We start from the raw sequence: 55,418 nt of genomic DNA, 5'->3' as shown, positions 1-55,418 counted from the left end.
CGAGAAACCGGGGTGCAAGACCTGTCGACGTTCGCCATCGGCTTTGAAGATGCCGGCGGCGAACGCGGGAATGAGTTCCAGTACTCAGACCTGATCGCCCAGCGCTACGGCACCCGCCATCACCAACTGCGCATCGACGAACACCAGATCATCGAGCAACTGCCCGCGGCCTTTCGCGCCATGAGCGAGCCAATGGTCAGCCACGACTGCATCGCCTTCTACCTGCTGTCCCGGGAGGTGGCCAAGCACTGCAAGGTGGTGCAGAGCGGCCAGGGCGCGGATGAACTGTTCGCCGGTTATCACTGGTACCCGCAGGTCGACGGTGCCCGCGATCCGTACGCCGCCTACCGCGAGGCTTTTTTCGACCGCAACTACGCCGACTACGCCGCCACCGTGCAACCGCAATGGCTGATCGACCATGACGCTGCCGGCGACTTCGTGCGCGAGCATTTCGCCCAGCCGGGCGCCGCCGCGCCTGTGGATAAAGCGCTGCGCCTGGACAGTACGGTGATGCTGGTCGACGACCCCGTCAAACGTGTGGATAACATGACCATGGCCTGGGGACTGGAGGCGCGCACGCCCTTTCTCGACTTTCGGCTGGTGGAGTTGTCGGCGCGGGTGCCGGGGCAATTCAAACTGCCGGCCGGTGGCAAGCATGTACTCAAGGAAGCCGCGCGCCGGGTGATCCCCAGCGAGGTGATCGACCGCAAAAAAGGTTACTTCCCCGTGCCGGGTCTCAAACATCTGCAGGGCGCCACCCTGGATTGGGTGCGCGACTTGTTGCTGGACCCCAGCCAGGATCGCGGCCTGTTCAACCCCGCCATGCTTGACCGCCTGCTGAGCGACCCACAGGGCCAGTTGACCCCGTTACGCGGCTCCAAGCTGTGGCAACTGGCGGCGCTGAACCTATGGCTCAGCGAGCAAGGAATCTGACCGATGAAACCTCACCAGAACCAACGCTTGCTGCGGGGTCAGGCGCCGTCCTACGAACGCCTGCAGGCACGCTTTGCCGAAGACGGCAGCCACGGCGGCGAACCGATTGCCGTGCACTGCGGCTGGGGCCGGCTGCTGATCGGCCACACCTTCCCCGACCCCGCGTCCCTGGCCCGGGAACTGCTCCACGAACAGCCGGGAGAGCGGGACATCGCCCTGTATGTCGCCGCCCCCCAGCAAGTGCTGGGGCTTGCGCCGACGCAGTTGTTCCTCGACCCCTCCGACACCCTGCGCCTGTGGTTCAGCGACTACCGCCAAGCGACCCGGGTGTTTCGTGGCTTTGGCATACGCCGCGCGCAAAGCGAAGCAGACTGGCAGGCGATCAACCAGCTGTACCTGAGCCGCTCGATGCTACCTATCGACCCGCAGCGCCTGACACCCCGCGATCTCGGCGGCCCGGTCTACTGGCTGGCCGAAGACGAGGACAGCGGCGCGTTGATCGGCAGTGTCATGGGGCTCAATCATCACCGCGCCTTCCACGACCCGGAAAACGGCAGCAGCCTCTGGTGCCTGGCGGTTGATCCGCAGTGCTCGCGGCCCGGTGTGGGGGAGGTGCTGGTACGGCATTTGATCGAGCACTTCATGAGCCGCGGCCAGAGCTACCTCGACCTCTCGGTGCTGCACGACAATCGCCAGGCGAAACAGCTCTACGCCAAGCTGGGATTTCGTACGCTGTCGACCTTCGCCATCAAACGCAAGAACGGCATCAACCAGCCCCTGTTCCTCGGCCCGGGCCCTGAAACCGGATTCAATCCCTACGCACGGATCATCGTCGAAGAAGCGCACCGGCGCGGTATCGACGTACAAGTCGACGATGCCGCAGCCGGGATGTTCACCCTCAGCCATGGCGGGCGACGGGTACGTTGCCGGGAATCGTTGAGCGACCTGACCAGCGCCATCAGCATGAGCCTGTGCCAGGACAAAAGCCTGACCCATGCGGTACTCAAGGGCGCAGGCCTGCATCTACCGGCCCAACAGTTGGCGGGCAGTGTCGATGACAACCTGGCGTTCCTCGACGAACACCTGCGGGTGGTGGTCAAGCCCCGCGATGGCGAACAGGGTCAAGGCGTTGCAGTGGATTTGCGGACTATCGAGGCTGTGCAACAGGCCATCGACGAGGCACTGCGGTTCGACAGCCGGGTGTTGCTGGAGAGCTTCCACGAAGGCTTGGACTTGCGGGTCCTGGTGATCGGCTTTGAGGTGGTGGCCGCGGCGATTCGTCGGCCCGCCGAGATTGTCGGTGACGGCTTGCACACGGTGAGTGCACTGATCGAGGCCCAGAGCCGACGCCGACAAGCGGCGACTGGCGGCGAGAGCAAGATCCCCCTGGACCAGGAAACCCAGCGCACGCTGCACGAGGCCGGTTACGACGGGGCCAGTATCCTACCGGCCGGCGAACACCTGTGCGTGCGGCGCACGGCCAACCTGCACACCGGCGGCACGCTGGAGGACGTCACGGCGCAGCTACACCCCACGTTGCTGGACGCGGCAATACGCGCGGCGCGGGCCCTGGACATTCCCATGGTCGGCCTGGACCTGATGGTGACCGCCGCCGATCAGCCGGACTACGTGTTCATCGAAGCCAACGAACGCGCCGGGCTGGCCAATCATGAGCCGCAGCCGGTGGCCGAGCGTTTTGTCGACTTGTTGTTTCCCCATAGCCAGGGGGTGGCCTGACACATCCCCGTTGCCGGTCCAGGTCACCTTCGCGAGCCGGCTCGCGAAGGTGACCTGACCAACAACCCCCCTCTTGCCCTCATCAGGAGTTTCCATGACCCGTACCCTCCCTGAACCGGACCTGGCCTACCTGCAGAAAGTCCTGCTGGAAATGCTCGCCATCCCCAGCCCCACCGGCTTTACCGACACCATCGTGCGCTACGTCGCTGAACGCTTGGAGGAGCTGGGCATCCCCTTCGAACTGACCCGGCGCGGCACCATTCGCGCCACCCTCAAGGGCCAGAAAAACAGCCCGGACCGCGCCGTTTGTGCACACCTGGACACCATTGGCGCCAGCGTCCGTGCGGTCAAGGACAACGGCCGCCTGAGCCTGGCTGCCGTAGGGTGCTGGTCGAGCCGCTTTGCCGAAGGCAGTCGGGTCAGCGTGTTTACCGACAACGGCGTGATCCGCGGCAGCGTGCTGCCCTTGATGGCGTCCGGGCACGCGTTCAATACCGCGGTGGACGAAATGCCCATCAGTTGGGACCACATCGAGCTGCGCCTGGACGCCTATTGCGCCACCCGTGCCGATTGCGAATCGCTGGGGATCGGTATCGGCGACTTTGTCGCCTTCGACCCATTGCCGGAGTTCACCGAAAGCGGCCACATCAGCGCCCGGCACCTGGACGACAAAGCCGGGGTAGCGGCGCTGCTGGCGGCTCTGAAGGCCATTGTCGACAGCGGCGAAACGCTGATGATCGATTGCCACCCCCTGTTCACCATCACCGAAGAAACCGGCAGCGGCGCGGCCGCCGCCTTGCCCTGGGATGTCAGCGAGTTCGTCGGCATCGACATCGCGCCCGTCGCACCCGGCCAACACTCCAGCGAGCACGCGGTGAGCGTGGCAATGCAGGACTCCGGCGGCCCCTACGACTATCACCTGTCACGCCATTTGCTACGCCTGGCCGGCAACCATGAGTTGCCAGTGCGCCGCGACCTGTTCCGCTACTACTTCAGCGACGCGCACTCGGCCGTCACCGCCGGCCACGACATTCGCACCGCCCTGCTGGCGTTCGGCTGCGACGCCACCCATGGTTACGAACGCACCCACATCGACAGCCTGGCAGCCCTGAGCCGGCTGCTGGGCGCCTACATCCTCAGCCCGCCGGTATTCGCCAGCGATGCACAACCGGCCAAGGGTTCACTGGAGCGCTTCAGCCATCAACTGGAACACGATGCGCAGATGGAAAGCGACACCCGCGTGCCCTCGGTGGACAGCTTGATTGGGCAGCACCGCGATCACTGAGTGCTCACTTTAGAGGTATGCGGTTTGATTGATTGCCATCGCCGGCAAGCCGGCGATGGCGCCAGGCCAGGCGCCGCATGACCCAGGACTAGCCCACACGCCTCATTCGCCGTAGCATCGCGCCCATTGATGAGCCGAGGTAGCCATGCTGATTCCCTACGACCAACTTGAAGTCGATACCCTGACCCGCCTGATCGAGGATTTCGTCACCCGTGACGGCACCGACAATGGCGACGAAACGCCGCTGGAAACTCGCGTGCTACGGGTGCGCCAGGCGTTGACCAAGGGCCAGGCCCTGATTGTCTTCGACCCCGAAAGCGAGCAGTGCCAGTTGATGCTCAAGCACGATGTGCCCAAGCACCTGTTCGACTGACGGCCTCAGCCGCGCGAGTGCAACAGCCGTGCGCGCCTGGCCTGGAGGCGGGCATAGACTTCGCAGCGATACACGTTGATGTGCTGTGGGGCTTCGACACCGATGCGCACGGTGTCGCCATGCACCGCCAGGATACGCACCGAGATGGTGTCACCAATGGAAATGAACCGGCCTACGTTGCGGCTGAGTACGAGCATGTCTCTGATCCTTGAGATGAGCGACTCTTGAAGATGGCGGGTGCAGATCCAGGCTTCAATGTGCCGACAGCAAATCAGAGTTGCCCTACCTCATGAGTCGATACTTCTGACAGACATCCCTTTCAGAACCATCCCCATGACTCAAGGTGCGGTGAAGCGCGGCCCCAGCAGGATGATGCTCGCGCCCAGCACGCACAGTGCGACACCCAGCCAGTCCGAGGTCAACGGCCGCACCCGCTCCACCAACCCCAGCCAGCCGATCGAGGCGACGATGTAGATCCCGCCATACGCGGCATAGGCACGCCCGGCATAGCTCGACTCGACTTTGGTCAGCAACAGGGCGAACAGGGTCAGGCTCAACAGCGCCGGGGCGATCCACCAGGCACTCTTGCCCTGGCGCAGCCACATCCAGAAGGCATAGCAGCCGGCGATTTCAAACAGCGCCGCGAGAAAAAACCACAGGTAATTAAGCATTCGTCCGTCTCGTCAGGGTCGCAGATGCGGCAACCCTAACGGGGTGGACCGGTCGTCGCAAGTTCAGTGGCTGCCTTGCTTGGCCTTGGCGCGCATCTTATCGGCCATCACGGTCATGTCGTCGTAGATCAACTGCGGGTTCTTTTGCTTGACCGCCCAGGCCTGGCGGCCCTGCTCGTGGGGCAGGATCATGAACTCGCCGGCGGCGACCCGCTGGTAGATGTAGTCAGCAATCTCGCTGGCGGTGATGGGTGAGCTTTCCAGCAGCTTGCCGACCTGGGCCTTCATCGCCGGCGTCGGCCCCCGGAAGGAGTCCAGCAGGTTGGTCTGGAAGAACGACGGGCACACCACGTGCACGCCGATCTCCTGGTGCGCCAACTCGATCAACAGGCTTTCGGACAAGGCCACCACACCCGCCTTGGCCACGTTGTAGTTGCTCATGGCCGGGCCCTGCATCAACGCCGCCATCGAGGCGATGTTGATGATCTTGCCGCGGCTCTGCTCCAGCAGCGGCAAAAACGCCTTGCAGCCCTTGACCACGCCCATCAGGTTGATTGCGATCTGCCAGTCCCAGTCTTCCAGCGACAGCTCGCTGAAAAAGCCACCCGAGGCGACCCCCGCGTTGTTGACGATCACATCGATGCCGCCCAGTTTGGCCTCGCATGCCTGGGCGAAGGCGGTCAGTTGGCTGTAGTCACGCACATCGCAGCGCTGAGTGAAGCCATCGCCCCCGGCCTCGCGCACCTGGCGCAGGGTCTCCTGCAGGCCCGGCTCACTGACATCGGATAAAGCCAACTGCCAGCCTTCACGGGCCCAGCGCAGCGCGATTTCGCGGCCCAGGCCGGATCCGGCGCCGGTGATCATCATCCGATTGTGCATAGGAAACTGCCTTGTTGAGCTTGGGAAAGATGCTCGCAGTGTAGTGAAGGATTCTGCGCCGCCCATGACCATCAAAGCGCTGAATGCCCAAAGCAAACCGCGGGCGCACACGACTCCTGTGACAACGAGCGTGGCTGACGGGTAAGCCGATTCCTCTCCCCCGGCGTCACCCACCCACCGGTTCGAGATGAAGAAACATTGAATCTTCTGCCCCGCGCACCAGTCGGAACCCTTAAGCCGCTCGGATTGCTCCTACCGAGCCTGTTGCTCCATCCACGTCAAACAAGGAACACCGCATGGGCACCATTCTTCTGGTTATCTTGATCCTCCTACTGATCGGTGGCCTGCCGGTCTTCCCGCACTCCAAAAGCTGGGGTTATGGCCCATCGGGCGTCCTCGGCGTGGTCGTGGTGGTGCTACTGGTGCTGCTGCTACTGGGCAGGATATGACCAAAAAAACGCCACCCCTAGGGGTGGCGTTTCATTTACCGACTAACGCTTGGAACCTACACCCGACTCAGTTAGGCGTGCCGTTGACCACACCGGCGGTGTTGTCCAGCAGGCTCTTGGTCGCCGTTTGCAGGAACGCTTCGAGCTTCTGTTTCATCTCGGCGGTACGCGGGGCATCCGGCACCACTTCGGCGTGGGGATTGGCACCCAGTTGGTACTGGTACATCTTCGGCGCCATGTCCTTTTCCTTGGGCAATACGAGGATCTGGTCGGCCGTGATGATCGCCGTGGTCTGCTCGCTGCCCGATGGCTTGATCACACCAAAACCGGTGTCGCCTTCTGGCAGGTTGAGCAGGTCGCGTCCCCAGCATTGGTGACGCACTTCGCCACCCAGGCGACCCATGATGGTCGGCACGATGTCGATCTGAGTGCCCACGGTGTGGTCCAGCTTGCCGAACTTCTCCTGGATGCCCGGTGCAATCATCAGCATCGGCACGTTGAAGCGACCCAGGTCCATTTCGGTGATCTGGCGCTGGTTGCCAAAGCCGTGGTCACCGACGATGACGAACAGGGTTTCCTTGAAGTACGGCTCCTTGCGGGCCTTCTCGAAGAACTGCCCCAGCGCCCAGTCGGAGTAGCGCATGGCGGTCAAGTGCTCGTTGAGGCTGCCACGGTTGGTGACAGGCTCAACCGGCAACGGGCTCGGCAGCGCGTACGGCGTGTGGTTGGACAAGGTTTGCAGCAAGGCATAGAACGGCTTGCCGTTTTCGCGCGCCTTGAGCTCTACCAGGCCGCGGTCGAACATGTCCTGGTCGGACACGCCCCACGTCGGGTCGGAGAACACCGGGTTGACGAAATCGTTGCGGCCGATGAAGTTGGTCATGCCCTGGTTGCTGAAGAAGCCCGACTGGTTGTCCCAGGCAAAATCGCCGTTGTAGACATACACGTCGTCATACTTGCGGGCGCTGAGCAGTTGCGGCAGGCCCGACAGCTTGTGGCTGCCTTCAGGCGTCTGCATCAGGTACTCAAAGCCCGGCAGGTTCGGGAAGCAGGCCATGGTGGCGAACATACCCTGGTGGGTATGGGTGCCGTTAGAGAAGAAGCGGTCGAACAGCAGGCCTTCGGTGGACAGTTTGTCCAGGTACGGCGTGATGTTACCCGACGCGCCCAGGGCACCGACCGAGTGACCGGCCATGCTTTCCATCAGGATGACCACAACGTTCTTGATCGGCAGGGTCTTGTCGGCCGGCGGCGTGTAGTCACGACGTACGGCGGCGACGTCGGCATCCACCAGCTTGTCGTCCGGCATCACCAGCATCTCGCGCACGATTTTCTGTGCTTCAGGCTGTGGCAACGTGGCCTTCCAGATGTTGTCGCGATCTTCGGACATGCGGCTTTTCGCCGCCGCGACCAGTTGCAGGGTGCCATTGAGGCCCAACTGGTTGGCGAAGTTCGAGTCGGTGGTGTACACGTCACCCCAACGCATTGGCGGGCCCTGGCGCAGGGTGCCACGGGCAGCGACCACGCAGATCAGCAGGCAGACCACGAACACCGCGGTGCGCATGTACCACGGCGCCACCTGGCGGGTGCTGACGGTGCCTCCGCTGAACGGACCACGGGGACGGGTCGCACGGTCAGCGCCCTTGAACGCCAGGCTCAACAGCCAGGTGCCCACGACCCAGGCCAGCAGGTAGCGCACCACCGGAAAACCGTACCAGAGCATGCTCATCACGGTTTTCGGGTCTTCCTTCACATACTGGAAGACCAGGCCGTTGAGGCGCTGGTGGAACTCGCGGTAGAAGTCCATCTCCATCAGGCCGAGGAACAGCGCAGCGCTGGAGACCACGGTCAGCCACAACCGGAACAGGCCACGGGCCGCCATCGCCCGCACGCTGAACAGTGCCAGCAGCAGCGGAATGCTGAGGTAGACCACCAGGCGCAAGTCGAAACGCAGGCCGTTGGCGAAGGCTTCAAGGAAAGTCGAAGCCGGTGTATTGAGGATCATCTCCCGGTTGTAGACCAGCAGCGCAACGCGCAGCAGGGAGAGCATCACCATCATGACCAGGGCGCAGAGCAGCGTATAAGCCAGATGGGATTTGACGGTCGGTTGCAGCAAGCGATTCGTAGCTCGCTGCTGACTCAGGGCGTCCGGGTTTGCCATGTCGTTTCAGGACCCATTGGAGGTTGAGGTTGCAAAGATGTACTCGCGGCAATATTGCGCGGGCGAATTGTCTTGGAGGCTTTGTGAAAATTTCGTACAAAGCATATCTCGAAACACAAAAAACCGCCGGTGCACGCCAATACCTGCCGGTCAAGCAAACTCATGTGGGAGCGAGCCCGCTCGCGAAGAGACCCGTCCAGCCACCTCGACAGTGACTGACGCCGTCTTCGCGAGCGGGCTCGCTCCCACAGGTTTCATGCATTAACTGACGCCACCCGGCGCAGCTTAGTCGTTGCTGGGCTTGTTCACCGCTTGCAGCACGTATTGCGGCAAGGCGAAGGCGCCGATGTGGATTTCCGGGTTGTAGTAGCGCGTGACGATGCCGCTGCCGGCGAAACGCTGGCGCAGGGTATCGCGCGACAGTGTGCGGTACGCGGTGTCGGTCGCGCCCCAGGCAAAGGTCATGGCGCCGCCGATGTAGGTCGGCACGGCGGCCTGGTAGAAGTGCCAGTCCGGAAACAGGCTGCGCAGGCGGCCGGCGGTGGTCTTGACTTCTTCGATCTGCATGAACGGCGTGCCGTTCTGGGTCACCAGGATGCCGCCTTCATTCAGGCAACGGCGGCACGCCTGGTAGAAGTTCTCCGAGAACAGCACTTCGCCAGGACCAATCGGGTCGGTGGAGTCGGAAATGATGACGTCGAACTTTTCCTCGGTGGTGGCGACAAACCGCATGCCGTCGTCGATCACCAGGTTCAGGCGTGGGTCATCGAACGCCCCCTTGGAGTGGTTGGGCAGGAACTCCTTGCACATATCGACCACGGTGCCGTCGATCTCGACCATGGTGATGTGCTCGACACCGCGGTGCTTGGCCACTTCGCGCAGCATGCCGCCGTCACCGCCGCCGATGATCAACACACGCCTGGCCGCGCCGTGCGCCAGGATCGGCACATGGGTCAGCATCTCGTGATAGATGAACTCATCGGCCTCGGTGGTCTGGATCACACCGTCCAGCGCCATCACCCGGCCCATGCGCGAGTTCTCGAAAATCACCAGGTGCTGGTGTTCGGTGCGCACTTCGTGCAGCAGTTTGTCCATGCCAAAACGCTGGCCGTAGCCTTCGTAGAGGGTTTCCAGGTATTCGCTGGTTGGGGTAGTGCTCATGGGAAGTGCTCCGGTGAATGCGAGGGGCAACGCAAAGGCGCGCATTCTACGTCGCCGGACATGACAGGTCGAACCTCAGTGATCGGTTTTGACACGATCCTGTGGGAGCGAGCCTGCTCGCGAAGAGGCCGCATCAGTCGACACTGATGCGGCCTGACCCACAGCCTTCGCGAGCAGGCTCGCTCCCACAGTGGGTATCGGTTGAATTCAGTCGTCGTATCAAAACCGCACATTGCCCCGCGGACCGGCGATGGCCCAGATGATCAAGCCCAGCACCGGCAGCAGCAGGATCAACAACACCCAGATGATTTTCATCCCGATCTCGGCGCTGCTTTTGAGGACGTTGATGATCGCCCAGATATCCAGCGCGAGGATGATCAGGCCGACCAGGCCGTTAAAGGTAGAGCCCATGGTGTTACTCCTGAACAAGAGAAGACACTCCCACTTAGGATAGTCGGCTCTGGCAGGGGTTCCGTTTTATTACGCGGGACGTCGCAATGGCGCTAGACGTGGACAGCCACTTTCAGCGCTTCCAGGGACGGCGCTGCGCTAATCCCGACCTGGGCACACAGCTCCAGCACCCGTGGCACGTCGTTGCCATAGACCAGCACGACCTGGATCTCGTCGTCGAGCAACTGGCTGAAGTTGATCAGCGTATAGCCGCCATTGTCCGGGTTCATGCTGCCCATCTGGATCTGGATGCGATTGAGTGCCGTCAGCGCCTCAGTCTTGGCCAACTGCTTGGGCTTGATGTTGAACGCCACGCCCGGGCCAAACGAGGCAACGATCTGCGCAAACAGGTCCATGTAGCTATCGGCCTGGAACAGCACGGTTTCTGGCAGGCTGCCGACCACGACCCACTCCCCCAACGGTATCGGGAAAGTGTCGTCGTAGTTGATGTCTGGGTTGGCCGTCAGGAAAGCCGCGGGATCGGCGTAAGCCTGTGCGGCTTCGTCGGCGATCTGCGCAATTTCCGCCTCGCTCATGCAGCCGGAGCTGATTTTGCTGATGAGTTCGATGAGTGCGGCGTTCATGGCAGATCCTGTGGCTAGGGTTTTGGGGGCGCGCAGGATAGCGCATTCCAAGACAGATGCCGAAATCAGCCGACCAGCTTGCTTAGCTGCGCGAGGGTATCGGCCGCGCCCATGGTCTTGGCCGCATCCAGTGCGGTGATGCCATTGGCGTCCTTGGCCTTGGGGTCCGCGCCCTTGCTGATCAGGTAATCGACGATGGCCGTGCGGTTGAACATCGCCGCCATCATCAGCGCCGTACGCCCATCAAAGGATGAACCCTCGACCTCGGCACCGCCGTCAACCAAGGCGCTGACAACCGCCAGGTCGCCCTTGAATGCCGCGCCGGCAATCGGACTCTGGCCGTTCTCGTTACGAATCTCCGGGTCGGCGTTGTGCTCAAGCAACACTTTCACCGCATCGACATGGCCATGGTAGGCGGCCAGCATCAGCAGGGTGTCGCCCTTGTGGTTGCGCAGGTTCGGCGGCAGGCCCTTGCTCAGCAGGGCCGCGAGCATCGCGGCATCGCCATCGCGGGCCTTGTTGAAAACCTGTTCGGCAAACTCCGCGGCTTCTTCCGGGGACATCTGGCGGGATTTGTCTGACATTGGGGACTCCATCTTCGGTCAATCGCAAGGCCGCTAGTGTCCTCAAGCGGCCCGGTGCCTGTCATCCCTTTTTTCTCTTCAGCCGCCATAGCCGCACTCAATAACGAAACTTGCCGCCGTGGATGTCTGCCAGCACTTGCTCGGTGATCTGCACATAGGTGTCCGAACCCGGTAGCCAGGCATAGATCGGATCGTCCCCGGCTTTGTCTGGATCGAAGGCCTCGGCCTTGAGCCGGGTCTTCTGGTACTTGAAGGTGCCCGTGGTCTCCATCTTCACCTTCACCCGCAAGAACAGCGGCACCGCATACGCGGGCATCTGCTGCCGGGCAAAGCTGAGCAGTTCGCTGAAATCCAGGGTGGCCAGGGATTCGGCCGGCGTGATCGCCGCCATGCCGGCGCGGCCATTGGTATTGCTGATCTCCACGCCATAGACCACCGCCTCGGCAATATGCGGGTGTTGCAGCAGGATGTTTTCCATCTCGGTCGTGGACACATTCTCGCCCTTCCAGCGATAGGTATCGCCCAGGCGGTCGACGAACTGCGCATGGCCAAAACCGATATTGCGCAGCAGGTCGCCGGTGTTGAAGTAGCGATCGCCCTTCTCGAACACATCGTGGAGCACGACCTTGGCGGTCTTCTGCGGGTCGGTGTAGCCGTCCAACGGAGCTTTGTCGTCGATCTTCGCCAGCAACAGGCCCTGATGGCCCTTGCCGACTTTCTGCATGAAACCCTGGCCGTTGCGAATCGGCTCGCTGGTGTCGTGGGCGTATTCCACCAGTTCCCAGGACATCAACGAAAAACCGACGGTGTTATCGAAGTTCAGGATGTTGGAAAAGCCGATATTGCCGTCGCTCGCCGCGTACAGCTCGCAAATGTGGCTGACCCCGAAGCGCTGCTTGAACTCGCCCCAGACGCCTGGACGCAGGCCATTGCCAATCATCTTGCGCACGGTGTTATCGCGATCATCACTGCTGGGCGGTTGATCGATCAGGTAACGGCACAACTCGCCGACATAGCCCAGGGTGGTGGCGCGGTACTTGCGCACATCGTTCCAGAACTGGCTGGCGCTGAACTTGCGGCGGATGGCGAACCCCGACGCCCCGCATATCGCCGAACCCCAGCACACGCACAGGCCGGTGGCGTGATACAGCGGCAAGGTGCAATAGACGATATCGTCCGGGGCCATATCCAGGGCAATCATGCCGAAGCTGGCAGAGCTGCGCATCCAGCGCCCGTGCTTGAACACCCCGGCCTTGGGCAGGCCAGTGGTGCCAGAGGTGTAGATGTAGAAACAAGGGTCGTCCAGGTAAATCTGCTGGCTGCTGGCCGGGTTCTCGGTGAGGCCATCGGCACTGGCGCGCATCAGGTTGATGAAACCGGCTGGCGCCTGACCTGGATCGCTGAAGGTGTCCTGGTCGGCCACCCACCAGGTCCTCGCGTCGGCGATGGCCACCTGCTGACGAATGGCGCCGTAGGCATTGACCAGTTCCGCCCCCACCACAATGGCCACCGGCTTGACCAGGTTGATGCTGTGCACCAGCGCCTGCTGGGTTTGCGAAGTGTTGAGCATGGCACTGACGGCGCCCACCTTGGCCACCGCCAGCACCGTCACCAACAGTTCGGGGCGGTTCTCGATGAACACCCCCACCACGTCGCCCTTGCCGACGCCCTGGCTGATCAAGTAATGGGCGATGCGGTTGGCCCACTGATTGACCTGTGAATAGCTGAGGCTGACCGTCCCCTGCATCAGCGCCGGGCCGTCGGGGTTGCGAGCGCTGGCTTGCTCGAAGGTGAACGCCAGGCCGCAGGGCTGGTCTGGCTGTTTGACGTTGGCGGCTTTCATGCCCCGGACCACACGCGGCAGGGCTTTGACGATGGACGGCAACTTACGGAGCATCATGCCCCAGGTAATCGTGTCGCTTGGTGTGCTGCTCATGGTGCTCCCGGTTGGCCCTTCGCATCTGGCCATCTTGTTATTGTCGGGCGAACAGGTGTTCGAGGTGTTCGGGCAACTTCATCCCTGGATGAGAAACGACGCCAACCTCGCGGCGCAGCATGCAGGCGCGGCGTGAGTGCCTGACGACAGGGCAAAAAGTACGCCAGGGGTTCCCGGGCTGTACACGCGGTTTTTGAAATGTTTTGTATCCGGGCGCGGCCGTCGACCACGCCGGCACTGCCGCGGTGATGGGCCGGCGGCGATCACGCAAATTGCAAGATGCACGATGGCCATTCATGCAGAATGCACGACGACACAAATCATCAAGACATATAACTAATTGATTTTAGAGGAATTATTTAAATATTCATGCTGGCACAATCAGTGCAACTACCTCTCCATGCTGCCATTCATGTGCACACGGAGTTGATCGACATGAACCTGATCCAGGAAAAATTTTCGTCCCTGTTCTCCCACTTCGACGTCACCACCCAGGCTCGGCCTGACGGCGGGATTCTGCTGACGTTGCGTAGCAGTGAAGGCAAGGTGTTCAAGCGTTCGATTTCCTACGCCCAACTGCATTGCGGCGATCAGTTGTCCTGGGCAATCAGTGCCATTCGCCGCGACCTGGCCGAACAGGCCAGCGAACTGCCGAACATCTCCATGCTGCAAAGCCAGCATCGGTTTGCCTTGCCGACCTACCACTAGGCCTGAGCGCTGCGGCGCTACCCGAGAATTCCCTTTGGACCGCCCGGCCTTGCGCTTGGCGGTCCTTTTTTTGGTTTCAGCCGAGCAGCCCACGCTTGAGTGCCACACCCACGGCCTGGGCGCGGTTGCTGACCTGCAGCTTGACGTAGATTCTGCCCAGGTGAAACTTCACCGTACTCGGAGAAATGGCGCGGATAACGCTGATCTCCCACACGGTTTTACCCTGCCTGGCCCAGCGCAGTATCTCCAATTCCTTCTCGCTCAGCGGCCGGCCCGCCAGACTCCCATGCCGCTGCTTGACGAGCGTCACTACAGGCTCGGTATCGCCAACGACGCTGTTCATTCCCCCTCACCTCCTAGACGTTGATAACCCTCATGCCGAACCGTGATGGTCCGGGCAAGCGCATGTGTTTCAGGGCAAAAGAGTTACATAGCGAGGAGATTAAACAAGCCGGTAAAAGCACAAACAGTGATGCCTGACTTATCAACAGGCAACTTCCTACATGTCCTACAGGCGCTTGGCGGATAGCAGGGTTATTCCACTGAATTGGCCGACTGAAGCCTAGGATCTTTCAGTCAGCCGCGTCCTTCAAAAGTGTGCCGGGTCAATCTGCGCAAAGGTCGTGACAGTGAGATGCCCGGCCAATTCCCCGCCATCCCGCACCAGGCCACAAGTGGCCATCCCGGCGAGTTGGGCGGCGTCGAGTTCTTCGACGATATCGGACAGGAACAGAATCTGCTCAGCCGAGCAGCCAATGGACTGGCTGATGCGCTGGTAGGCACTCGCCTCGCGCTTGGCCCCTGACGTGGTGTCAAAGTAGCCACTGAACAACGGCGTCAAGTCTCCGGCCTCGGAGCAGCCGAAAATCAGCTTCTGCGCCTGGATCGAGCCGGACGAGTAGACAAACAATTGATAACCGGCCTGGTGCCAGCGTTTTAACGCGTCGACCGCATCCGGGTAGACATGGCCTTTGAGTTGCCCGGCCTGATAGCCCTGCGCCCAGACCATCCCCTGCAAGGCTTTGAGCGGTGTGGCTTTGCGGTCCTCGGCGATCCAGCCCAAGAGAATCTCGATCACCCGTTCCACATCGGCATCCGGCTCGGCGCTGTCGCGGCGCACCGCGTCCAGTTGCTCGGCAACGTCGGCTCGCTGCGCGTGCTGGCGGACAAACGCCGGCAGGTGCTGGGCGGCGTAGGGGAACAGCACGTCGAAGACAAAACTGACGGCGCTGGTGGTGCCTTCGATGTCGGTGAGAATGGCCTTGATGGTCATGGGCTTAGTCCTCCAGGCGTGGGAAGCGGCTGGCGATGTCTTCCCCAGTGAAATCGGCGACCCAGCCTTCAGGGTTGTTGAACAGGCGGATGGCCACGAAGTGCGGGTGCTCGCCCATGTCGAACCAATGCGGGGTGCCGACGGGGACGGAGATCAGGTCGTTCTTCTCGCACAACACGGCGTACACGTAATCGCCGATGTGCAGGGTGAACAGGCCACGACCGGCGACGAAGAAACGCACTTCATCCTCGCCGTGGCGGTGCTCGTCGAGGAACTTGGCGCGCAACTCGGCTTTTTGCGGGTGATCACTGTTGAGGCTAATGACGTCGACGGTGATGTAGCCACGCTCGCTCATCAGTTGATCGATCTGCACACGATAGGCCGCGATCACCTCTTCCTGGCTGGCGCCGGGCTGGATCTTCGCCGCCGCTTGCCAGCGGTCGAAACGCACGCCGTGCTCGGCCAGGGTGGACGCGATGTCCTCGAAGTGGGTCAGGACCTTGTTCGGCAGGTCCGGGCTGGATACATGGTAAACGGACAGGCTGCTCATACTGGCAATTCCTCGGTTGGCGGCGCTGGCGTCCGGCTTTTGCAGGCCGGTAGGGCAACGCGTTGCATCAGGCGGTGGGGAGTGGGGCTAAGGCAGGCCTTAACGGTGGCTCAAGGCGCGCATTTTCAGCTCGCATTCAAACAGGAACTCAAAGGCTTCGATCTGTCGCAGGGCGTCGTTCATCGTCGGCCCCCAGGTGTACAGGCCATGGCCGCGGATCAGGTAGCCAACGCAGTCGGGGTGGGCCTCCAGCCAGGGCTGGACCCTTGAGGCCAGGCGCTGAATGTCCTGGTCATTGTCGAAGATCGGCACGCGCACTTTGGATTCATGGGTGGCGATCCCGCTGAAGGCCTTTTGCAGCTCATAGTCTTCAAACGTGATCGAATCGCTGCGCAGCAACCGCGACAACACCGTGGCATTCACCGAATGGGTGTGCAATACCGCGCCGATGTCGGCACGCCAGCGGTACAACTGGGTGTGCAACAGGGTTTCGGCGGAAGGCTTCTTGCCCGGCTCCAGGCTGTTGCCGGCCAGGTCGGTGGCCAGCACGTCGTCCGCCGCCAGTTGCCCCTTGTGCTTGCCGGAGACGGTCAACAGCGCTTCGCTCGCCGACAGTCGTACCGAATAATTGCTGCTGGTGGCCGGCGACCAGCCGCGGCCATACAAAAAACGCCCGGCGTCGATGATCTGCTGAGCGAGCTGTTCACGGGTAAGGCTCATGGCCGATCCTCTTGCATACGTGTGGCAATGATAACGGCTGCAGCCAGGGCTGCGAGACTGGCAATACTAAAGGTCAAGGTGGCACCCAGGGCATTCCAGCTGTAGCCGGAGTACAACGCGCCCAACGCCCCGCCGGTGCCGGCCAGTGCGGCATAGAACGCCTGGCCCTGGCCCTGCTGGCGCGCGCCGAAGCTACGTTGCACGAAATGGATGGCAGCGGCGTGAAAGCTGCCGAAGGTGGCCGCGTGCAACACCTGCGCGAGCAGCAGCACCCACAGGTACTCGGCGAACGAGCCCAGCAACAACCAGCGCAACGCCGCCAACAGGAAACTGGCCATCAGCACCCGGCGCACCGAAAACCGCGCCAGGATCTTGCTCATGCACAGGAACATCAAGACTTCGGCCACCACGCCCAGGGCCCATAAAAGGCCAATCACACCACGGCTGTAACCCAGGCGTTCGAGGTGCAGGGTCAGGAAGGTGTAATACGGTCCATGGCTCATCTGCATCAGCGCCACGCAGCCATAAAACGCCAGCACCCCGGGGCTGCGCAGCTGTTTGACAAAGCCCTCGCCCACCAGCCGCGGGCCTTGCACCGGCTGGGCGTTGGGCACCCACAGGCTGCTGATGACAATCCCGGCCATGATCACCACCAGCGCCACCGGGTAGATATCCAGGCTCAGCCATTCGAACAGTTTCCCCAGGGCGACCACGGTGATGATGAAACCAATCGAGCCCCACAGGCGAATCTGGCTGTAGCGCGCGGTTTGCCCTTGCAAGTGTGCCAGGGTGATGACTTCGAACTGCGGCAGCACCGCGTGCCAGAAGAACGCGTGCAGGGCCATGACCATCGCCAGCCAGGCGTAGCTGTTGCTGAAGAAGATCAGCGAGAACGTCAGCAGCGTACAGATTGCGCCAAAGCGCACGATGGCCAGGCGCCGGCCCGTGTGGTCACCGAGCCAGCCCCAGATATTGGGGGCGACACAGCGCATCAGCATCGGGATGGCCACCAGTTCGCCGATGCGTGCCGCGCTGAAGCCCAGGTGATTGAAGTACAACGCCAGGAACGGCGCCGTCGACCCGAGCAAGGCGAAGTAGAACAGATAGAAACTCGATAGCCGCCAGTACGGCAGCGCCGCCACGGCCTTCAGACCGCGGCGACCTCAGGGCCCGGCATCACAGTTGACCCAGCACCGGGGTGCTGACACGCACGTCGGCGTTCTGGCCGCGATGGCGCAGCAAGTGGTCCATCAGCACGATGGCCATCATCGCCTCGGCAATCGGTGTGGCGCGGATCCCGACGCACGGATCGTGACGGCCCTTGGTGATCACATCCACCGGGTTGCCGTGGATGTCGATGGAGCGGCCCGGGGTGGTGATGCTCGATGTCGGCTTGAGCGCCAGGTGGGCCACGATCGGCTGGCCGGAAGAGATACCACCGAGGATGCCGCCCGCGTTGTTGCTGAGGAAACCCTGCGGGGTCATCTCATCACGGTGTTCGGTACCGCGCTGCGCCACGCTGGCGAACCCGGCGCCAATTTCCACGCCCTTGACTGCGTTGATGCTCATCAGCGCATGGGCCAGTTCGGCGTCCAGGCGGTCGAAGATCGGCTCTCCCAGGCCCGGCATCACGCCTTCGGCGACCACGGTGATCTTCGCGCCGACCGAATCCTGGTCACGGCGCAACTGGTCCATGTAGGCCTCAAGCTCTGGCACCTTGTCCGGGTCAGGGCTGAAGAAGGCGTTCTGCTCCACCGAATCCCAGCTCTTGAACGGGATTTCGATCGGCCCGAGCTGGCTCATGTAGCCCCGGATCACGATGCCCTGGGTGGCCAGGTACTTCTTCGCAATCGCCCCCGCGGCCACGCGCATCGCGGTTTCCCGGGCCGAGCTGCGGCCGCCGCCGCGGTAGTCGCGCTCGCCGTACTTGTGGTGGTAGGTGTAGTCGGCGTGGGCCGGGCGGAACAGGTCCTTGATGGCCGAGTAGTCCTTGGACTTCTGGTCGGTGTTGCGAATCAGCAGGCCAATGGCGCACCCGGTGGTGCGGCCTTCGAACACGCCCGAGAGGATTTCGACTTCGTCGGCTTCCTGGCGCTGGGTGGTGTGGCGGCTGGTGCCGGGCTTGCGGCGGTCGAGGTCACGCTGCAAGTCGTCCAGGGACAACTCCAGGCCCGGCGGGCAGCCGTCGACAATGGCGACCAACGCCGGACCATGGCTCTCGCCCGCGGTGGTGACAGTGAACAGCTTGCCGTAGGTATTGCCGGACATGCGGAGCGCTCCGTGAAATCGCTGAACTAAGTGCGCGCCAGTATACGCAGGCTCGTTCAGTAGTTCATCCTCGAACCTTTAGGCAGCCTGCGAGTCCAACCGGCACCTACTCAATGGTGGCTTGATGATGCTGCGAGTGATTGTCCTGAGCCTTACCCTGTTTGCCGGCCTGCTGTGCACGACAGCCCAAGCCGCTGTCCTGCAACGCCCGGTCACGCTGGATACCGGCAGCGGCGAGCTGTTCGGCACCCTGCTGTTGCCCCAATCCGATACGCCGGTACCGGTGGTGCTGATCATTGCAGGATCTGGCCCGACCGATCGCAACGGCAACAACCCCGACGGTGGCAACAACGATAGCCTCAAGCGCCTGGCCTGGCTGCTGGCCAAGCACAACATCGCCAGCGTGCGCTACGACAAGCGCGGCGTGGCGGCGAGCCTGGCGGCGACCCCGGATGAGCGCAACCTGACATTTGACGCCTATGTGGCCGACGCGGTGGCCTGGGGCAAACAGCTCAAGCGCGATCCGCAACTGGGCCCATTGATTCTGCTGGGCCACAGCGAAGGCGCATTGATCGCCACCCTCGCCGCCCCCCAGGTGGATGCTGCCGCCGTGATTTCCCTGTCCGGCAGTGGCCGGCCGGTGGATCAAGTGATACGCCAGCAATTAAGCAACCAACTGCCACCCCGTTTGCTGCTGCGCAGCAATGAGCTGCTGGACAGCTTGAAGGCCGGTCGGGTGGACGCCGATGTACCGTCACCGCTGCAGCCGATCTTCCGCCCCAGCGTGCAGCCCTACCTGATCACCCTGTTTCGCCAGGACCCCGCCGCCGCCTTCGCCCGCCTGCAGATGCCAGCACTGATCATCCAGGGCAGCAGCGACATCCAAGTCGGCGTCGACGATGCCCGGCGGCTCAAGGCCGCCAAGCCCGATGCGCAGTTGGCCGTGATCGAGGGCATGAACCACGTGATGCGTATCGTCCCCAACGACATCAAGCATCAACTCGCCTCCTACAAAGACCCGCAACTGCCGCTGGCCGCCGAGTTGGGTACGCGAATTATCAGCTTTATTGACGCCATTGGCGCCAGTTAAGCCGGGGTTACCCTCCAGTCCTGGAAAAAACGGCCGATAAGTCTGTGTCGGCGGCCCACTGGCCGTCGACCAGCAGAGCTTGGACAGGATCTTGCCGTTATGACTGATACCCCGAATTCACCCGACACCGCGCCAGACGCCAGCGCCCCGGAAGTGGCCGACCTGCCGTGGTCGGACGTCCAGGCCGAGCACCACAAGCTGCTGCGCCTGGCCCCCCTGAAGACCGATCGGGCGACGGGTGGACGCCCGCTGCGTTTTGTCGAGTACGGTTATGCCGAGCGCCACAGCAGCGACCGCAGCCTGTTGCGCATGAGCATCAGCCTGCCTGGCCAACGGGTGCGCAAAGAACAGAATCACCTGGACGTCTGGGTTGACCACGACGCCCGCCGCGTACGTTTCGAGCCCGCCAGCGGCTTGCAGGTCGAGCCGATGAACCGTGGCATCGGCCGCTTCCTCGCCGCCCAGGGCATCACCTGGGCCAAGCGCAAGTGGTCAAGCTACACCGTCGACGGCATGGACCTGAACAACAAGGACGCCCTCAACGAGGACACCCGCCTGCGCCGCGATCACTTTCTGCGCATGCACGGCTTTGATGTGGTCTACGCCGATGCGCAGCATCTGAAGGGCAGCGTCAAGGAAGGCAAGGTCAGTGACCTGCTGGGGGACTGGAACAGCGAGAAGCTGCAGTTCGTGGAAATCCTCGAAGCCGCGCAGATGCTGCAACAGGCTGAAAGCAACCTGGCCGAGCAGGAAGTCAAACTGCAGAAGCAGGAAGAAAAAGTCAGCCGCTACAAGCGCGAGGACACCGGTTTGCGCTTCACCATCACGTGCCTGGTGGCATTCTCAGTGTTCCAGGCCGGCTTGCTGATCTGGATTGCCACGCACCGCTAGGCCTGGCTCCTTGTGGGAGCGAGACCGACTTGCCGGCGCAGAGGCCGCGTGTCAGTCAACCGCAACGTTGACTGACACGCGGCGCTCAGTCCGGATCACACCCGCGAAGCAAACAGCGCCTGATGCGCACGGCACTGCTCGGCGCTGAGCATGAACACGCCGTGACCGCCGCGCTCAAAGTCCAGCCAGGCGAAATCGACTTCCGGGTACAGGGTTTCGACGTGTACCTGGCTGTTGCCCACTTCGACGATCAACAACCCCTTCTCGGTCAGATGATCAGCCGCTTCGGCCAGCATCCGGCGCACCAGGTTCAAGCCATCATCGCCGCACGCCAGGCCCAGTTCCGGCTCGTGCTGGTATTCATCCGGCATGTCGGCGAAGTCTTCGGCATCCACGTAGGGCGGGTTGGAGACGATCAGGTCGAAGCGCTGCCCCGGCAACCCGTCGAAGCCATCGCCCTGAACGGTGTACACCCGTTCATCGACACCGTGGCGCTCGATGTTCTGATTGGCCACTTCCAGCGCTTCGAACGACAGGTCCGCCAGCACCACTTCGGCGTCCGGGAACTCGTAGGCGCAGGCAATGCCGATGCAACCGGAGCCCGTACACAGGTCGAGAATTCGTGCTGGCGCCGCATCCAGCCACGGTTCGAAGCGTTTTTCGATCAGCTCGCCAATCGGCGAACGCGGGATCAACACGCGTTCGTCGACGATGAACGACATGCCACAGAACCAGGCCTCACCCAACAGGTAAGCGGTCGGCACGCGGTCTTCGATGCGGCGCTTGAGCATGCGTTGCAGGTTCACCAACTCGTCCTCTTCGAGGGCGCAGTCCAGATAGCTGTCGGCGATTTCCCACGGCAGATGCAGCGCACCGAGGACCAGTTGCCGGGCTTCGTCCCAAGCGTTGTCGGTACCATGGCCGAAAAACAGATCCTCCCCATGAAAACGGCTGACAGCCCAACGAATATGGTCGCGCAAGGTGCGCAGACGGGAAGTGATCACGGGGTAAACTCCTGAAAATACGACCGGGGATTCTAACAGCCTAAGCCTGCCCCGACGATGAATGAAAAATACCTGCACACCTATCGGATTTATCTGTTTTTTCGACGCCAGGTTGAACATTCCGCCAGCGCTTGACAGGCTACAGGCCTGCAACGACGGTGCCTACGATGGTAGCGGTTCACAGAACCGCTCAGCCAGAGGACAATGGCGCAAAAGCCCCATTCGAAGGAGCCCCCGAATGTCCGTTCCAAAGACGATGTTTCAACTCAGCGGTCGTGGCTATGCACCAGCCAATCTGGCCAGCGCGACACTGGTGATCATCGATGCCCAGAAAGAGTACCTGAGCGGCCCCTTGGCCCTGTCCGGCATTGATGCCGCCGTCGATAACATCAAGCAATTGCTCGCGGCCGCCCGCAAGGGTGGACGGCCAATCGTACATGTCAGCCATAAGGGTATCGTCGGCGGGATGTTCGACCCGAATGAAGAGCGCATCAAGTTCATCGGCGGCCTGGAGCCGCTAGACGATGAAATGCGCATCGAGAAGATTCTGCCCAGTGCCTTCCATGGCACCGAACTGGAAGAACTCCTGCAAAAGCGCGGCACCCAGAACCTGATCGTTTGCGGCTTCATGAGTCACTCCAGCGTCAGCACCACCGTACGCGCCGCCAAGAACCTGGGTTTTCGCTGCACCCTGGTCGAAGATGCCTGCGCCACGCGCGATTTGCCTTACAAAGGCGGCGTGTTGACTGCCGAGCAGGTGCAGCAGACGGAAATGGCAATCATGGCCGACAACTTCGCCGCCCTGGCGCAAACCCATGAATTGATCTGACAACCGGCTTGATGGGCGGCACCCGCCGCTCATCCGCTAAAGCCTCTCATTCCCTGTAATTGTCTTAGCCTCAGGAACCTCCCCGTCAACTCCCGGTCGAAGGGCCGATACCCATTGAGGAAGGTCGGAATGAAGATATCCGATGGATTTGACGCTCGCCGCTTGCGTCCCAAGGTGCCAGGTAACTGGCGTTATCGCATAGGCGCGACCATTTCAGCCCTGCTCGCCACGTTCGGCGTGCTACTGGCGATGGCCGGTGCGGCCAGCCTGTTGGGCCACACGCCGGCACTCGGCGAACTGAATGCCAGCCCGATGGGGGCGGCGGTGATCGTGGCCATCGGCCTGTTGCTGCTGTATATCGGTGTTGCCCTGTGGCGCCGCTGCCGACGCCGAATGCGCCAACCCCGCGAACTGAGCATGGCGGCCCACCTGATGAAAAAACACGACTGAGTCGCGCCCAACGCGTTTTAGGCGCCTGATTTGCCTCGACTTGGGTAAACTGGCGGCCCTTCGCGGAGGCTGACATGCAAGACGACGATTTTTCCCTGTTCAAAAGTGCGATCCAAGGCGTCAAGCCGATCAAGCACGATCGCGCCGAGACCGGCAAACCCAAGGCCGACCGGGCGCAGATCGCCAAGCTACGCCAAGCAGCCACCATCCGCACCGACGTGACCGCCGTCGATGGCCTGTCCGACCAGTTCGTCATTGACGTAGGCCCCGAAGACGAACTGATGTGGGCCCGTGACGGCGTGCAGGAAAGCCAGATGCGCAAGCTGAAGATCGGGCAGATCCCCTTCGAAGGCAGCCTGGACCTGCACGGCATGACCGTCGAGAAAGCCCGCGAGACGCTCTGGGCATTCCTGGCCGAAGCCACAAAATTCGAAATCCGCTGCGTGCGTGTCACCCATGGCAAAGCAGTGCGCCTGGACGGCAAGCGGCCGATGATCAAAAGCCACGTCAACACCTGGCTGCGCCAGCATTCGCAGGTACTGGGCTTCACCTCCTGCCAGGCCCGACACGGCGGTGCCGGAGCCGTCTATGTGATGCTCAAGCGCACCATGATGGAAGGTCGTGACGAGTAAAAGCTGATGCGTCACGCTTGCAGCGCCGTGCCTGCCGCCGTACCCTTGCCCTTTGCGTAAAATCCCACAGGTAGTTTCATGTCCCTGGAACAGAATTACACCGCGATTCTCGGCCAACTGGGCGAGGACGTGTCCCGCGAGGGCCTGATCGACACGCCAAAGCGTGCGGCCAAAGCCATGCAGTACCTCTGCCGCGGTTATGAGCAGACGCTCGAAGAAGTCACCAACGGTGCCTTGTTCAGCTCCGACAACAGTGAAATGGTGCTGGTCAAGGACATCGAGTTGTACTCGTTGTGCGAACACCACCTGCTGCCTTTCATCGGCAAGGCCCATGTTGCCTATATCCCGAGTGGCAAGGTGCTGGGCCTGTCGAAAGTCGCGCGGATCGTCGATATGTACGCCCGCCGCCTGCAGATCCAGGAAAACCTCAGCCGCCAGATCGCCGACGCGATCCAGCAGGTGACGGGTGCCCTGGGTGTGGCCGTGGTGATCGAAGCCAAGCACATGTGCATGATGATGCGTGGTGTGGAGAAACAGAACTCGTCGATGATCACCTCGGTGATGCTCGGTGAGTTCCGCGAAAATGCGGCCACCCGCAGCGAGTTTCTCAGCCTGATCAAGTAACACCCGACACGAAGAGAACCGGCGTTCATCGCCGGTTTTTTTTCGCCTGTGAAAAATCAGGTAAGCTGCGCGCCCACATTCAATGCCCAAGAGGCTTACATCGTGTTCGTCAAAGCGCTTCGTGTCGGCCTCGGCCAACTGATTATCTTCATCGACTTCATCACCCGCCCCGGCAAAAAGCAGCGTCCGGCTGCCGCCCAGGCCGACGTTGACGCCGCTGCCAAGGGCCTGGCCCTGTATCAGTTCCACGCCTGCCCATTCTGCGTGAAAACCCGTCGCACCCTGCGTCGCCTGAATGTCCCGGTCGCCCTGCGAGATGCGAAGAACAACGAACAGGATCGCCAGGCCTTGCTGGAACACGGCGGCAAGATCAAGGTGCCGTGCCTGCGCATCGAAGAAAACGGCCAAGTCACCTGGATGTATGAGTCCAAGGTGATCATCGATTACCTGGACAAGCGATTTGCCGCCGCCTGATCGCTGCTGGAATGCCGGTCAGCTTAGGCACTAAACCGGTAGGAGCGAGCCCGCTCGCGAAAGCGGCGTGTCAGCCACCAACCGTGTTGAATATCAGCCTGCTATCGCGAGCAGGCTCGCTCCCACGGGTTTCGCCTAACTGACTGACATGACCGCCCTTCAGGCCGCTTGCCGGGCCTGGGCCTCGCGCACCACCGCTGCCAAGCGCTTGAGCCCCTCATCCAACCGGGCCGGGTCGATGTGACTGAAGTTCAGCCGCAGGTGCCCCAGGTTGCGCTCCGGTTCCGGGAAGAACGGTTCGCCCGGCATGAACGCCACGTCCTGCTCCAGCGCCGCCTTGAGCAACGTCCGGGTATCCAGCGGTTGCTTGAGATTCAGCCAGAAAAACAGCCCACCCTGCGGCACGTTCCAGTCCGCCAGATCGGCAAAATGCGTCTGCAGCGCCGCTTGGAAGCCGTCACGTCGTACGCGATAGAAGTCCCGCAGCTCACTCAGGTGCTCGCGAAACTGTTCGGTGCCGATCCACTGCAACGCCTGCCATTGGCCAACGCGGTTGGTGTGCAGGTCCGCCGACTGTTTAAGCCGCAGCAGATGGGGAAACAGGTCCGGGCTGGCAATCAGGTAGCCCACGCGCAAGCCAGGCAATAAGGTCTTGGACACGGTGCCGGTGTAGATCCAACTGGCCTTCTTCAGGCGACTGACAATCGGCGTGGCGCTGCCGCCATCGAAGGTCAGTTCACGGTACGGCTCATCTTCGATCAGGGTTACGCCGAACTCATCCAGCAACGCTGCCACGGCATCGCGCTTGGCTTCGCTGTAGCGCACCGCCGAAGGGTTCTGGAAAGTGGGGATCAAGTAGATGAACGCCGGGGCGTGCCGCTCCAGGCGCGTGCGCAGTTCGACCAGGTTCGGGCCATCCGCTTCCAGCGGCACTGTCAGGCAGTCGGCACCGAACAATTGGAAAATTTGCAGCGCCGCCAGGTAGGTCGGCGCCTCCAGCAGGATCTCGGTGCCTTTGTCGATGTACAACTTGGCCGCCAAATCCAGGGTTTGCTGGGAACCGCTGACCACCAGCACCTGGCTCGCCTCACAGGGCACGCCCAGGGCCCGGGCCTCGGCAGCCAGGGCCTCGCGCAGGGCCGGTTCGCCTTCACTCATGCCGTATTGCCCCATGGACACTGGCATGTCAGCCCATTGCACCTTTGGCAACATCGCCTCTGCAGGCAAACCACCGGCAAATGACATCACCTGCGGGCGTTGCGCCGCGGCGAGGATTTCACGGATCAAAGAACTTTTAAGGCGCGAGACACGTTCGGAAAAAGCCATAGGGTCACCGGTAGCAAAGGCCAAGGGAATTAAGTCAAACTACTTGACCGAAATTACGCCAGTCTGAGCAGATACGTCAATATGCTTGACCTTAAACACCAAAGCACCCAGCAAGCCGCCATGGAAGCGTTTTTCTTCGGCTACCAGGCATTCACCGCCAAGGCCGATGAGATGCTTGAACGTCGCGGCCTGAGCCGGGTGCATCAGCGCATTGTGTTCTTTATCGCCCGCTACCCGACCTTGAGCGTCAAAGAGTTGCTGGCACTGTTGGGGGTCAGTAAACAGGCGCTGAACATGCCGCTGCGCCAGTTGCTGGAAATGCACCTGGTGGACAGCGTTGCGTCCGAGGCGGACAAGCGTAAGCGCCTGCTGCAACTGACGACTGAAGGTGCGCGCTTTGAAGAGTCGCTGCGCCGCGAGCAAGTCAAACTGCTGGAGCGGGTGTTTGCCGAGGCCGGTGAGGCCGCGGTGGATGGCTGGCTGGCGGTGAACCAGGCGCTGGGCAAATCCCACGCCAGCGCTGACTGAACACTCCGGCGCCAGCCAACAGGCTGGCGCCCACCCTTGATCCCATTCCCGAGTGACTGCCAAGACATCCCGCCTGGCGATATATCCCTATCGTCAAACTTTTCGTCGACAAAACCAAAAACATTATTTGCTTTATTTGTATACAAAAGCATAATCCGCTTCGCGCGAGTTCTTGACCAACAGGTCAACAAATTCGCAGATACCTCAAAGAGCCGCTGCCCACCTTGCGTGTCCGGCTCTGGAAATAACAATAAAACTCTTGAGGAGTATCGCTGTGGAAAGCCGCAAATCCGAAGCATCGACGCTGGATCTCTCGCCGCCGTTACGCACTGGCTGGCTGGAGCGCTTGTTCAAACTGAGTTTGCATGGCACCACGGTGAAGACCGAGTTGATTGCCGGTCTGACGACCTTCATCACCATGGCCTACATCATCTTCGTCAACCCCAACATCATGGCTGACGCCGGTATCGACCACGGCGCCGCGTTCGTCGCCACCTGCATCGCCGCCGCACTCGGCTGCCTGCTGATGGGCCTGTACGCCAACTGGCCGGTGGGCCTGGCCCCCGGCATGGGCTTGAACGCCTTCTTTACCTACACCGTGGTCGGCACCATGGGCTACAACTGGGAAACCGCGCTGGGTGCGGTGTTTGTGTCCGGCGTGCTGTTCATGATCCTGACCTTCTCGCGGATCCGCGAATGGCTGCTCAACAGCATCCCGGTGAGTCTGCGCTACGCCATGGGAGCTGGCGTGGGCTTGTTCCTCGGGCTGATCGGCCTGAAAACCGCCGGCATCGTGGTCGACAGCCCAGCCACCCTGATCAAGTTGGGCAATCTGCGCGAGCCTGGCCCGCTGCTCGCGGCGATTTGCTTCCTGATGATTGCGGTGCTCAGCTACCACCGGGTGTTCGGCGCGATTCTGATCAGCATCATCACCGTGACGTTCGCCGGCTGGGGCCTGGGCCTGGTGCACTACAATGGCATCCTGTCGGCCCCGCCAAGCCTGGCCCCGACCTGGATGGCCATGGATGTCGCCGGCGTGTTTAACGTCAGCATGATCAGTGTGGTGCTCGCCTTCCTCTTCGTGCATATGTTCGACACCGCCGGCACCCTGATGGGCGTGGCCCAACGCGCGGGCCTGGTGGGCGCGGATGGCAAGATCGAGAACCTCTCCCGCGCGATGAAGGCGGACAGTGCTTCCAGCGTGTTTGGCGCGGTGGTCGGCGTTCCTCCGGTCACCAGTTACGTGGAAAGTGCCGCCGGCGTGGCCGCTGGCGGGCGCACCGGGCTTACCGCCGTCACCGTGGGCGTGCTGTTTATCGCCGCGATGTTCTTCGCCCCGCTGGCCGGGATGATTCCCGCCTATGCCACCGCGGGTGCGCTGATCTACGTGGCGATGCTGATGATGGGCGGCATGGAACACATCAAGTGGGATGATGCTACCGACAGCATTCCAGCTATTGTCACCGCGATCATGATGCCGCTGACGTTCTCGGTGGCCGACGGTATCGCGCTGGGCTTCATCACCTACGTGGTGCTCAAGGCCGGCACGGGCAAACACAAGGAGATCTCGGTCAGCCTGTGGGCACTGTGCGCGATCTTCATCGCCAAGTTCATGTTCTTGTAAGCGCGACCGGCGTCACCCAGCCTCACCCCGTCGGGTGGGGCTTTTACACATAAGGAGAAACGTAATGAGTCTGGAAACCTGGTTGTTGTTCAGTGGCGCCGCCCTGGTGGTCATCCTGATCCCCGGCCCCTTGTCGCTGCTGATGATCAGTAACAGCCTGAACTACGGCCTGCGTCGCTCTTACCCTGCGTTCCTGGGAGGCGTGTTCGCCTCGATCTGCCTGTTGAGCGCCTCGGCGCTGGGCCTGGGTGCCCTGCTGTTGGCCTCGGAACAGCTGTTCAGCGCCTTGAAAGTCGTCGGCGCGCTGTACCTGTTCTACCTCGCCTGGCAGAGCTGGCAGCAATCACGGCAACCGGCCCAGGCAACTGAAGTCCCCCAGGCCGCGCCGACACCACGCTTTCGCGCACTGTTCGGGCGCGCGTTTGTGCTGGGTGCAAGCAACCCCAAGGACATCCTGTTCTTCGCCGCTTTCCTGCCGCAGTTTCTCAACCCCGGGCAACCGTTCCTCCCGCAACTGCTGATCATGATCGTCACCTGGACCCTGCTCGACCTGTGCTGCAAGCTGGCCTACGGCCTCGGCGCCCACGGGGCCGCGCGCTACCTGCGCAGTGGCAAGGGCCAGAGCTGGTTCAACCGGATCAGCGCCGGGCTGTTCGGGGGGGCGGGTGCCGCTTCTCTGTTGAGCCGTTAGACGCAACCGCTTCACGAGCAGGCTCGCTCCCACCAGGGAGGTGTACACAACACTGATCAGAGTGGGCGAGACGGCTCGCGATAGGGCCAGCACGCCGGCCCAGTGTCCTACCGGCGAAAAAAAGCCCGCAGTGTGAGCGGGCGAAAGACCAAAGAAGCTATTTGCGCAGGATTCGTGGGGGGGAAAGCCCTAGCTCCCTCTGTAGGTCGAATAGCTGTACGGCGAAATCAGCAGCGGCACATGGTAGTGATCCTGCTCGGCGCTGATGCCAAACCGCAGCACCACCACGTCCAGGAACGCCGGCTCCGGCAACTGGACACCCCGCGCGCGGTAGTAATCACCGGCGTGAAACTGCAACTGATAAACCCCGGAGCGGTAGTCATCGCCTTGCAACAAGGGTGCGTCGCAACGGCCATCGCTGTTGGTCAGCGCGCTGGCGACCCATTCCAGCTGCGAACCTTCAACGCGGTACAACTCGACCTTGATCGAGCTGCCCGGGCAACCGTGTGCTGCGTCCAAAACGTGTGTAGTCAAACGTCCCATTGATTCTGCGTGCCGGCCTGCCTTTACAGCAGCCAAGCCTCGCGCCTCCCGGAGTCAGTTAAAAAGGAGACCGCACCCTTTCGGAGCACCAAAAGCTGCGGCGAGCGACTGATTAAGACACTTTTATAAAAAATTGTACACAATAAAAACGACATTTATCCCAGCCTCCCAATGGGCCACACCTTCATGCCGATCATCGACCAAACCACGGACCACAACGACCTCCCATCTATTAGCTGACTGGACCGGCAGCTTTACTGCAGTCCCTCGCTTGAAAGACAGTTGATGAAAAAGGCAAAAAATCAGGCTTACAAAATGAATATAAAGTTGTATACAATCACTCCATCGCTGTGACGCCAGGCTGTCATCTCACCGCCCGGCCGCCACACCCACCGCATCGCGACAAATAAGAAGGAACACTGCAGTGAGCGCTGACTACCCACGCGACCTGATCGGTTACGGCAGCAACCCTCCCCACCCGCACTGGCCGGGCAATGCCCGCATCGCCCTGTCCTTCGTACTCAATTACGAAGAAGGCGGCGAGCGCAACGTCCTGCACGGCGATAAGGAATCGGAATCCTTCCTGTCGGAAATGGTCTCGGCCCAGCCGCTGCAAGGCGAGCGCAACATGAGCATGGAGTCGCTGTACGAATACGGCAGCCGTGTAGGTGTGTGGCGGATCCTCAAGCTGTTCAAGGAATTCGACATCCCGCTGACCATCTTCGCCGTGGCCATGGCCGCCCAGCGTCACCCGAACGTGATCCGCGCCATGGTCGAGGCCGGCCATGAGATCTGCAGCCACGGCTACCGCTGGATCGACTACCAGTACATGGACGAGGCCCAGGAGCGCGAGCACATGCTCGAAGCCATCCGCATCCTGACCGAAATCACCGGCCAGCGCCCGTTGGGCTGGTACACCGGCCGCACCGGCCCAAACACCCGGCGCCTGGTGATGGAAGAAGGCGGTTTCCTCTATGACTGCGACACCTACGACGACGACCTGCCCTATTGGGAACCGAACAACCCGACCGGCAAGCCGCACCTGGTGATCCCGTACACCCTGGACACCAACGATATGCGCTTCACCCAGGTCCAGGGTTTCAACACGGGCGACGACTTCTTCGAGTACCTCAAGGATGCGTTCGACGTGCTCTATGCCGAAGGCGCCGAGGCCCCGAAGATGCTCTCCATCGGCCTGCACTGCCGCCTGATCGGCCGCCCGGCGCGCCTGGCATCGCTCAAGCGCTTTATCGAATACGCTAAAAGTCATGACCAGGTGTGGTTCAGCCGTCGCGTCGACATCGCCCGCCACTGGCAGAACACCCACCCGTACCAAGGGACCGCGAAATGACCGCCTTCAAGACCTTGAAGCCATCGACCCTGGATCGCGACGCCTTCGTCGCGGCCTTCGCCGATATCTACGAACACTCGCCATGGGTTGCCGAAAAGGCTTACGACCTCGGTCAGGACAGCACGATCGATGAGATCGAAACCCTGCACCAACGCATGAGCGACATCCTGTTGAGCGCCGACCATGCCAGTCAACTGGCCCTGATCAACGCTCACCCGGACCTGGCAGGCCGCGCGGCCGTCCAGGGTCAACTGACCGAAGCCAGCACCCACGAACAAGCTGGCGCCGGTATTCACCAATGCACGGCCGAAGAGTTTTCGCGCTTCACCGAGCTGAACGATGCCTACAAGGCCACGTTCAAGTTTCCCTTCATCATGGCGGTAAAAGGCAGCAACCGGCATCAGATCCTCGCAGCGTTCGAAACGCGCATCCACAACCCGGTCGACACCGAGTTCAAGTGCGCGTTGGCAGAGATCAACAAGATTGCCCTGTTCCGATTACTGACCCTATAGCAAGCCTGGCCCGCGAACTCATGAACGTCGAAATCGCTCAGGGCCTTGCAAGCATCCCAAGCCACTTATTTAAAGGCAGACAAGAAGAATGAAAGCTTACGCCGTACCTTTCGAGAAGTTCGTCAACCTGGCCGACGCCCGCCTGGGCACCAAGATCATCTCGGTCACCGATGACTGGTTCGCCGACGCCAACCGCTTGTTCCAGCCGACCCCGGCCGTATGGAAGGAGGGCGTGTTCGATGACAACGGCAAGTGGATGGACGGCTGGGAGTCGCGCCGCAAGCGCTTCGAAGGCTACGACAGCGCGGTGATCCGCCTGGGCGTACCGGGCCGAATCAAAGGCGTGGACATCGACACTTCATTCTTCACCGGCAACTTCCCGCCGTCGGCCTCCCTGGAGGCCTGCTTCCTGGCTTCGGGCGAGCCGGACGAACACACTCAGTGGACTGAAGTGCTGTCGGCCGTCGAGTTGCAGGGCAACAGCCACCACTACCACGAAATCAGCAACGACCAGGCCTTCAGCCACCTGCGCTTCAACATCTACCCGGACGGCGGCGTAGCCCGTCTGCGCGTGTACGGCATTCCGTTCCGCGACTGGTCGGCCGTAGGCGACAACGAGCAAGTGGACCTGGCCTCGGCGCTGAACGGCGGTCGGGCCCTGGCCTGCTCCGATGAACACTTCGGGCGCATGAGCAACATTTTGAACCCTGGCCGTGGGATCAACATGGGCGATGGCTGGGAAACCGCACGTCGTCGTACCCCGGGCAATGACTGGGTCATCGTCGCGCTGGGCCACCCGGGCGAAATCGAGAAGATCATCGTCGACACCCTGCACTTCAAGGGCAACTACCCGGACACCTGCTCGATCCAGGGTGCGTTCGTCAAGGGCGGCACCGACAGCCAGATCGAAACCCAATCGCTGTTCTGGCGCGAACTGCTGCCGAGCCAGAAGCTGGAAATGCACGCCGAACACACCTTCGCCGAGCAGATCAAGGCCCTGGGCCCGATCACCCACATCCGCCTGAACGTGTTCCCGGACGGTGGTGTGAGCCGCCTGCGTATCCTGGGCAAGGTAGCGAAGTAAGCGGTTAGGCCATTCGCGAGCAGGCTCGCTCCCACATTTGAAATGCATTCCCCTGTGGGAGCGAGCCTGCTCGCGAAGACGCCAGAACAAACAACACAGAACTCAAGATAAGAAGAACAGCATGCGCACATTGACGATTGAACCGCTGACCAAAGAAGCCTTCGCCCCTTTTGGTGACGTGATCGAAACCGACGGCAGCGATCACTTCATGATCAACAACGGTTCGACCATGCGCTTTCACAAACTGGCGACGGTGGAAACCGCCACGCCAGAGGATAAGGCGATCATCAGCATCTTCCGCGCCGACGCGCAGGACATGCCGCTGACCGTCTGCATGCTGGAGCGCCATCCGCTGGGCAGCCAGGCTTTCATCCCGCTGCTCGGCAACCCCTTTCTGATCGTGGTCGCGCCACTTGGCGATGAACCGGTATCAGGTTTGGTCCGCGCCTTCGTTTCCAACGGCAGGCAGGGCATTAATTACCATCGCGGCGTTTGGCACCACCCGGTGCTGACGATCGAAAAGCGGGATGACTTCCTGGTGGTTGATCGCAGTGGCACAGGCAATAACTGCGATGAGCATTTTTTCAAAGAGGATGAGCGTTTGATCCTTGCCCCCCACCAATAAGAGAAGGCCTGAGGACTCGACAACAAGAGTGCCTGGCGAGAGGTAAAGACTGTGGAAGCACATCTGTTGGAATGGCTGAACCTGAGTGTGCGCTGGGTTCATATGATTACTGGCGTCGCCTGGATTGGCGCGTCGTTCTACTTTGTCTGGCTGGAAAACAACCTCAACCGGGTCAACCCGAAGACCGGCCTGGCCGGCGATCTCTGGGCGATTCACGGTGGCGGGATCTACCACCTGGAGAAATACAAACTGGCGCCACCGACCATGCCGGACAACCTGCACTGGTTCAAATGGGAAGCCTACTTCACCTGGATGTCAGGGGTTGCGCTGCTGTGCCTGGTGTTCTACCTCAATCCGACGCTGTACCTGCTGGCTCCGGGCAGCAGCCTCAGTGGCACCGAAGGCGTATTGCTGGGCATTGGCTCGCTGTTCGCCGGCTGGTTCATCTACTCCTTCCTGTGCGACTCGGCCCTGGGCAAGCGCCCTGCCCTGCTCGGCTTCATTCTGTTCGTGCTGTTGATCGGCGCGGCCTACGGCTTCAGCAAAGTGTTCAGCGGTCGAGGGGCTTACCTGCATGTGGGCGCCATCATCGGCACCATCATGGTCGGCAACGTGTTCCGCATCATCATGCCGGCCCAACGGGCACTGGTCGCGGCCATCGCCGAGAACCGCACCCCGGACCCGGCCCTGCCGGCCAAGGGCTTGCTGCGTTCACGCCACAACAACTACTTCACCCTGCCCGTGCTGTTCATCATGATCAGCAACCACTTCCCGAGCACCTACGGCAGCCAGTACAACTGGTTGATCCTGGCCGGGATCGCGGTGCTGGCGGTGTTGGTGCGTCACTACTTCAACACCCGTCATGACAGCCACCGGTTCGCCTGGACCTTGCCGGTTGCCGCCGTGGGCATGATCAGCCTCGCCTACGTCACCGGCCCTGCGCCCATCAACACCCCGAACGTGGCCAAGGCACCCGCGCAAGTCGAGTACCAACCGCTGCCGGAAACCGCCGTAGGGGGTGGTGCGAAACCCGCTGAAGCGGCGCCGACGCAACCGGCCCAGGCGGCCAACGCAGGTCCGACATTCGACAAGGTGCACAGCGTGATTCAAGAGCGTTGCGCGGTGTGTCACTCGGCCAAACCCACCAGCCCGTTGTTCAGCGCCGCACCGGCGGGCGTGATGTTCGATACCCCCGAACAGATCCGCCAGAACGCCCCGCGTATTCAGGCTCAGGCCATCACGACCCAAATCATGCCGCTGGGCAACATCACGCAGATGACCCAGCAGGAACGTGACTTGATCGGTGCCTGGATCAATCAGGGTGCGCAGACCAATTAATCGCTAAAGCGCTTCGCGAGCCGGCTCGCGCCCACAGGGATTGATTCAGCCTGTGTGGACGTGAGCCTGCTCGCGAACAGCCGCAACACGACCCACCTGAAACACACAATCACAAGAATAAGAATAGATCCGAGGTGTTGCATGTCCGTGTTATCCGAAACGCGCATCCCCGACACACGGAAAGACAAGTACGGCATCGAAAACAGCAGTCACTTCGACACCCATGAAAACACCACCCGCCTGCTGGTGAAGGTGCACTTCTAATGCTGCCCCGCAACCATGCGCCACATCGATTGTCGGTGCGCCGTTGCGGAGCACTTGAGCCCCAGCCCGGGAGTCAGTATTCTCCGCGGCCGCCCGAATCCGGTTTAAAAAAAAGCCCGGATGTAAAACCTGACCAGCCAGCCAACTTATCCTGGCCCTGGCAGGCACCAAGGCACTCCAACAGCCCCCTCATTCGACTGCTCTCGAGCCGCCGAACGGGAGTTTTTTGCGTTGTGAAAGCCTTGGCTCAGCGCTTGCGAACAGCACGAAAGCTGACCGAATGGATGTTTTTTTACCGCGACACGAACAGGTGCCACACCAGAGCGCCGACCTTAAAAAACGTGGAACCACCTACTTCTTTGGGAGCAACCGAATGAAACGTACGTGCACTAGCCTGATGCTTGCTGGATCCTTGCTGGCCGGGGGCCAGGTCATGGCTGACGACCTGCTGCTGTGGCAGAACAACAGCCTGACCTATCTCTACGGCAAAGGCTTCAAGGTCAATCCGTCCATCCAGCAGACGGTGACTTTCGAACACGCCGACGCCTGGAAATATGGGGATAACTTCCTGTTCGTCGACAAGATCTTCTACAACGGCAAGGACGATGCCCACGTGGGCCCGAACACCACCTACGGTGAGTTCCAGCCGCGCTTATCGATGGGCAAAATCTTCAACCAGAAGTTTGAGTTCGGCCCAATCAAAGACGTGCTGCTGGCCATGACCTACGAGTTCGGCGAAGGCGATGTCGAGTCCTACCTGATCGGCCCAGGCTTCGACCTGGCGATTCCTGGTTTCGATTACTTCCAGTTGAACTTCTACAACCGCCAGGCCGAAGGTAGCCGTGCGGGGAACAATGTCTGGCAGATCACACCGGTCTGGTCCTACACCATTCCCGTGGGCAGTTCGAACGTGCTGATCGATGGCTACATGGACTGGGTCGTGGACAACGACTCCAACTCCAAAGGCGACTACCACGCCAACCTGCACTTCAACCCACAGGTCAAATACGACCTGGGCAAGGCCTTGAACTACGGCGCCAAGCAGTTGTACGTCGGTGTGGAATACGACTACTGGAAAGACAAGTACGGGATCGACGACACCCGTGCGTTCACCACCAATCAGAACGTGACCAGTTTGCTGGTGAAGTTCCACTTCTGATCCGGCGGCGTCTTGGCGGGCAAGCCGCGCTCCTACAGTACAGCGCAAGACCGTAGGAGCGAGGCTCGCCCGCGAACAGAGGCACCGCTGCTCTTAAGCCACAACCACCGGCTGGGCAATCCCCAGGAACCGGCACAACTCCTCGCGCTTGGCCAAGGCATCGCGCCGACCCAGCTCGATCAGCTCGCTGCAATACCCCGCCTCGAACAGCAAATAACTCAATACACCAGCGCCGCTGGTCTTGGTTGCACCCGGTCCGCGCAGAAACAGACGCAACGCGGCGGGTAGCTCATGACGATGACGGGCGGCGATCTCGTCGATCGGCTGGCTGGGTGCGATCACCAGCACCTCCACCGGCGCCAATCCCAGCTCACGCTTGGGCGTGCTTTCGGGCAACAGATGGCCGAACTGATTCAGGCGCTGCAACAACTCGATGTCGCTTTCCAGGCTGTCAATGAAGGTGCTGTTGAGCATGTGCCCGCCAATCTGCGCCAACGACGGCTGCTGGCCGGTGTAGCTGCGCTGCAGCGGGTTCTCGGGATCGACCCCGCGTGGGTTGCCGCTGACGCCCACCACCAACACCCGGCTCGCCCCCAGGTGCAGGGCCGGACTGATCGGCGCCGACTGGCGCACCGCACCATCGCCAAAGTACTCGCTGTCGATTTTCACCGGGGCAAACAATAAGGGGATCGCCGAACTGGCGAGCAAATGCTCGACACTCAACTGGGTCGGTACACCGATGCGCCGATGACGCAACCAGGCATCGATGCTGCGCACGCCCTGGTAGAAGGTCACCGCCTGCCCTGACTCATAGCCGAACGCCGTGACCGCCACCGCGTGCAGGTGTTTCTCGGCAATCGCCTGGCTGATCCCGGACAGGTGCAGTCTGTCGCTGAGCAGGTCACGCAAGGGCGAGCTGTTGAGCAGTGCCACCGGCACCTTGGCGCCCATGCCCAGCAAGCTGTGACGGAAAAACCGGCTGGCCTGATGAATCACCCCCGGCCAATCGCTGCGCAGCACCAAGTGGCTGCGAAAGCCTTGCCAGAACGCGGTCAGGCGCTCGACGGCCAGACGAAAGTCCATCGCCCCGCTGGCCAGGCTCACCGCATTGATTGCCCCGGCCGAGGTGCCGACGATCACGGGGAACGGGTTGGCGGCGCCAACGGGCAGCAATTGCGCAATCGCCGCCAGCACGCCCACCTGATAGGCCGCACGCGCGCCGCCACCGGAAAGAATCAACCCTGTCACTGGCTCACTTGAACGCATTGCAACACTCCATGATGCCTGTGAGGTTCGATCCCGCGTGGTTTACTCAACCACGCTTGTCATAGAGTTTAGGCTCGCCTGGAGGACGGCTCTTGAAACGTCGGTGTGCCCAGAGGTACTGCTCGGGACAGTGACGTACCGCACTTTCGATCCACTGGTTGATGCGAATGCAGTCCGCTTCGTCGCTTTCCCCGGGGAAATTGTCGAACGGTGCATGGATCACCAGCCGGTAGCCGCTGCCGTCTGCCAGGCGTTCCTGGGTGAACGGTATGACCAACGCCTTGCCCAGCTTGGCGAACTTACTGGTCGCCGGCACTGTGGCCGCCATGATCCCGAACAGCGGCACAAAGATACTTTGCTTGGCGCCGTAGTCCTGATCCGGCGCATACCAGATCGCCCGGCCAGCACGCAGCAACTTGAACATGCCCCGCACGTCTTCACGCTCGATGGCCAACGAATCGAGGTTATGCCGCTCGCGTCCACGGCGCTGGATGAAATCGAACAGCGGATTCTTGTGTTCGCGGTACATGCCATCGATGGTGTGTTGCTGGCCGAGCAACGCCGCGCCGACTTCCAGGGTGGTGAAGTGCAACGCCATCAGAATCACGCCCTGGCCATCGCGCTGGGCCTGCTTGAGGTGCTCCAGCCCTTCGATGTGGGCCAGGCGCGCCAGGCGCTGGCGGGGCCACCACCAACTCATGGCCATCTCAAAAAAGGCAATGCCGGTAGACGCGAAGTTTTCCTTGAGCAATCGCTTGCGTTCAGCCGGGGTTTTTTCCGGGAAGCACAGTTCCAGGTTACGTTTGGCAATTCGACGGCGATCGCTGGCGACCCGATACATGCCCGCACCGAGCAGGCGTCCGATGACTAACAGCCACGCGTACGGCAACTGGACGACCAGCCACAACAGCCCTAGACCGCACCATAGCGGCCAGAAACGTGGAGATAAGAATGCAGCTCGAAATTGCGGGCGATCCATTGACGATTCCGGATGGACAACAAGGCCGCGCATTCTACAACGGATCGACCCGGCTTGCGGCCTGCGGGCGTTCTCGTTATAAGTCTCGGCACTTTTAGTGACAAGCCGTTTTCTGCCGACCATGACCCAGACCGATCCGCTAGACCAAGATCCCGTGTTCCAGTTGAAGGGCAGCATGCTCGCCATTACGGTGCTGGAACTGGCCCGCAACGACCTCGACAGCCTTGATCGTCAATTGGCGGCGAAGGTGGCCCTGGCCCCCAATTTCTTCAGCAACGCGCCCCTGGTACTGGCCCTGGATAAACTCCCGGCGAGCGAAGGCTCGGTCGACCTGCCGGCGCTGATGCGCGTATGCCGTCAACACGGCCTGCGCACCCTGGCGATTCGCGCCAGCCGCATCGAAGACATTGCCGCCGCGATTGCCGTCGATCTGCCCGTGCTGCCGCCGTCCGGTGCCCGTGAGCGCCCGCTTGAACCGCAGGAAGGCGAGCTCAAGAAAAAACCCGAGAAACCACCCGAGCCTACGATCAAGCCGACGCGAATCATCACCTCGCCAGTACGCGGTGGCCAGCAGATTTATGCCCAGGGTGGCGATCTGGTGGTGATCTCCTCGGTCAGTCCCGGGGCGGAACTTCTGGCCGATGGCAATATCCATGTATACGGACCGATGCGCGGTCGGGCATTGGCTGGCGTAAAGGGTGACACCAAGGCGCGGATCTTCTGTCAGCAACTGAGCGCTGAACTACTCTCCATCGCCGGTCATTACAAGGTTTCCGAAGATCTACGCCGCGACCCGTTATGGGGAGCCGGTGTACAAGTCAGCCTGTCGGGCGATGTGTTGAACATCATTCGGCTTTAACGGATACTGCCGCATTTTCCAAGCATCTCTAAAACGTAGTGAAAACGGCTCAAACGAAGTAGGAAAAAGGCAAAGGGCTTTGTTTACCCCCGTAAACCCCGCCCCAGACCGAATTCCAGCCAAGGCTGTCCGACTGCAGTAGTTTTCAAGAGATGTTTTTCAGGGGCTAAAAGTCCTTTTCCTTAGGGGTGAAACACCTTGGCCAAGATTCTCGTGGTTACATCCGGCAAGGGTGGTGTGGGTAAGACCACCACCAGCGCCGCTATCGGTACCGGCCTCGCTCTGCGCGGCCACAAAACAGTGATCGTCGACTTCGACGTGGGCCTGCGTAACCTCGACCTGATCATGGGGTGCGAGCGTCGCGTAGTGTATGACTTCGTCAACGTGGTCAACGGCGAAGCCAACCTGCAACAGGCCCTGATCAAGGACAAGCGCCTTGAGAACCTCTACGTGCTGGCCGCCAGCCAGACCCGCGACAAAGACGCGCTGACCGTCGAAGGCGTGGAAAAAGTCCTGATGGAGCTCAAGGAGCAGTTTGAGTTCGTGGTCTGCGACTCGCCGGCCGGCATCGAGAAAGGTGCCCACCTGGCCATGTACTTCGCGGATGAAGCGATTGTCGTGACCAACCCTGAAGTGTCTTCGGTACGTGACTCGGACCGCATGCTGGGCCTGCTGGCCAGCAAGTCCCGCCGCGCCGAGAACAACCAGGACCCGATCAAGGAACACCTGCTGCTCACGCGCTACAACCCAGAGCGCGTCAGCAACGGCGAAATGCTCGGCGTCGAAGACGTCAAAGAGATTCTGGCGGTTACCCTGCTGGGTGTGATTCCAGAGTCGCAAGCTGTACTGAAAGCTTCCAACCAGGGCGTACCGGTGATTCTCGACGACCAAAGCGACGCCGGCCAGGCGTACAGCGATGCCGTTGATCGTCTGCTGGGCAAAACCGTGGAACACCGGTTCCTTGATGTTGAGAAGAAGGGATTCTTCGAGCGCCTATTTGGAGGTAGGTAATGAACCTTTTTGACTTCTTTCGTGCCAACAAAAAAGTAAGCACCGCGTCGGTAGCGAAAGAGCGTCTACAGATTATCGTGGCGCATGAACGCGGCCAACGCAGCACCCCTGACTACTTGCCGGCCTTGCAGAAGGAATTGGTCGAAGTGATCCGCAAGTACGTCAATATTGGGTCCGATGATGTGCACGTTGCCCTGGAAAACCAGGGTAGCTGCTCGATCCTGGAACTCAACATCACCCTGCCGGATCGCTGAGTCGATCCAGCAGGAGCCACGGCAGCCAGAACACCTGCCGGTCCAATGTGGGAGCGAGCTTGCTCGCGAAGGCGCCGGAACAGTCAACACGTGATGTTGAATGTTCCGGCTTCTTTCGCGAACAGGCTCGCTCCCACTTGTTTGTTACGAGGCTGTTTTAATGCCGTTGTCCAACATCCACATCATCCATCAGGACGCCGCCGTCCTGGTGGTGAACAAACCGACCCTGCTGCTCTCGGTGCCTGGCCGCGCCGATGACAACAAGGACTGCCTGATTACCCGCCTACAGGAAAACGGCTACCCGGAAGCCCGCATCGTCCATCGCCTGGACTGGGAAACCTCGGGGATCATCCTGCTGGCGCGCGATCCGGATACGCATCGCGAGCTGTCTCGGCAGTTTCACGACCGTGAAACCGAAAAAGCCTACACCGCACTGTGCTGGGGCCAACCCGAGCTGGACAGTGGCAGCATCGACTTGCCCTTGCGCTACGACCCGCCGACCAAGCCCCGCCACGTGGTCGACCATGAGTTCGGCAAGCACGCGCTGACCTTCTGGCGGGTGCTGGAACGTTGCGGCGACTGGTGCCGCGTGGAGCTCACCCCGATCACCGGCCGCTCCCACCAACTGCGCGTACACATGCTGTCGATCGGTCATCCACTGCTGGGCGACGGGCTCTATGCCCATCCGCAAGCCCTGGCGGCCTGGCCGCGCCTGTGCCTGCACGCCAGCATGCTCGCCTTCACCCACCCACAAAGTGGTGAACGCCTGCGCTTTGAATGCCCGGCACCGTTTTAATCGCCGGTCCTCCCATTGCCGACAAGGACGTGCGGTGACAGGTGGCGCCAATGCCAGGCACGATGAGCCGGTGTTGCACTCCTGTTACCCAATGGCTTGAGCCAATACGTTAAACTCGCCGCACTGCTGTCTGGAGCTACTTATGCGCGAAGCGTTGAATCAAGGCCTGATTGACTTCCTCAAGGCCTCCCCAACCCCATTCCATGCCACTGCCAGCCTGGTCCAGCGCCTGGAAGCGGCCGGCTACCAGCGCCTCGATGAGCGCGAGCCGTGGACCACCGAAGCCAACGGTCGCTACTACGTGACCCGCAACGACTCCTCGATTGTCGCGATCAAGATGGGCCGCAACTCGCCGTTGCACGACGGCATCCGCCTGGTCGGCGCCCATACCGACAGCCCGTGCCTGCGGGTCAAGCCGCAACCTGAGCTGCAACGCCAGGGCTTCTGGCAGTTGGGCGTCGAAGTCTATGGCGGCGCGCTCCTGGCGCCGTGGTTCGATCGCGACCTGTCGCTGGCCGGCCGCGTGACCTTCCGCCGCGATGGCAAGGTCGAAAGCCAACTGATCGACTTCAAGGCGCCGATTGCCACCATCCCCAACCTGGCCATCCACCTCAACCGTGAAGCCAACCAGGGCTGGGCGATCAACCCGCAAACCGAACTGCCGCCGATCCTGGCCCAGTTTGCCGGTGACGAACGCGTGGACTTCCGCGCCGTGCTGACCAACCAACTGGCACTGGAACACGGCCTGAACGCCGATGTGGTACTCGATTACGAGCTGAGCTTCTACGACACCCAGAGCGCGGCAGTCATCGGCCTGCACGGCGACTTCATTGCCGGCGCGCGCCTGGACAACCTGCTCTCGTGCTACGCCGGCCTGCAAGCCTTGCTCACCAGCGAAACCGAAGAGACCTGCGTGCTGGTGGCCAATGACCACGAAGAAGTGGGCTCCTGCTCGGCTTGCGGTGCCGACGGCCCGATGCTGGAGCAAACGCTGCGACGCCTGCTGCCTGACGGTGACGAATTCGTACGCGCGATCCAGAAGTCGCTGCTGGTCTCGGCGGACAACGCCCACGGCATCCACCCCAACTATGCCGACAAACATGACGCCAACCACGGCCCGAAACTCAACGCCGGCCCCGTGATCAAGGTCAACAGCAACCAACGCTACGCCACCAACAGTGAAACCGCCGGCTTCTTCCGCCACCTGTGCATGGCCGAGGAAGTCCCGGTGCAAAGCTTCGTGGTGCGCAGCGACATGGGCTGCGGCTCGACCATCGGTCCGATCACCGCCAGCCACCTGGGCGTGCGCACCGTGGACATCGGCCTGCCGACGTTCGCCATGCATTCGATCCGCGAGCTGTGCGGCAGCCATGACCTGGCCCACCTGGTGAAAGTCCTCAGCGCGTTCTACGCCTCTCGCGAGCTGCCTTGACCCTCACGTGGCGAGGGCTTTGCACCCTCGCCACGGCCCTGGCAGCCCACGACGATCCCGCGTTGACACCAATCAAGCTGGCGTAGGTAAAAGCCTACTAAACTTAACTCCACACCTTCACAAGGCCGTCGCCATGATCGAGATGTCTCTGTTCAACTCCATGCTCATCCCCATTCTCTCGGGCATGATCCTGCTGGCCGTCGGCTTCAACTTCCGCGACAAGAATGCCGGCGTGTTCTCGATGTGGATCGGCATGCTGGTGATCCTGGCCACCGTGGTGATCAAGATCCTCGCCAAACTCAACGAATAAAAGCCCTGTCGCGCTCGCATTGGGTTTGCCCCCCTCGTACACTCGGTCAACCTGTCCCTGCTGAGGTTGACCGCCTAGTGTTCGCTCGTCTTCTGGCCTTGCCGTGTGCCCTGCTCATTTGCCTGCTGATGCTGCTCCCCGTGGCACCGGCCCAGGCAGTCGGCCTGCCGAGCCTGCTGAACTCCAGCAAGGCCCAGCCCGAGGCCGTCGAGCCGCTGGGGCAATCGCTGGACGAAGTGATCAAGTCCTTGGAAAACGACCAGCAGCGGGCCAAGCTGCTGGCCGACCTGAAGAAGCTGCGCGACGCCACGAAAAAAGCCCAGCCCGCCACCGAAGAAGGTGTCCTGGGCCTGATCGGTGGCACGCTGGCCAGCTTCGAGAAACAGTTCTCCGGGGCCAATAGCCCGATCTCCCTCTGGTCAGACGAATTCGACCAGGCCAACTCTGAGCTCAATGCACTGATGCTGCCGGCCAGCGAGTGGCTGCCGATTGTCTTTGCCTTCGCCGTGATCCTGATGCTCTGGAGCCTGCTCGCCGCCGCACTGATCTGGCTCAGCCACCGGGTACGCATGCGCTTTGGCCTGCCCGAAGAATTGCCCCAGCACCCGCGCACCTGGGACCTGCTGCGCTTCGCCCTGCGCAAACTCGGGCCCTGGCTGATCGCCCTGTTGATCACCGTCTACATGAGCTACGCCTTGCCGCCGTCACTGGGCAAATACCTGGCCATGGTGCTGGCCTATGCGCTGGTGGTGGGCACGTGCTTCTCGGCGGTCTGCGTGATTGCCTTTTCCCTGCTCGACGGCCCGCACCGTCACCGCGCCCTGTACATCCTCCGCCACCAGGCCTTCCGGCCGCTGTGGCTGATCGGCAGCTTCGCCGCCTTTGGCGAGGCGTTGAACGACCCGCGCCTGGTCGCCAGTCTCGGCGCGCACCTGGCCCATGCCACGGCCACCGTCGCCAATGTGCTGGCGGCGATCTTCACCGGGCTGTTCATCCTGCGCTTCCGCCGCCCGATCGCCCACCTGATCCGCAACCAGCCACTGTCGCGCCGCCTGACCCGCCGCGCCCTCAGTGACACCATCGATATCCTCGGCACCTTCTGGTACCTGCCCGCCCTGGTGCTGGTGGGCATCTCGCTATTCGCCACCTTCGTGTCCGCCGGCGACACCAGCACCGCCTTGCGCCAGTCGCTGATCTGCACGGTGCTGCTGGTGTTGTGCATGGTGATCAATGGCCTGGTCCGCCGCCATGCCCTCAAGCCACAGCGCGGGGCCAAGCGCCATGCGTTGTACTCCGAGCGCCTCAAGAGCTTCTTCTACACCCTGGCGCACCTGGTGGTCTGGCTGGCGTTCATCGAGCTGGGCTTGCGAGTGTGGGGCATGTCGTTGATCGGTTTCACCGAAGGCGAAGGCCATGACATCAGCGTCAAGCTGTTCAGCCTGGCCGGCACGCTGATTTTCGCCTGGCTGATCTGGATCCTCAGCGACACCGCCGTGCACCATGCCCTGACCCGTTCGCGCAAAGGCCTGGCCAACGCCCGGGCGCAAACCATGATGCCGCTGATCCGCAACGTGCTGTTCGTGGCGATTTTCATCGTGGCGCTGATCGTCGCCCTGGCCAACATGGGCATGAACGTCACGCCGCTGCTGGCCGGTGCCGGCGTGATCGGCCTGGCCATCGGTTTTGGCGCCCAGTCACTGGTGGCCGACCTGATCACCGGCCTGTTCATCATCATTGAGGACTCCCTGGCCATCGACGATTACGTCGACGTCGGCGGCCACCTGGGCACGGTCGAGGGCCTGACCATCCGCACCGTGCGCCTGCGGGACATCGATGGCATCGTCCACACCATCCCGTTCAGTGAAATCAAAAGCATCAAGAACTACTCGCGGGAGTTCGGCTACGCGATCTTCCGCGTGGCGGTGCCGTACAACATGGCGATCGATGATGCGATCAAGTTGATGCGCGAAGTCGGCCAGAAAATGCGCACCGACCCGCTGCAACGCCGCAACATCTGGTCACCGCTGGAGATCCAGGGCGTGGAAAGCTTCGAGTCCGGCAGCGCGATCCTTCGCGCTCGGTTCAAGACCGCGCCAATCAAGCAGTGGGAAGTGTCGCGGGCGTTCAACCTATCGCTCAAGCGACACCTGGATGAAGCCGGGCTGGACCTGGCGACGCCACGGATGAGCATCCAGGTGGTGACGGCCGGCGGCGGGCAGGAGAAGGAATAGCGGGTCGACTGCCTTCGCGAGCAGGCTCGCTCCCACACTGGATCCTTGTCGCACTGAACCCCCTTGGTGGGAGCGAGCCTGCTCGCGAAGGCCACCACACCGCCCTGGCGCTAAGCCACATCGACCCCCACATGAATCGCATCGTGGCGCCAGAACTCCAGGTCACAGTCAATCAGCCGCTCATGCTGATCGTAATTGACCCGCGCAATGCGCAACCCCGGGCTGCCCAGTGACACCCGCAGCGCCGCGGCCGCGTCCACCGGCAATGAGGTCGGCACAATCTCGAAGCGCACCCTCCCGTAGTGCAAATCGTAGTGCCGCGCGTACAACTCGGTAATCGACTGGTTCAAATCGAACTGAAGAATCCCCGGGAAAAACTGCGGGTTCAAGTAGTGCTCCACATACAGCACCAGCCGCCCGTCAATGCGCCGCGAGCGGCAGATCTGGATCACGCTCGACAGTGCCGGCAGTTGCAACCACGCGCACACGGCCGCCGACGCTGGTTGCAGCCGGGCAGAAATCACCTCGGTGGAAGGCACTCGCCCCTGGGCACTGACCATCGCGTGGAAGTGGCTGCGCTGCATCAGGTTGTAGGCCAGGCGCGGCGGTGACACGAACCAGCCGCGACGCTCCTCGCGGTAAATCTGACCCTGCGCCTCCAGTTGCAACAGCGCCTCGCGCACCGTAATGCGCGTGGTTCCGAACAACTCACTGAGCTTGCGTTCGGCCGGCAGCTTGCTCGCGGGTGCCAACAGGCCGTGGTCGATCTGCTCTTGCAGGACCTGACCGATGGCTGTCACCGCCTTGGTTGCCTCTTCGCGCATCAATGTTACCTATCTGGACTAGACCAGCACTGTTTCGGGGCCGGAGCATGGGATGACGCCGCTCCTCAAACGTAGTGCAAGCCTAGGCAATGCATATGACTGATCGATGACACAGCCGCTGAGCGGCAAGCACCGCGCACCGCCCCTAAACGACCAAGTCCTTTGAAAACGCCACTGCCACCATGGTCTACGCTTACGTCGCAGCCAGCCCACAGAGGCAAACATAAAGGGTGCGCCAGCAAGACCGACATCAAAGTGTCATCTGACCCACCTAAATTGGCTCAAGTATTGCTGACCTAGACCAACCCAACCACGTTGAATAAAAACGCAGCGTTGAATACGCCCAAAGGAGCTTTCGATGAAACAGCTTTTCCTGGCATCCCTGTTAGGCTCGACCATTGCCATGTGCACCGCCGCCATGGCTGCTGATACTGATTTGAAAGCCCTGGAGGCAGCGGCCAAGAAAGAAGGCGCGGTCAATAGCGTCGGCATGCCCGATGACTGGGCCAACTGGAAAGGCACCTGGGCGGACCTGGCCAAGCTCTATGGCCTCAAGCACATCGACACCGACATGAGTTCGGCCCAGGAAGTGGCCAAGTTCGCCGCCGAGAAAGACAACGCCAGCGCCGACATCGGCGACGTCGGTGCCGCCTTTGGCCCGATTGCCGTCAAGCAAGGCGTCACCCAACCCTACAAGCCAAGCACCTGGGCGCAAGTGCCCGACTGGGCCAAGGACCAGGACGGCAACTGGGCACTGGCCTACACCGGCACCATCGCCTTTATCGTCAACAAGAAGCTGCTGCACGGCTCTGAATCACCCACCCAGTGGTCCGACCTGAAAACCGGCAAGTACAAGGTGTCCATCGGTGACGTCAGCACCGCCGCCCAGGCCGCCAACGGCGTACTGGCTGCCGCGCTGGCCAATGGCGGGAACGAGAAGAACATCGATCCGGCCTTGGCATTGTTTGGCGAAATCGCCAAGCAAGGTCGCCTGTCCCTGGCCAACCCGACGATTGCCACCATGGAAAAGGGTGAAGTCGAAGTGGGCGTGGTCTGGGACTTCAACGGCCTGAGCTACAAGGCCAAGATGGCCAACCCGGATGACTACGTGGTGCTGATCCCATCCGACGGCTCGGTGATCTCGGGCTACACCACCATCATCAACAAGTACGCCAAGAACCCCAACGCCGCCAAGCTGACCCGCGAATACATCTTCAGCGATGCCGGCCAGATCAACCTGGCGCGCGGCAATGCCCGTCCCATCCGCGCCGAGCACCTGACCCTGCCTGACGACGTAAAAGCCAAGCTGCTGCCGAACGAGCAGTACAAGAACGTCACCCCGATCAAGGACGCCGATGCCTGGGAAAAAACCTCCAAGGCCCTGCCGCAGAAGTGGCAGGAAGAAGTGATCATCAATATGCAGTAAGGCTGTAGATCACCACCGGGTGATTTGATCGATATCCCTGTGGGAGCGAGCCTGCTCGCGAATGCGTTGTGTCAGACACCAAGGAGGGTGGCTGACACGAGCTCTTCGCGAGCAGGCTCGCTCCCACAATGGATCAAGCTCGATCTTAGCCTTTCCCTGACACCTGCCTTACGGAGTTCTCCTTCCCCATGAGTCAAAACGTCATCCTTGTCGTCCTCGACGGTCTTAACTACGAGGTCGCGCGGCACGCCATGGGGCACTTGCAGGCCTACGTGCAAGCGAATAAAGCCGCGCTGTACCGGCTCGAATGCGCGCTGCCGTCCCTGTCCCGCCCGCTGTACGAATGCATCCTCACCGGGGTTGCGCCCATCGACAGTGGCATTGTCCACAACAACGTCTCGCGCCTGTCCAACCAGCGCAGCATTTATCACTACGCCACGGACGCCGGCCTGACGACCGCCGCCGCGGCGTATCACTGGGTCAGCGAGTTGTACAACCGCTCGCCATTCGTGGCCGTCCGGGATCGACACACCGATGACCCGAGCCTGCCGATCCAGCACGCTCATTTCTATTGGAGCGACCACTACCCCGACGCCCACCTGTTCGCCGACGCCGAGCACCTGCGCCTGCGTCACGCACCGAATTTTCTCCTGGTGCACCCCATGAACATCGACGACGCCGGGCACAAGCACGGCCTCGATACGCCCCAGTACCGCAACAGCGCCCGCAGCGCCGACATCATCCTGGCCGACTACCTGCAAGGCTGGCTCGACAGCGGTTACCAGGTGCTGGTGACCGCCGACCACGGCATGAACAACGACCGCTCCCACAACGGCCTGCTCGCCGAAGAGCGTGAGGTGCCGTTGTTTGTCATCGGCGACGCCTTCAGCCTCGACCCCGAGGCCACGCCCAGGCAAACCGAGCTGTGTGGCACGGTTTGCCAGCTACTGGGTGTGCCCCACGACAAACCCGTGTGCCGGGAGTTGCTCAAGTGAATTCGATCACCCGTGGCAAATGGCTGGCGGCCTTGTGCCTGGTGCCCTTTGCGATCTTCTTCTTCGTGTTCCAGATCGCCCCGCTGTGCTGGGTGCTGATCAACAGCGTGCAATCGCAAGAGTTCGGCTGGGGCCTGGCCAACTTCAACAAGATCTTCAGTTCCAGGTTCTACTTGCAGGCCATCCAGTACAGCCTGGAGATCAGCTTCTACTCCAGCGTATTTGGCATCATCATCGCCATCCTGGGCAGTTACTCGTTGCGTCGGGTCGATTCCAAGCTGCGCAACTTCGTCAACGCCTTCGCCAACATGACCAGCAACTTCTCCGGCGTGCCCCTGGCCTTTGCGTTCATCATCCTGCTGGGCTTCAACGGCAGCATCACCATCATGCTCAAGCAGGCCGGGATCATTCAGGACTTCAACCTGTACTCCAAGACCGGGCTGATCATTCTGTACACCTACTTCCAGATCCCCCTCGGCGTCCTGCTGCTGTACCCGGCCTTCGACGCCCTGCGTGAGGACTGGCGTGAGTCGGCCGCCCTGCTCGGGGCCAGCGGCTGGCAGTTCTGGCGGCACATCGGTCTGCCGGTGCTAACCCCGGCCCTGCTCGGCACCTTCGTCATCCTCCTGGCCAACGCCCTGGGCGCCTACGCCACGGTGTACGCCCTGACCACCGGCAACTTCAACGTGCTGCCGATCCGGATCGCCGCGATGGTCTCGGGGGATATTTCCCTGGACCCGAACATGGCCAGCGCCCTGGCCGTGGTGCTGGTGGCGTTGATGACCCTGGTCACCGTGGTCCATCAGTTGCTGTTGAAGAGGAGCTACCATGTCTCGCGCTGAACCCGGCGCCGCCGCGCTCTACCACCGCGTGGTGGTCTACCTGCTGTTTGCCATCCTGCTGCTGCCGCTGGTGGGCACCTTGATCTACTCGATTGCCAGCAGTTGGTCGGCGACCATCCTGCCCTCGGGCTTTACCTTCAAGTGGTACATCCAGCTGTGGAGCGACCCGCGGTTTCTCAGCGCCTTCGGCCAATCGTTGCTGGTGTGCGTGGGCGCGCTGATCCTGTCGGTGGTGTTGATCCTGCCATTGCTGTTCGTGGTGCATTACCACTTCCCGCGGCTCGATGCGCTGATGAACATCCTGATCCTGCTGCCCTTCGCGGTACCGCCGGTGGTGTCGTCGGTGGGGCTGTTGCAACTCTATGGCTCGGGGCCCTTCGCGATGGTCGGGACGCCGTGGATCCTGGTGGGCTGCTACTTCACCGTGGCGCTGCCGTTCATGTACCGGGCGATCACCAACAACCTGCAAGCGATCAACCTGCGCGACCTGATGGACGCCGCCCAACTGCTCGGCGCCAGCACCTGGCAAGCCGCGTTCCTGGTGGTGCTGCCGAACCTGCGCAAGGGCCTGATGGTGGCGCTGCTGCTGTCGTTCTCGTTCCTGTTCGGTGAGTTCGTGTTCGCCAACATCCTCGTCGGCACCCGCTACGAAACCTTGCAGGTGTTCCTCAACAACATGCGCAACAGCAGCGGTCACTTCACCAGCGCGCTGGTGATTTCCTACTTCTTCTTCGTACTGGTCCTGACCTGGGCGGCCAACATCTTGAACAAGGACAACAGCCAATGAGCTACGTCAGCGTCCAACACCTAAAGAAAAACTACGCCGGCACCTCGGTGTTCAGCGACATCAACTGTGAGATCCACAAAGGCGAGTTCGTCACCCTGCTCGGCCCGTCCGGTTGCGGCAAGTCGACCCTGCTGCGCTGCATCGCCGGGTTGACGGCGGTGGATGACGGCCAGATCCTGCTCGACGGCCAGGACATCGTCCCGCTCAGCCCACAAAAGCGTGGGATCGGCATGGTGTTCCAGAGCTACGCGCTGTTCCCCAACATGACCGTGCAACAGAACGTCGCCTTCGGCCTGCGCATGCAGAAGGTCAACGCCGATGACAGCCACAAGCGCGTGCTGGAGGTGCTGCAACTGGTGGAGCTCAATGACTTCGCCAGTCGCTACCCCCATCAGTTGTCCGGCGGCCAATGCCAGCGCGTGGCCCTGGCCCGTTCGCTGGTGACTCGTCCGCGCCTGCTGCTGCTCGATGAGCCCTTGTCGGCCCTCGACGCGCGTATCCGCAAACACCTGCGCGAGCAGATCCGGCAGATTCAACGCGAGCTGGGCCTGACCACGATTTTCGTCACCCACGACCAGGAAGAAGCGCTGACCATGTCGGACCGGATCTTCCTGATGAACCAGGGCAAGATCGTCCAAAGCGGCGACGCCGAAACCCTCTACACCGCGCCGGTCGATGCGTTCGCCGCCGGCTTCATCGGCAACTACAACTTGCTCGATGCCGCCAGCGCCAGCAAGCTGCTGCAACGCACGATCACTGGCCGCATCGCGATACGCCCGGAGGCGATCGAACTGAGCCTGCTGGGCGAGCCGGATGCGCTGGTCCGCAGCCACAGCCTGCTGGGCAACGTGATTCGTTATCGGATCGAGGCCCGGGGGGTAGAACTGGTGGTCGATGTGCTGAACCGCTCCGCGGCGGACTTACATGCCGATGGCCAACGCCTGGCACTGTCCATCGACCCAACGGCCCTGCGTGAAGTCGCCTGATGCCTGCGCACCGCCCACACACTTTGAAGAGAGAGCTGCACTGATGGCCCTGGCAATTTTCGATCTGGACGAAACCCTGATTCACGGCGACTGCGCCACCCTATGGAGCGAGCAAATGGGCCGCCTGGGCTGGGTCGACCCCGAGTCGTTCATGCAACAGAACAACCAACTGATGGACGCCTACAGCCAGGGCAAGCTGGCCATGGAAGACTACATGGCCTTCAGCCTGGAGCCGCTGATCGGGCGCACACCGGCCGAGGTCGAGCACCTGGTGACGCCGTGGGTAGAGGACTTTATCGAACCGATCATCTTCAGCGACGCCACCCGCACCATCGCCGCCCACCGCAAGGCCGGAGACCGGATCCTGGTGATCTCGGCCTCGGGCGTTCACCTGGTCAAGCCGATCGCTGAGCGCCTGGGCATTGACGAAGTATTGGGGATCGAGCTGGACGTCCAGCATGGCGTCTACAGCGGCCACACCGTCGGTACCCTGACCTACCGCGAAGGCAAGATCATCCGCCTGCTGGAATGGCTGGACGCCGAAGAAGAGAACCTGGAAGGCGCGAGCTTTTACTCGGACTCACGCAATGACCTGCCGCTGCTGCTCAAGGTTGACCATCCCCATGTGGTCAACCCCGACCCGGTGCTGCGTGAACACGCCGAACAGGCCGGCTGGCCGATTCATCACTGGAAGTAACCAAGCCCCTGCGTAGGCGCGAGGCGCGCCCGCGAAGGCGACGTGTCTGTCACACCTCTATCGACTGACACACTGCCTTCGCAGGCAAGCCTCGCTCAGGGTTGCTTCAGCTTGTCAGACCAGGCTTTCGTCGATCACCAACACCAGCTTGCCCGCCACCTGATTGCTCGCCAACTCGGCAAACGCGGCGTCAGCGTCCTCGATCGGGAAGGTCTTGGCCAGTTGCGGACTCAGGCGTCCCTCGGCAAACAGCGGCCAGACATGCTGGTGCAGATCGCTGAGCAGATCGGCCTTGAACTGATCGTCACGACTGCGCAGCGTCGACCCCAGCAGTTGAATGCGCTTGGCCAGCACCTGCGCCAGGTCCAGCGTGGCCTCTCGTCCGCCCATCAAGCCAATCAACACCCAACGACCGTCCCGCGCCAATACCTTGAGGTTAAGCGCCGCGTAGTTGGCCCCCACCGGGTCAAGAATCACGTCGAATGGCCCCAGGTCGCTCAAACCCTGCAGACCGTCCGTGCGCACGACGCCGCCCTGGGCCCCCAGCGCCTGGCAGTAGGCCAAGCGGTCCGCGGAACCGACGCTGACCCAACACGGATTGCCAAACGCCTTGCACAGTTGAATCGCGGCTGAACCCACGCCACTTGCGCCCGCGTGCAGCAGCACTTTCTCGCCCGGCTTGAGCGCAGCCAATTGAAACAAATTCAACCAGGCCGTGCTGTACACCTCTGGTATCGCCGCGGCCTCGCTCAAGGACAGGCCTTCAGGCACCGGCAGCACGTGGCGTCCGTCAACCACCACTTCCTGCGCCATGCCACCACCGGCGAGCAACGCACAAACCCGGTCGCCCACCTGCCAGACCGAGCCCGCGCCGACCTCGGTGATGACACCGGAACACTCCAGCCCCAACACCTGGCTGGCCCCCGCAGGTGCGGGATAGAGCCCCGCACGTTGCAACAAATCGGCCCTATTCAAGCCCGCCGCTGCAACACGAATGCGAACTTGCCCTACATCACAGGTCGGATTGGGCTCTTCAACCCACGTCACTTGACCTTCAACGCCTTGCAATGCCTTCACAGTGCCTCCATAGTGAGTCTGGACTGAGCCCGTGCTGTAGCGCCGGGCTTTTTGCATTATGCGACCGGCCCGAGAGCTGTACGAAAATTCGCCAAAACTGGTGGTTTACGTAGAGCCACTTGAAACCGGCGACTTCATAGACGGCCTAATATGCGTTATCAATTGTCCCCGCGTCGAATCGGCATGAAGCATTCGTTCTCCAGCACCGCACTCGCTCTATTCATTGGCCTCGGCAGCTTGTCGCTGTCGTCCAATACGTTCGCAGCCAATAGCTGGGACAAGCTTCAGCCCGACCGTGACGAGGTGATCGCCAGCCTGAACGTCGTCGAGTTGCTCAAGCGTCACCACTACAGCAAGCCGCCCCTGGACGACGCGCGTTCGGCGATCATCTACGACAGCTACCTGAAGCTGCTGGATCCTTCTCGCAGCTACTTCCTGGCCAGCGACATCGCCGAATTCGACAAGTGGAAGCTGCAGTTTGACGACTTCCTCAAAAGCGGCGATCTGAACCCCGGGTTCACCATCTACAAGCGTTACCTGGATCGAGTCAAGACGCGCCTGGAGTTCGCCCTGGCCGAATTGAACAAGGGCGTCGACAAGATGGACTTCACCACCAAGGAGACCTTGCTGATCGACCGCAAGGATGCCCCTTGGCTCAAGACCACTGCCGAGCTCGACGACCTGTGGCGCAAACGCGTCAAGGACGAAGTGCTGCGCATGAAGATTGCCGGCAAGGACAACAAGCAGATCCAGGAAACCCTGACCAAGCGCTTCAAGAACCAGCTCTCGCGCCTGGACCAGACCCGCGCCGAAGACATCTTCCAGGCGTACATCAACAACTTCGCCATGTCCTACGACCCGCACACCAATTATCTGTCACCGGATAACGCGGAAAACTTCGACATCAACATGAGCCTGTCGCTGGAAGGCATCGGCGCCGTGTTGCAGAGCGACAACGACCAAGTCAAAGTCGTGCGCCTGGTGCCGGCAGGCCCGGCCGACAAGACCAAGCAGGTGGCCCCGGCCGACAAGATCATCGGCGTCGCCCAGGGCGACAAAGAGATGGTCGACGTGGTGGGCTGGCGCCTGGACGAAGTGGTCAAGCTGATCCGTGGGCCGAAGGGCACCGTGGTGCGCCTGGAAGTGATTCCGGCCAGCAATGCGCCTAACGACCAGACCAGCAAGATCGTATCGATCACCCGTGAAGCGGTGAAGCTTGAAGACCAGGCGGTGAAAAAATCGATCCTGAACCTCAAGCAGGACGGCAAGGACTACAAGCTGGGCGTGATCGAGATCCCAGCGTTCTACCTCGACTTCAAGGCGTTCCGCGCCGGTGATCCGGACTACAAGAGCACCACACGCGACGTCAAGAAGATCCTCACCGAGCTGCAAAAGGACAAGGTCGACGGCGTCATTATCGACCTGCGCAACAACGGCGGCGGCTCCTTGCAGGAAGCCACCGAGCTGACCAGCCTGTTCATCGACAAAGGTCCGACGGTGCTGGTGCGTAACGCCGATGGCCGGGTCGATGTGCTGGAAGATGAGAACCCGGGAGCCTTCTACAAAGGCCCGATGGCGCTGTTGGTCAATCGCCTGTCGGCCTCGGCCTCGGAGATTTTCGCCGGCGCCATGCAGGACTATCACCGCGCACTGATCATTGGTGGCCAGACCTTCGGCAAAGGCACCGTGCAGACCATTCAGCCGCTCAACCATGGCGAACTGAAACTGACCCTGGCCAAGTTCTACCGGGTTTCCGGGCAGAGCACCCAGCATCAGGGCGTGCTGCCGGACATCGACTACCCGTCGATCATCGACACCAAGGAAATCGGTGAGAGTGCGTTACCCGAGTCCATGCCGTGGGACACCATTCGCCCTGCCATCAAGCCGGCCGTGGATCCCTTCAAGCCGTTCATTGCCCAGCTCAAGGCCGAACATGACCAGCGTACCGCCAAGGACGCAGAGTTTGTGTTCATCCGCGACAAGCTGGCCCTGGCACAGAAGTTGATGGAAGAAAAAACCGTCAGCCTCAACGAAGCCGAACGCCGCGCGCAGCACGCCGATATCGAAGCCAAGCAACTGGCGATGGAAAACGCCCGGCGCAAGGCCAAGGGCGAAGCGCCGCTCAAAGAGCTGAAGAAGGAAGATGAAGACGCTCTCGCGACCGAGCCCGACAAGGTCAAGCCGGAAGACGACGCTTACTTGAGCGAAACCGGGCGGATCCTCCTGGATTACCTGAAGCTCAATACCGCAGTCGCCAGCAACAAGAAGTGACGGCAATTTAATCCTGACGCTCTTCGGAGCGTCATCAAACAGTCATCATTCTGTCGTGAAAAAAAGGACTGGGCCTCTCCTGACAACAGGATCGGCCCAGTCCTTTTTTTATCGCCAGAGATCGCCATGCCCCCCGAACAACTGAGCGCATTGCGTTCAATCCTGGCTCAACGCAGTTCGCACAGTCTGTTCCAGCCGATCGTGGCGGTCCCTGAACGACGTGCCCTCGGCTACGAGGCCTTGAGCCGTGACCCTTCCAAAACCCCCAGCACTCGCCCATCGCACTGTTGTAAGCGCTCCATAATCCCCACATTCAAAGTCACCACCTGATCCCCGATGCTGTGCTCCCGATTCCTTTACGGAGCCAGCACCTCATGATGCGTCCCGACGCAAAAGTTGAAAAAGTCTATCTCTACCCCAAGCCCGTCGACTTCCGAAAATCCATTGATGGCCTCGCCGCTCTGGTCGAACTGGACATCAAGGTCGCGGTGTTTGACCCGGTGCTTTTCGTGTTCCTCAACAAGCCTCGAAACCGAGTGAAGATTTTGTACTGGGAGCGCAACGGCTTCTGCCTTTGGCTAAAGCGCCTGGAGTCCGAGCGCTTCAAAACATCG

The 55,418-nt window shown here is 61.4% G+C and carries 61 protein-coding genes (1 of these 61 running past the window's edge); 39 read left to right on the top strand and 22 right to left on the bottom strand.

Annotation, left to right across the window (positions count from 1 at the left end; translation table 11 throughout):
• From BMW74_RS14490 to BMW74_RS14475, 4 genes are all read left to right on the top strand, one after another.
• Nucleotides 1-933 carry the 3' portion of an N-acetylglutaminylglutamine amidotransferase gene (locus tag BMW74_RS14490; protein ID WP_093421749.1) on the top strand. Its footprint begins 840 nt before the window's first position, so 933 of the gene's 1,773 nt are visible here — the last part of the coding sequence; the start codon falls outside the window, past its left edge; its stop codon occupies nt 931-933.
• Nucleotides 934-936: 3 nt separating this feature from the next.
• The gene (gene ngg, locus BMW74_RS14485; RefSeq protein ID WP_093421744.1) at nt 937-2,670 is read left to right on the top strand and encodes an N-acetylglutaminylglutamine synthetase; all 1,734 of its coding nucleotides are present in this window, start codon (nt 937-939) and stop codon (nt 2,668-2,670) included.
• Between the two features lie 94 nt (nt 2,671-2,764).
• The gene (locus tag BMW74_RS14480) at nt 2,765-3,955 is read left to right on the top strand and encodes an osmoprotectant NAGGN system M42 family peptidase (RefSeq protein ID WP_093421740.1); all 1,191 of its coding nucleotides are present in this window, start codon (nt 2,765-2,767) and stop codon (nt 3,953-3,955) included.
• A 145-nt stretch (nt 3,956-4,100) separates the two neighbouring features.
• Nucleotides 4,101-4,328: a YheU family protein gene (locus tag BMW74_RS14475; RefSeq protein ID WP_093421735.1), complete on the top strand. Its 228-nt coding sequence runs from the start codon at nt 4,101-4,103 to the stop codon at nt 4,326-4,328.
• Nucleotides 4,329-4,333: 5 nt separating this feature from the next.
• Here the strand turns inward: BMW74_RS14475 and csrA are convergent, their stop codons facing one another.
• The 3 genes from csrA to BMW74_RS14460 form a co-directional block, all read right to left on the bottom strand.
• Nucleotides 4,334-4,525 carry a carbon storage regulator CsrA gene (gene csrA, locus BMW74_RS14470; protein WP_093421731.1) on the bottom strand — a complete coding sequence of 64 codons (192 nt, stop codon included), beginning with the start codon at nt 4,523-4,525 and terminating at the stop codon, nt 4,334-4,336.
• Between the two features lie 141 nt (nt 4,526-4,666).
• Entirely contained in the window at nt 4,667-4,999 is a 333-nt protein-coding gene (locus BMW74_RS14465) for a YnfA family protein (protein ID WP_093421727.1), read from the bottom strand.
• A 63-nt stretch (nt 5,000-5,062) separates the two neighbouring features.
• Nucleotides 5,063-5,878: an SDR family oxidoreductase gene (locus BMW74_RS14460; RefSeq protein ID WP_093421722.1), complete on the bottom strand. Its 816-nt coding sequence runs from the start codon at nt 5,876-5,878 to the stop codon at nt 5,063-5,065.
• Between the two features lie 296 nt (nt 5,879-6,174).
• On the opposite strand from BMW74_RS14460, the gene BMW74_RS14455 reads away from it, so the two are divergent.
• On the top strand, nt 6,175-6,327 hold the full coding sequence (locus BMW74_RS14455; RefSeq protein WP_093421717.1) for a DUF3309 family protein: 153 nt from the start codon (nt 6,175-6,177) through the stop codon (nt 6,325-6,327).
• Nucleotides 6,328-6,394: 67 nt separating this feature from the next.
• Here BMW74_RS14455 and BMW74_RS14450 read toward each other — a convergent pair whose 3' ends face one another.
• From BMW74_RS14450 to BMW74_RS14425, 6 genes are all read right to left on the bottom strand, one after another.
• Nucleotides 6,395-8,488: an LTA synthase family protein gene (locus tag BMW74_RS14450; protein WP_093421712.1), complete on the bottom strand. Its 2,094-nt coding sequence runs from the start codon at nt 8,486-8,488 to the stop codon at nt 6,395-6,397.
• 285 nt (nt 8,489-8,773) lie between these two features.
• A complete protein-coding gene (gene speE, locus BMW74_RS14445) occupies nt 8,774-9,649 on the bottom strand; it encodes a polyamine aminopropyltransferase (RefSeq protein WP_093421706.1) in 876 nt (291 codons plus the stop codon).
• A 219-nt stretch (nt 9,650-9,868) separates the two neighbouring features.
• Nucleotides 9,869-10,060 (bottom strand): PLDc N-terminal domain-containing protein, encoded by a 192-nt coding sequence (locus BMW74_RS14440; protein ID WP_093421701.1) that lies wholly within the window; start codon nt 10,058-10,060, stop codon nt 9,869-9,871.
• Nucleotides 10,061-10,152: 92 nt separating this feature from the next.
• The gene (locus tag BMW74_RS14435; RefSeq protein ID WP_093421698.1) at nt 10,153-10,683 is read right to left on the bottom strand and encodes a hypothetical protein; all 531 of its coding nucleotides are present in this window, start codon (nt 10,681-10,683) and stop codon (nt 10,153-10,155) included.
• A 65-nt stretch (nt 10,684-10,748) separates the two neighbouring features.
• The gene (locus BMW74_RS14430; protein WP_093421693.1) at nt 10,749-11,267 is read right to left on the bottom strand and encodes an ankyrin repeat domain-containing protein; all 519 of its coding nucleotides are present in this window, start codon (nt 11,265-11,267) and stop codon (nt 10,749-10,751) included.
• Between the two features lie 97 nt (nt 11,268-11,364).
• On the bottom strand, nt 11,365-13,203 hold the full coding sequence (locus BMW74_RS14425) for a long-chain-acyl-CoA synthetase (RefSeq protein WP_093421687.1): 1,839 nt from the start codon (nt 13,201-13,203) through the stop codon (nt 11,365-11,367).
• Between BMW74_RS14425 and BMW74_RS25220 the strand changes: the two genes are divergently transcribed.
• Together BMW74_RS25220 and BMW74_RS14420 are read left to right on the top strand one after the other, a co-directional pair.
• Complete coding sequence (locus BMW74_RS25220; RefSeq protein ID WP_175479223.1) at nt 13,166-13,339, top strand: hypothetical protein; 174 nt, start codon at nt 13,166-13,168, stop codon at nt 13,337-13,339. The genes BMW74_RS14425 and BMW74_RS25220 overlap by 38 nt on opposite strands.
• A gap of 299 nt (nt 13,340-13,638) precedes the next feature.
• Nucleotides 13,639-13,911 (top strand): DUF3509 domain-containing protein, encoded by a 273-nt coding sequence (locus BMW74_RS14420; protein WP_093421682.1) that lies wholly within the window; start codon nt 13,639-13,641, stop codon nt 13,909-13,911.
• A 76-nt stretch (nt 13,912-13,987) separates the two neighbouring features.
• Here BMW74_RS14420 and BMW74_RS14415 read toward each other — a convergent pair whose 3' ends face one another.
• From BMW74_RS14415 to aroC, 6 genes are all read right to left on the bottom strand, one after another.
• On the bottom strand, nt 13,988-14,254 hold the full coding sequence (locus BMW74_RS14415; RefSeq protein WP_093421677.1) for a helix-turn-helix domain-containing protein: 267 nt from the start codon (nt 14,252-14,254) through the stop codon (nt 13,988-13,990).
• 246 nt (nt 14,255-14,500) lie between these two features.
• The gene (gene mtnC, locus BMW74_RS14410) at nt 14,501-15,184 is read right to left on the bottom strand and encodes an acireductone synthase (RefSeq protein WP_093421673.1); all 684 of its coding nucleotides are present in this window, start codon (nt 15,182-15,184) and stop codon (nt 14,501-14,503) included.
• Nucleotides 15,185-15,188: 4 nt separating this feature from the next.
• Entirely contained in the window at nt 15,189-15,734 is a 546-nt protein-coding gene (locus BMW74_RS14405) for a 1,2-dihydroxy-3-keto-5-methylthiopentene dioxygenase (protein WP_093421668.1), read from the bottom strand.
• 99 nt (nt 15,735-15,833) lie between these two features.
• Nucleotides 15,834-16,454: a methylthioribulose 1-phosphate dehydratase gene (locus BMW74_RS14400; protein ID WP_093421664.1), complete on the bottom strand. Its 621-nt coding sequence runs from the start codon at nt 16,452-16,454 to the stop codon at nt 15,834-15,836.
• Nucleotides 16,451-17,596 (bottom strand): MFS transporter, encoded by a 1,146-nt coding sequence (locus tag BMW74_RS14395; protein WP_093421659.1) that lies wholly within the window; start codon nt 17,594-17,596, stop codon nt 16,451-16,453. The genes BMW74_RS14400 and BMW74_RS14395 overlap by 4 nt, the downstream gene beginning before the upstream one ends.
• A gap of 34 nt (nt 17,597-17,630) precedes the next feature.
• Nucleotides 17,631-18,722 carry a chorismate synthase gene (gene aroC / locus BMW74_RS14390; protein WP_093421654.1) on the bottom strand — a complete coding sequence of 364 codons (1,092 nt, stop codon included), beginning with the start codon at nt 18,720-18,722 and terminating at the stop codon, nt 17,631-17,633.
• Nucleotides 18,723-18,846: 124 nt separating this feature from the next.
• On the opposite strand from aroC, the gene BMW74_RS14385 reads away from it, so the two are divergent.
• Together BMW74_RS14385 and BMW74_RS14380 are read left to right on the top strand one after the other, a co-directional pair.
• A complete protein-coding gene (locus tag BMW74_RS14385) occupies nt 18,847-19,812 on the top strand; it encodes an alpha/beta hydrolase (RefSeq protein ID WP_093421649.1) in 966 nt (321 codons plus the stop codon).
• 99 nt (nt 19,813-19,911) lie between these two features.
• On the top strand, nt 19,912-20,703 hold the full coding sequence (locus BMW74_RS14380) for a hypothetical protein (protein ID WP_093421644.1): 792 nt from the start codon (nt 19,912-19,914) through the stop codon (nt 20,701-20,703).
• A gap of 95 nt (nt 20,704-20,798) precedes the next feature.
• Here the strand turns inward: BMW74_RS14380 and prmB are convergent, their stop codons facing one another.
• Nucleotides 20,799-21,707: a 50S ribosomal protein L3 N(5)-glutamine methyltransferase gene (gene prmB, locus BMW74_RS14375; protein WP_093421640.1), complete on the bottom strand. Its 909-nt coding sequence runs from the start codon at nt 21,705-21,707 to the stop codon at nt 20,799-20,801.
• A 238-nt stretch (nt 21,708-21,945) separates the two neighbouring features.
• On the opposite strand from prmB, the gene BMW74_RS14370 reads away from it, so the two are divergent.
• The 5 genes from BMW74_RS14370 (at nt 21,946) to BMW74_RS14350 (ending at nt 24,716) form a co-directional block, all read left to right on the top strand.
• Nucleotides 21,946-22,536, top strand: a complete 591-nt coding sequence (locus BMW74_RS14370; protein ID WP_093421635.1) for a cysteine hydrolase family protein — start codon at nt 21,946-21,948, stop codon at nt 22,534-22,536.
• Between the two features lie 129 nt (nt 22,537-22,665).
• Nucleotides 22,666-22,986 (top strand): hypothetical protein, encoded by a 321-nt coding sequence (locus BMW74_RS14365; protein ID WP_093421630.1) that lies wholly within the window; start codon nt 22,666-22,668, stop codon nt 22,984-22,986.
• A gap of 74 nt (nt 22,987-23,060) precedes the next feature.
• The gene (locus BMW74_RS14360) at nt 23,061-23,618 is read left to right on the top strand and encodes a Smr/MutS family protein (protein WP_093421626.1); all 558 of its coding nucleotides are present in this window, start codon (nt 23,061-23,063) and stop codon (nt 23,616-23,618) included.
• 78 nt (nt 23,619-23,696) lie between these two features.
• Nucleotides 23,697-24,242, top strand: coding sequence for a GTP cyclohydrolase I FolE (folE, locus tag BMW74_RS14355; protein WP_093421621.1), 546 nt, complete (start codon nt 23,697-23,699; stop codon nt 24,240-24,242).
• A 102-nt stretch (nt 24,243-24,344) separates the two neighbouring features.
• Nucleotides 24,345-24,716 carry a glutathione S-transferase N-terminal domain-containing protein gene (locus BMW74_RS14350; protein ID WP_093421616.1) on the top strand — a complete coding sequence of 124 codons (372 nt, stop codon included), beginning with the start codon at nt 24,345-24,347 and terminating at the stop codon, nt 24,714-24,716.
• 159 nt (nt 24,717-24,875) lie between these two features.
• On the opposite strand, the gene BMW74_RS14345 is transcribed toward BMW74_RS14350, so the two are convergent.
• Nucleotides 24,876-26,042, bottom strand: a complete 1,167-nt coding sequence (locus BMW74_RS14345; RefSeq protein ID WP_093421611.1) for an aminotransferase-like domain-containing protein — start codon at nt 26,040-26,042, stop codon at nt 24,876-24,878.
• A gap of 81 nt (nt 26,043-26,123) precedes the next feature.
• Here BMW74_RS14345 and BMW74_RS14340 point away from each other — a divergent pair, with 81 nt between their 5' ends.
• The 3 genes from BMW74_RS14340 to BMW74_RS14330 all read left to right on the top strand — a co-directional run bounded on the left by BMW74_RS14340 (nt 26,124) and on the right by BMW74_RS14330 (nt 28,885).
• Nucleotides 26,124-26,570: a MarR family transcriptional regulator gene (locus BMW74_RS14340; RefSeq protein WP_093421607.1), complete on the top strand. Its 447-nt coding sequence runs from the start codon at nt 26,124-26,126 to the stop codon at nt 26,568-26,570.
• A gap of 274 nt (nt 26,571-26,844) precedes the next feature.
• A complete protein-coding gene (locus BMW74_RS14335; RefSeq protein WP_093421602.1) occupies nt 26,845-28,194 on the top strand; it encodes an NCS2 family permease in 1,350 nt (449 codons plus the stop codon).
• A 64-nt stretch (nt 28,195-28,258) separates the two neighbouring features.
• Entirely contained in the window at nt 28,259-28,885 is a 627-nt protein-coding gene (locus tag BMW74_RS14330) for a LysE family translocator (RefSeq protein WP_093421597.1), read from the top strand.
• 189 nt (nt 28,886-29,074) lie between these two features.
• On the opposite strand, the gene uraH is transcribed toward BMW74_RS14330, so the two are convergent.
• Nucleotides 29,075-29,428 (bottom strand): hydroxyisourate hydrolase, encoded by a 354-nt coding sequence (gene uraH, locus BMW74_RS14325; RefSeq protein ID WP_093421593.1) that lies wholly within the window; start codon nt 29,426-29,428, stop codon nt 29,075-29,077.
• A gap of 424 nt (nt 29,429-29,852) precedes the next feature.
• Here uraH and puuE point away from each other — a divergent pair, with 424 nt between their 5' ends.
• The 7 genes from puuE to BMW74_RS14295 all read left to right on the top strand — a co-directional run bounded on the left by puuE (nt 29,853) and on the right by BMW74_RS14295 (nt 35,761).
• Nucleotides 29,853-30,779 (top strand): allantoinase PuuE, encoded by a 927-nt coding sequence (gene puuE / locus BMW74_RS14320; RefSeq protein WP_093421589.1) that lies wholly within the window; start codon nt 29,853-29,855, stop codon nt 30,777-30,779.
• Nucleotides 30,776-31,291: a 2-oxo-4-hydroxy-4-carboxy-5-ureidoimidazoline decarboxylase gene (gene uraD, locus BMW74_RS14315; RefSeq protein WP_093421586.1), complete on the top strand. Its 516-nt coding sequence runs from the start codon at nt 30,776-30,778 to the stop codon at nt 31,289-31,291. The genes puuE and uraD overlap by 4 nt, the downstream gene beginning before the upstream one ends.
• Before the next feature lie 88 nt (nt 31,292-31,379).
• Complete coding sequence (gene alc, locus BMW74_RS14310; RefSeq protein ID WP_093421582.1) at nt 31,380-32,375, top strand: allantoicase; 996 nt, start codon at nt 31,380-31,382, stop codon at nt 32,373-32,375.
• A 121-nt stretch (nt 32,376-32,496) separates the two neighbouring features.
• Complete coding sequence (locus BMW74_RS14305) at nt 32,497-33,000, top strand: ureidoglycolate lyase (protein WP_093421577.1); 504 nt, start codon at nt 32,497-32,499, stop codon at nt 32,998-33,000.
• A gap of 51 nt (nt 33,001-33,051) precedes the next feature.
• The gene (locus BMW74_RS14300; RefSeq protein WP_093421573.1) at nt 33,052-34,338 is read left to right on the top strand and encodes a urate hydroxylase PuuD; all 1,287 of its coding nucleotides are present in this window, start codon (nt 33,052-33,054) and stop codon (nt 34,336-34,338) included.
• 141 nt (nt 34,339-34,479) lie between these two features.
• Nucleotides 34,480-34,602, top strand: coding sequence for a hypothetical protein (locus BMW74_RS25475; RefSeq protein WP_256562573.1), 123 nt, complete (start codon nt 34,480-34,482; stop codon nt 34,600-34,602).
• Between the two features lie 373 nt (nt 34,603-34,975).
• Nucleotides 34,976-35,761 (top strand): outer membrane protein OmpK, encoded by a 786-nt coding sequence (locus BMW74_RS14295; protein WP_093421569.1) that lies wholly within the window; start codon nt 34,976-34,978, stop codon nt 35,759-35,761.
• A gap of 93 nt (nt 35,762-35,854) precedes the next feature.
• On the opposite strand, the gene BMW74_RS14290 is transcribed toward BMW74_RS14295, so the two are convergent.
• Entirely contained in the window at nt 35,855-37,027 is a 1,173-nt protein-coding gene (locus BMW74_RS14290; RefSeq protein ID WP_093421564.1) for a patatin-like phospholipase family protein, read from the bottom strand.
• A 46-nt stretch (nt 37,028-37,073) separates the two neighbouring features.
• Nucleotides 37,074-38,006: a lipid A biosynthesis lauroyl acyltransferase gene (locus tag BMW74_RS14285; RefSeq protein ID WP_093421559.1), complete on the bottom strand. Its 933-nt coding sequence runs from the start codon at nt 38,004-38,006 to the stop codon at nt 37,074-37,076.
• A gap of 121 nt (nt 38,007-38,127) precedes the next feature.
• On the opposite strand from BMW74_RS14285, the gene minC reads away from it, so the two are divergent.
• From minC to BMW74_RS14255, 7 genes are all read left to right on the top strand, one after another.
• Nucleotides 38,128-38,865 carry a septum site-determining protein MinC gene (gene minC / locus BMW74_RS14280; RefSeq protein ID WP_093421556.1) on the top strand — a complete coding sequence of 246 codons (738 nt, stop codon included), beginning with the start codon at nt 38,128-38,130 and terminating at the stop codon, nt 38,863-38,865.
• 198 nt (nt 38,866-39,063) lie between these two features.
• Complete coding sequence (minD, locus tag BMW74_RS14275; protein WP_093421551.1) at nt 39,064-39,876, top strand: septum site-determining protein MinD; 813 nt, start codon at nt 39,064-39,066, stop codon at nt 39,874-39,876.
• Complete coding sequence (gene minE, locus BMW74_RS14270) at nt 39,876-40,130, top strand: cell division topological specificity factor MinE (protein WP_019693048.1); 255 nt, start codon at nt 39,876-39,878, stop codon at nt 40,128-40,130. Before minD ends, minE begins: the two co-directional genes overlap by 1 nt.
• Before the next feature lie 160 nt (nt 40,131-40,290).
• On the top strand, nt 40,291-40,926 hold the full coding sequence (locus tag BMW74_RS14265) for an RluA family pseudouridine synthase (RefSeq protein ID WP_093421546.1): 636 nt from the start codon (nt 40,291-40,293) through the stop codon (nt 40,924-40,926).
• 142 nt (nt 40,927-41,068) lie between these two features.
• Entirely contained in the window at nt 41,069-42,358 is a 1,290-nt protein-coding gene (locus BMW74_RS14260) for a M18 family aminopeptidase (protein WP_093421542.1), read from the top strand.
• Nucleotides 42,359-42,491: 133 nt separating this feature from the next.
• On the top strand, nt 42,492-42,668 hold the full coding sequence (locus BMW74_RS25215) for a hypothetical protein (RefSeq protein ID WP_175479224.1): 177 nt from the start codon (nt 42,492-42,494) through the stop codon (nt 42,666-42,668).
• A gap of 77 nt (nt 42,669-42,745) precedes the next feature.
• Nucleotides 42,746-44,899, top strand: coding sequence for a mechanosensitive ion channel domain-containing protein (locus tag BMW74_RS14255; protein WP_093421537.1), 2,154 nt, complete (start codon nt 42,746-42,748; stop codon nt 44,897-44,899).
• Between the two features lie 110 nt (nt 44,900-45,009).
• On the opposite strand, the gene phnR is transcribed toward BMW74_RS14255, so the two are convergent.
• The gene (gene phnR / locus BMW74_RS14250) at nt 45,010-45,723 is read right to left on the bottom strand and encodes a phosphonate utilization transcriptional regulator PhnR (RefSeq protein WP_093421532.1); all 714 of its coding nucleotides are present in this window, start codon (nt 45,721-45,723) and stop codon (nt 45,010-45,012) included.
• A 358-nt stretch (nt 45,724-46,081) separates the two neighbouring features.
• Here phnR and BMW74_RS14245 point away from each other — a divergent pair, with 358 nt between their 5' ends.
• The 6 genes from BMW74_RS14245 to BMW74_RS14220 all read left to right on the top strand — a co-directional run bounded on the left by BMW74_RS14245 (nt 46,082) and on the right by BMW74_RS14220 (nt 51,456).
• Nucleotides 46,082-47,149: an ABC transporter substrate-binding protein gene (locus BMW74_RS14245; RefSeq protein ID WP_093421528.1), complete on the top strand. Its 1,068-nt coding sequence runs from the start codon at nt 46,082-46,084 to the stop codon at nt 47,147-47,149.
• A 188-nt stretch (nt 47,150-47,337) separates the two neighbouring features.
• On the top strand, nt 47,338-48,144 hold the full coding sequence (locus BMW74_RS14240) for an alkaline phosphatase family protein (protein ID WP_093421523.1): 807 nt from the start codon (nt 47,338-47,340) through the stop codon (nt 48,142-48,144).
• Nucleotides 48,141-48,986 (top strand): ABC transporter permease, encoded by an 846-nt coding sequence (locus BMW74_RS14235; RefSeq protein ID WP_093421518.1) that lies wholly within the window; start codon nt 48,141-48,143, stop codon nt 48,984-48,986. Before BMW74_RS14240 ends, BMW74_RS14235 begins: the two co-directional genes overlap by 4 nt.
• Complete coding sequence (locus tag BMW74_RS14230; protein ID WP_093421513.1) at nt 48,973-49,773, top strand: ABC transporter permease; 801 nt, start codon at nt 48,973-48,975, stop codon at nt 49,771-49,773. Before BMW74_RS14235 ends, BMW74_RS14230 begins: the two co-directional genes overlap by 14 nt.
• Nucleotides 49,770-50,759 carry an ABC transporter ATP-binding protein gene (locus tag BMW74_RS14225; protein WP_093421507.1) on the top strand — a complete coding sequence of 330 codons (990 nt, stop codon included), beginning with the start codon at nt 49,770-49,772 and terminating at the stop codon, nt 50,757-50,759. The genes BMW74_RS14230 and BMW74_RS14225 overlap by 4 nt, the downstream gene beginning before the upstream one ends.
• Before the next feature lie 43 nt (nt 50,760-50,802).
• Nucleotides 50,803-51,456, top strand: a complete 654-nt coding sequence (locus BMW74_RS14220) for an HAD family hydrolase (protein ID WP_093421502.1) — start codon at nt 50,803-50,805, stop codon at nt 51,454-51,456.
• Nucleotides 51,457-51,570: 114 nt separating this feature from the next.
• On the opposite strand, the gene BMW74_RS14215 is transcribed toward BMW74_RS14220, so the two are convergent.
• The gene (locus BMW74_RS14215) at nt 51,571-52,533 is read right to left on the bottom strand and encodes an NAD(P)H-quinone oxidoreductase (protein ID WP_093421496.1); all 963 of its coding nucleotides are present in this window, start codon (nt 52,531-52,533) and stop codon (nt 51,571-51,573) included.
• A gap of 183 nt (nt 52,534-52,716) precedes the next feature.
• On the opposite strand from BMW74_RS14215, the gene BMW74_RS14210 reads away from it, so the two are divergent.
• Both BMW74_RS14210 and tnpB read left to right on the top strand, forming a co-directional pair.
• On the top strand, nt 52,717-54,804 hold the full coding sequence (locus BMW74_RS14210) for a carboxy terminal-processing peptidase (protein ID WP_175479227.1): 2,088 nt from the start codon (nt 52,717-52,719) through the stop codon (nt 54,802-54,804).
• Nucleotides 54,805-55,178: 374 nt separating this feature from the next.
• Nucleotides 55,179-55,418 (top strand): IS66 family insertion sequence element accessory protein TnpB (gene tnpB / locus BMW74_RS14200; protein WP_139208413.1); only part of this gene is annotated, 240 nt, incomplete at its 3' end.

This window comes from Pseudomonas sp. ok272, assembly GCF_900109995.1.
Classification (GTDB): Bacteria; Pseudomonadota; Gammaproteobacteria; order Pseudomonadales; family Pseudomonadaceae; genus Aquipseudomonas.
This window is presented reverse-complemented; position numbering and strand designations above follow the sequence as displayed.

Bases quoted from the DNA above. Each gene is read 5' to 3' on its own strand.
- BMW74_RS14345 (WP_093421611.1), bottom strand. From the start codon at position 26,042: ATGGCTTTTTCCGAACGTGTCTCGCGCCTTAAAAGTTCTTTGATCCGT.
- BMW74_RS14290 (WP_093421564.1), bottom strand. From the start codon at position 37,027: ATGCGTTCAAGTGAGCCAGTGACAGGGTTGATTCTTTCCGGTGGCGGC.
- BMW74_RS14245 (WP_093421528.1), top strand. From the start codon at position 46,082: ATGAAACAGCTTTTCCTGGCATCCCTGTTAGGCTCGACCATTGCCATG.
- BMW74_RS14475 (WP_093421735.1), top strand. From the start codon at position 4,101: ATGCTGATTCCCTACGACCAACTTGAAGTCGATACCCTGACCCGCCTG.
- BMW74_RS14265 (WP_093421546.1), top strand. From the start codon at position 40,291: ATGCCGTTGTCCAACATCCACATCATCCATCAGGACGCCGCCGTCCTG.
- BMW74_RS14420 (WP_093421682.1), top strand. From the start codon at position 13,639: ATGAACCTGATCCAGGAAAAATTTTCGTCCCTGTTCTCCCACTTCGAC.
- BMW74_RS14295 (WP_093421569.1), top strand. From the start codon at position 34,976: ATGAAACGTACGTGCACTAGCCTGATGCTTGCTGGATCCTTGCTGGCC.
- ngg (WP_093421744.1), top strand. From the start codon at position 937: ATGAAACCTCACCAGAACCAACGCTTGCTGCGGGGTCAGGCGCCGTCC.
- speE (WP_093421706.1), bottom strand. From the start codon at position 9,649: ATGAGCACTACCCCAACCAGCGAATACCTGGAAACCCTCTACGAAGGC.
- BMW74_RS25475 (WP_256562573.1), top strand. From the start codon at position 34,480: ATGTCCGTGTTATCCGAAACGCGCATCCCCGACACACGGAAAGACAAG.
- BMW74_RS25220 (WP_175479223.1), top strand. From the start codon at position 13,166: ATGCCCCAGGTAATCGTGTCGCTTGGTGTGCTGCTCATGGTGCTCCCG.
- BMW74_RS14415 (WP_093421677.1), bottom strand. From the start codon at position 14,254: ATGAACAGCGTCGTTGGCGATACCGAGCCTGTAGTGACGCTCGTCAAG.
- minC (WP_093421556.1), top strand. From the start codon at position 38,128: ATGACCCAGACCGATCCGCTAGACCAAGATCCCGTGTTCCAGTTGAAG.
- BMW74_RS14240 (WP_093421523.1), top strand. From the start codon at position 47,338: ATGAGTCAAAACGTCATCCTTGTCGTCCTCGACGGTCTTAACTACGAG.
- BMW74_RS14225 (WP_093421507.1), top strand. From the start codon at position 49,770: ATGAGCTACGTCAGCGTCCAACACCTAAAGAAAAACTACGCCGGCACC.
- BMW74_RS14455 (WP_093421717.1), top strand. From the start codon at position 6,175: ATGGGCACCATTCTTCTGGTTATCTTGATCCTCCTACTGATCGGTGGC.
- BMW74_RS25215 (WP_175479224.1), top strand. From the start codon at position 42,492: ATGATCGAGATGTCTCTGTTCAACTCCATGCTCATCCCCATTCTCTCG.
- BMW74_RS14260 (WP_093421542.1), top strand. From the start codon at position 41,069: ATGCGCGAAGCGTTGAATCAAGGCCTGATTGACTTCCTCAAGGCCTCC.
- alc (WP_093421582.1), top strand. From the start codon at position 31,380: ATGAAAGCTTACGCCGTACCTTTCGAGAAGTTCGTCAACCTGGCCGAC.
- BMW74_RS14465 (WP_093421727.1), bottom strand. From the start codon at position 4,999: ATGCTTAATTACCTGTGGTTTTTTCTCGCGGCGCTGTTTGAAATCGCC.
- BMW74_RS14210 (WP_175479227.1), top strand. From the start codon at position 52,717: ATGAAGCATTCGTTCTCCAGCACCGCACTCGCTCTATTCATTGGCCTC.
- aroC (WP_093421654.1), bottom strand. From the start codon at position 18,722: ATGTCCGGCAATACCTACGGCAAGCTGTTCACTGTCACCACCGCGGGC.
- minE (WP_019693048.1), top strand. From the start codon at position 39,876: ATGAACCTTTTTGACTTCTTTCGTGCCAACAAAAAAGTAAGCACCGCG.
- uraH (WP_093421593.1), bottom strand. From the start codon at position 29,428: ATGGGACGTTTGACTACACACGTTTTGGACGCAGCACACGGTTGCCCG.
- BMW74_RS14370 (WP_093421635.1), top strand. From the start codon at position 21,946: ATGTCCGTTCCAAAGACGATGTTTCAACTCAGCGGTCGTGGCTATGCA.
- BMW74_RS14220 (WP_093421502.1), top strand. From the start codon at position 50,803: ATGGCCCTGGCAATTTTCGATCTGGACGAAACCCTGATTCACGGCGAC.
- BMW74_RS14440 (WP_093421701.1), bottom strand. From the start codon at position 10,060: ATGGGCTCTACCTTTAACGGCCTGGTCGGCCTGATCATCCTCGCGCTG.
- BMW74_RS14365 (WP_093421630.1), top strand. From the start codon at position 22,666: ATGAAGATATCCGATGGATTTGACGCTCGCCGCTTGCGTCCCAAGGTG.
- folE (WP_093421621.1), top strand. From the start codon at position 23,697: ATGTCCCTGGAACAGAATTACACCGCGATTCTCGGCCAACTGGGCGAG.
- mtnC (WP_093421673.1), bottom strand. From the start codon at position 15,184: ATGACCATCAAGGCCATTCTCACCGACATCGAAGGCACCACCAGCGCC.
- BMW74_RS14380 (WP_093421644.1), top strand. From the start codon at position 19,912: ATGACTGATACCCCGAATTCACCCGACACCGCGCCAGACGCCAGCGCC.
- BMW74_RS14405 (WP_093421668.1), bottom strand. From the start codon at position 15,734: ATGAGCAGCCTGTCCGTTTACCATGTATCCAGCCCGGACCTGCCGAAC.
- BMW74_RS14460 (WP_093421722.1), bottom strand. From the start codon at position 5,878: ATGCACAATCGGATGATGATCACCGGCGCCGGATCCGGCCTGGGCCGC.
- BMW74_RS14480 (WP_093421740.1), top strand. From the start codon at position 2,765: ATGACCCGTACCCTCCCTGAACCGGACCTGGCCTACCTGCAGAAAGTC.
- BMW74_RS14435 (WP_093421698.1), bottom strand. From the start codon at position 10,683: ATGAACGCCGCACTCATCGAACTCATCAGCAAAATCAGCTCCGGCTGC.
- BMW74_RS14425 (WP_093421687.1), bottom strand. From the start codon at position 13,203: ATGAGCAGCACACCAAGCGACACGATTACCTGGGGCATGATGCTCCGT.
- BMW74_RS14430 (WP_093421693.1), bottom strand. From the start codon at position 11,267: ATGTCAGACAAATCCCGCCAGATGTCCCCGGAAGAAGCCGCGGAGTTT.
- BMW74_RS14340 (WP_093421607.1), top strand. From the start codon at position 26,124: ATGCTTGACCTTAAACACCAAAGCACCCAGCAAGCCGCCATGGAAGCG.
- BMW74_RS14450 (WP_093421712.1), bottom strand. From the start codon at position 8,488: ATGGCAAACCCGGACGCCCTGAGTCAGCAGCGAGCTACGAATCGCTTG.
- BMW74_RS14285 (WP_093421559.1), bottom strand. From the start codon at position 38,006: ATGGATCGCCCGCAATTTCGAGCTGCATTCTTATCTCCACGTTTCTGG.
- csrA (WP_093421731.1), bottom strand. From the start codon at position 4,525: ATGCTCGTACTCAGCCGCAACGTAGGCCGGTTCATTTCCATTGGTGAC.
- BMW74_RS14305 (WP_093421577.1), top strand. From the start codon at position 32,497: ATGCGCACATTGACGATTGAACCGCTGACCAAAGAAGCCTTCGCCCCT.
- uraD (WP_093421586.1), top strand. From the start codon at position 30,776: ATGACCGCCTTCAAGACCTTGAAGCCATCGACCCTGGATCGCGACGCC.
- BMW74_RS14385 (WP_093421649.1), top strand. From the start codon at position 18,847: ATGATGCTGCGAGTGATTGTCCTGAGCCTTACCCTGTTTGCCGGCCTG.
- BMW74_RS14330 (WP_093421597.1), top strand. From the start codon at position 28,259: ATGAGTCTGGAAACCTGGTTGTTGTTCAGTGGCGCCGCCCTGGTGGTC.
- phnR (WP_093421532.1), bottom strand. From the start codon at position 45,723: ATGCGCGAAGAGGCAACCAAGGCGGTGACAGCCATCGGTCAGGTCCTG.
- BMW74_RS14360 (WP_093421626.1), top strand. From the start codon at position 23,061: ATGCAAGACGACGATTTTTCCCTGTTCAAAAGTGCGATCCAAGGCGTC.
- BMW74_RS14230 (WP_093421513.1), top strand. From the start codon at position 48,973: ATGTCTCGCGCTGAACCCGGCGCCGCCGCGCTCTACCACCGCGTGGTG.
- BMW74_RS14400 (WP_093421664.1), bottom strand. From the start codon at position 16,454: ATGAGCCTTACCCGTGAACAGCTCGCTCAGCAGATCATCGACGCCGGG.